64 protein-coding genes and 1 tRNA gene (2 of these 65 cut by a window edge) are annotated in these 55,435 nt (G+C 70.7%); 58 read left to right on the top strand and 7 right to left on the bottom strand.

Features of this window, described 5'->3' with window-relative positions:
• A protein-coding gene (locus V5O49_RS12515) for a penicillin acylase family protein (RefSeq protein WP_332902495.1) crosses the window boundary here: on the top strand, positions 1-115 show its 3' portion. Its footprint begins 2,066 nt before the window's first position; 115 of the gene's 2,181 nt are visible here — the last part of the coding sequence; its start codon lies off the left edge, out of view; its stop codon occupies positions 113-115.
• Positions 112-702, top strand: a complete 591-nt coding sequence (locus V5O49_RS12510; RefSeq protein ID WP_332902494.1) for a GNAT family N-acetyltransferase — start codon at positions 112-114, stop codon at positions 700-702. Before V5O49_RS12515 ends, V5O49_RS12510 begins: the two co-directional genes overlap by 4 nt.
• 155 nt (positions 703-857) lie before the next feature.
• Here V5O49_RS12510 and V5O49_RS12505 read toward each other — a convergent pair whose 3' ends face one another.
• Positions 858-1,937 carry a LacI family DNA-binding transcriptional regulator gene (locus V5O49_RS12505; protein ID WP_332902493.1) on the bottom strand — a complete coding sequence of 360 codons (1,080 nt, stop codon included), beginning with the start codon at positions 1,935-1,937 and terminating at the stop codon, positions 858-860.
• Positions 1,938-2,033: 96 nt separating this feature from the next.
• Here V5O49_RS12505 and V5O49_RS12500 point away from each other — a divergent pair, with 96 nt between their 5' ends.
• Together V5O49_RS12500 and V5O49_RS12495 are read left to right on the top strand one after the other, a co-directional pair.
• Positions 2,034-3,302 (top strand): MFS transporter, encoded by a 1,269-nt coding sequence (locus V5O49_RS12500; RefSeq protein WP_332902492.1) that lies wholly within the window; start codon positions 2,034-2,036, stop codon positions 3,300-3,302.
• Entirely contained in the window at positions 3,299-4,534 is a 1,236-nt protein-coding gene (locus V5O49_RS12495; protein WP_405001180.1) for a UDP-N-acetylmuramate dehydrogenase, read from the top strand. Before V5O49_RS12500 ends, V5O49_RS12495 begins: the two co-directional genes overlap by 4 nt.
• A gap of 45 nt (positions 4,535-4,579) precedes the next feature.
• On the opposite strand, the gene V5O49_RS12490 is transcribed toward V5O49_RS12495, so the two are convergent.
• The gene (locus V5O49_RS12490) at positions 4,580-5,599 is read right to left on the bottom strand and encodes a L,D-transpeptidase family protein (protein ID WP_332902491.1); all 1,020 of its coding nucleotides are present in this window, start codon (positions 5,597-5,599) and stop codon (positions 4,580-4,582) included.
• A gap of 118 nt (positions 5,600-5,717) precedes the next feature.
• Positions 5,718-6,743 (bottom strand): adenosine deaminase, encoded by a 1,026-nt coding sequence (locus V5O49_RS12485; RefSeq protein ID WP_332902490.1) that lies wholly within the window; start codon positions 6,741-6,743, stop codon positions 5,718-5,720.
• 166 nt (positions 6,744-6,909) lie between these two features.
• Here V5O49_RS12485 and V5O49_RS12480 point away from each other — a divergent pair.
• The 17 genes from V5O49_RS12480 (at position 6,910) to tuf (ending at position 29,393) form a co-directional block, all read left to right on the top strand.
• Positions 6,910-6,985 (top strand) — tRNA-Trp (locus V5O49_RS12480).
• Between the two features lie 132 nt (positions 6,986-7,117).
• Positions 7,118-7,372 carry a preprotein translocase subunit SecE gene (secE, locus tag V5O49_RS12475; protein ID WP_405001179.1) on the top strand — a complete coding sequence of 85 codons (255 nt, stop codon included), beginning with the start codon at positions 7,118-7,120 and terminating at the stop codon, positions 7,370-7,372.
• Between the two features lie 67 nt (positions 7,373-7,439).
• On the top strand, positions 7,440-8,243 hold the full coding sequence (gene nusG, locus V5O49_RS12470) for a transcription termination/antitermination protein NusG (RefSeq protein ID WP_278236518.1): 804 nt from the start codon (positions 7,440-7,442) through the stop codon (positions 8,241-8,243).
• A gap of 96 nt (positions 8,244-8,339) precedes the next feature.
• On the top strand, positions 8,340-8,771 hold the full coding sequence (rplK, locus tag V5O49_RS12465) for a 50S ribosomal protein L11 (RefSeq protein WP_332902489.1): 432 nt from the start codon (positions 8,340-8,342) through the stop codon (positions 8,769-8,771).
• Positions 8,772-8,883: 112 nt separating this feature from the next.
• Positions 8,884-9,591 carry a 50S ribosomal protein L1 gene (rplA, locus tag V5O49_RS12460; RefSeq protein ID WP_278236520.1) on the top strand — a complete coding sequence of 236 codons (708 nt, stop codon included), beginning with the start codon at positions 8,884-8,886 and terminating at the stop codon, positions 9,589-9,591.
• Between the two features lie 259 nt (positions 9,592-9,850).
• Positions 9,851-10,459 carry an RNA polymerase sigma factor gene (locus V5O49_RS12455; RefSeq protein WP_278236521.1) on the top strand — a complete coding sequence of 203 codons (609 nt, stop codon included), beginning with the start codon at positions 9,851-9,853 and terminating at the stop codon, positions 10,457-10,459.
• Positions 10,450-10,947, top strand: a complete 498-nt coding sequence (locus tag V5O49_RS12450) for a hypothetical protein (RefSeq protein ID WP_332902488.1) — start codon at positions 10,450-10,452, stop codon at positions 10,945-10,947. Before V5O49_RS12455 ends, V5O49_RS12450 begins: the two co-directional genes overlap by 10 nt.
• 67 nt (positions 10,948-11,014) lie before the next feature.
• Positions 11,015-12,754 (top strand): S8 family serine peptidase, encoded by a 1,740-nt coding sequence (locus V5O49_RS12445; RefSeq protein WP_332902487.1) that lies wholly within the window; start codon positions 11,015-11,017, stop codon positions 12,752-12,754.
• A 115-nt stretch (positions 12,755-12,869) separates the two neighbouring features.
• Complete coding sequence (locus V5O49_RS12440) at positions 12,870-15,374, top strand: CHAT domain-containing protein (protein ID WP_332902486.1); 2,505 nt, start codon at positions 12,870-12,872, stop codon at positions 15,372-15,374.
• Between the two features lie 265 nt (positions 15,375-15,639).
• Positions 15,640-16,170, top strand: coding sequence for a 50S ribosomal protein L10 (gene rplJ, locus V5O49_RS12435; protein WP_278237445.1), 531 nt, complete (start codon positions 15,640-15,642; stop codon positions 16,168-16,170).
• Positions 16,171-16,251: 81 nt separating this feature from the next.
• The gene (rplL, locus tag V5O49_RS12430) at positions 16,252-16,644 is read left to right on the top strand and encodes a 50S ribosomal protein L7/L12 (RefSeq protein WP_278236525.1); all 393 of its coding nucleotides are present in this window, start codon (positions 16,252-16,254) and stop codon (positions 16,642-16,644) included.
• Positions 16,645-17,090: 446 nt separating this feature from the next.
• Entirely contained in the window at positions 17,091-20,603 is a 3,513-nt protein-coding gene (gene rpoB, locus V5O49_RS12425; protein WP_278236526.1) for a DNA-directed RNA polymerase subunit beta, read from the top strand.
• 56 nt (positions 20,604-20,659) lie between these two features.
• The gene (locus V5O49_RS12420; protein WP_278236527.1) at positions 20,660-24,541 is read left to right on the top strand and encodes a DNA-directed RNA polymerase subunit beta'; all 3,882 of its coding nucleotides are present in this window, start codon (positions 20,660-20,662) and stop codon (positions 24,539-24,541) included.
• Between the two features lie 462 nt (positions 24,542-25,003).
• Positions 25,004-25,378, top strand: coding sequence for a 30S ribosomal protein S12 (gene rpsL / locus V5O49_RS12415; protein WP_106267324.1), 375 nt, complete (start codon positions 25,004-25,006; stop codon positions 25,376-25,378).
• On the top strand, positions 25,378-25,848 hold the full coding sequence (rpsG, locus tag V5O49_RS12410) for a 30S ribosomal protein S7 (RefSeq protein ID WP_278236528.1): 471 nt from the start codon (positions 25,378-25,380) through the stop codon (positions 25,846-25,848). The genes rpsL and rpsG overlap by 1 nt, the downstream gene beginning before the upstream one ends.
• A 116-nt stretch (positions 25,849-25,964) precedes the next feature.
• Positions 25,965-28,070 (top strand): elongation factor G, encoded by a 2,106-nt coding sequence (gene fusA, locus V5O49_RS12405; protein ID WP_278236529.1) that lies wholly within the window; start codon positions 25,965-25,967, stop codon positions 28,068-28,070.
• Between the two features lie 126 nt (positions 28,071-28,196).
• Entirely contained in the window at positions 28,197-29,393 is a 1,197-nt protein-coding gene (tuf, locus tag V5O49_RS12400; protein ID WP_332902485.1) for an elongation factor Tu, read from the top strand.
• Positions 29,394-29,498: 105 nt separating this feature from the next.
• On the opposite strand, the gene V5O49_RS12395 is transcribed toward tuf, so the two are convergent.
• Positions 29,499-30,545, bottom strand: coding sequence for a M12 family metallopeptidase (locus V5O49_RS12395; protein ID WP_332902484.1), 1,047 nt, complete (start codon positions 30,543-30,545; stop codon positions 29,499-29,501).
• Between the two features lie 493 nt (positions 30,546-31,038).
• On the opposite strand from V5O49_RS12395, the gene rpsJ reads away from it, so the two are divergent.
• The 31 genes from rpsJ (at position 31,039) to V5O49_RS12240 (ending at position 48,328) form a co-directional block, all read left to right on the top strand.
• Positions 31,039-31,347 carry a 30S ribosomal protein S10 gene (gene rpsJ / locus V5O49_RS12390; RefSeq protein WP_013837837.1) on the top strand — a complete coding sequence of 103 codons (309 nt, stop codon included), beginning with the start codon at positions 31,039-31,041 and terminating at the stop codon, positions 31,345-31,347.
• Between the two features lie 14 nt (positions 31,348-31,361).
• Positions 31,362-32,015: a 50S ribosomal protein L3 gene (rplC, locus tag V5O49_RS12385; RefSeq protein ID WP_278236532.1), complete on the top strand. Its 654-nt coding sequence runs from the start codon at positions 31,362-31,364 to the stop codon at positions 32,013-32,015.
• A 5-nt stretch (positions 32,016-32,020) separates the two neighbouring features.
• Positions 32,021-32,719 (top strand): 50S ribosomal protein L4, encoded by a 699-nt coding sequence (rplD, locus tag V5O49_RS12380; protein ID WP_332902483.1) that lies wholly within the window; start codon positions 32,021-32,023, stop codon positions 32,717-32,719.
• A complete protein-coding gene (rplW, locus tag V5O49_RS12375; RefSeq protein WP_278236534.1) occupies positions 32,716-33,018 on the top strand; it encodes a 50S ribosomal protein L23 in 303 nt (100 codons plus the stop codon). The genes rplD and rplW overlap by 4 nt, the downstream gene beginning before the upstream one ends.
• A 31-nt stretch (positions 33,019-33,049) precedes the next feature.
• Entirely contained in the window at positions 33,050-33,886 is an 837-nt protein-coding gene (rplB, locus tag V5O49_RS12370; protein WP_278236535.1) for a 50S ribosomal protein L2, read from the top strand.
• Positions 33,887-33,901: 15 nt separating this feature from the next.
• Entirely contained in the window at positions 33,902-34,183 is a 282-nt protein-coding gene (gene rpsS / locus V5O49_RS12365) for a 30S ribosomal protein S19 (protein ID WP_278236536.1), read from the top strand.
• 55 nt (positions 34,184-34,238) lie between these two features.
• On the top strand, positions 34,239-34,607 hold the full coding sequence (gene rplV, locus V5O49_RS12360) for a 50S ribosomal protein L22 (RefSeq protein WP_278236537.1): 369 nt from the start codon (positions 34,239-34,241) through the stop codon (positions 34,605-34,607).
• Entirely contained in the window at positions 34,607-35,440 is an 834-nt protein-coding gene (gene rpsC, locus V5O49_RS12355) for a 30S ribosomal protein S3 (protein WP_278236538.1), read from the top strand. Before rplV ends, rpsC begins: the two co-directional genes overlap by 1 nt.
• A gap of 3 nt (positions 35,441-35,443) precedes the next feature.
• Positions 35,444-35,863, top strand: coding sequence for a 50S ribosomal protein L16 (gene rplP / locus V5O49_RS12350; RefSeq protein WP_278236539.1), 420 nt, complete (start codon positions 35,444-35,446; stop codon positions 35,861-35,863).
• A complete protein-coding gene (rpmC, locus tag V5O49_RS12345) occupies positions 35,863-36,102 on the top strand; it encodes a 50S ribosomal protein L29 (RefSeq protein WP_246246410.1) in 240 nt (79 codons plus the stop codon). Before rplP ends, rpmC begins: the two co-directional genes overlap by 1 nt.
• 7 nt (positions 36,103-36,109) lie before the next feature.
• Positions 36,110-36,394 (top strand): 30S ribosomal protein S17, encoded by a 285-nt coding sequence (rpsQ, locus tag V5O49_RS12340; RefSeq protein WP_278236540.1) that lies wholly within the window; start codon positions 36,110-36,112, stop codon positions 36,392-36,394.
• 135 nt (positions 36,395-36,529) lie between these two features.
• On the top strand, positions 36,530-36,898 hold the full coding sequence (gene rplN / locus V5O49_RS12335) for a 50S ribosomal protein L14 (protein WP_278236541.1): 369 nt from the start codon (positions 36,530-36,532) through the stop codon (positions 36,896-36,898).
• A gap of 2 nt (positions 36,899-36,900) precedes the next feature.
• Positions 36,901-37,242 carry a 50S ribosomal protein L24 gene (rplX, locus tag V5O49_RS12330; protein ID WP_278236542.1) on the top strand — a complete coding sequence of 114 codons (342 nt, stop codon included), beginning with the start codon at positions 36,901-36,903 and terminating at the stop codon, positions 37,240-37,242.
• Positions 37,242-37,814 (top strand): 50S ribosomal protein L5, encoded by a 573-nt coding sequence (gene rplE / locus V5O49_RS12325; protein WP_278236543.1) that lies wholly within the window; start codon positions 37,242-37,244, stop codon positions 37,812-37,814. The genes rplX and rplE overlap by 1 nt, the downstream gene beginning before the upstream one ends.
• 1 nt (position 37,815) lies before the next feature.
• Positions 37,816-38,001 carry a type Z 30S ribosomal protein S14 gene (locus V5O49_RS12320; protein WP_013837851.1) on the top strand — a complete coding sequence of 62 codons (186 nt, stop codon included), beginning with the start codon at positions 37,816-37,818 and terminating at the stop codon, positions 37,999-38,001.
• Between the two features lie 77 nt (positions 38,002-38,078).
• Complete coding sequence (rpsH, locus tag V5O49_RS12315) at positions 38,079-38,477, top strand: 30S ribosomal protein S8 (RefSeq protein WP_278236544.1); 399 nt, start codon at positions 38,079-38,081, stop codon at positions 38,475-38,477.
• 20 nt (positions 38,478-38,497) lie between these two features.
• On the top strand, positions 38,498-39,034 hold the full coding sequence (gene rplF, locus V5O49_RS12310; protein ID WP_332902482.1) for a 50S ribosomal protein L6: 537 nt from the start codon (positions 38,498-38,500) through the stop codon (positions 39,032-39,034).
• The gene (gene rplR / locus V5O49_RS12305; RefSeq protein ID WP_278236546.1) at positions 39,034-39,405 is read left to right on the top strand and encodes a 50S ribosomal protein L18; all 372 of its coding nucleotides are present in this window, start codon (positions 39,034-39,036) and stop codon (positions 39,403-39,405) included. The genes rplF and rplR overlap by 1 nt, the downstream gene beginning before the upstream one ends.
• 43 nt (positions 39,406-39,448) lie before the next feature.
• Positions 39,449-40,114 (top strand): 30S ribosomal protein S5, encoded by a 666-nt coding sequence (rpsE, locus tag V5O49_RS12300; protein ID WP_332902481.1) that lies wholly within the window; start codon positions 39,449-39,451, stop codon positions 40,112-40,114.
• Positions 40,114-40,296, top strand: a complete 183-nt coding sequence (gene rpmD / locus V5O49_RS12295; protein WP_172152853.1) for a 50S ribosomal protein L30 — start codon at positions 40,114-40,116, stop codon at positions 40,294-40,296. Before rpsE ends, rpmD begins: the two co-directional genes overlap by 1 nt.
• Positions 40,297-40,298: 2 nt before the next feature.
• Positions 40,299-40,775: a 50S ribosomal protein L15 gene (gene rplO / locus V5O49_RS12290; RefSeq protein ID WP_332902480.1), complete on the top strand. Its 477-nt coding sequence runs from the start codon at positions 40,299-40,301 to the stop codon at positions 40,773-40,775.
• 337 nt (positions 40,776-41,112) lie between these two features.
• Positions 41,113-42,411 carry a preprotein translocase subunit SecY gene (gene secY / locus V5O49_RS12285; protein WP_278236549.1) on the top strand — a complete coding sequence of 433 codons (1,299 nt, stop codon included), beginning with the start codon at positions 41,113-41,115 and terminating at the stop codon, positions 42,409-42,411.
• Between the two features lie 80 nt (positions 42,412-42,491).
• On the top strand, positions 42,492-43,049 hold the full coding sequence (locus V5O49_RS12280; RefSeq protein WP_332902952.1) for an adenylate kinase: 558 nt from the start codon (positions 42,492-42,494) through the stop codon (positions 43,047-43,049).
• A 23-nt stretch (positions 43,050-43,072) separates the two neighbouring features.
• Positions 43,073-43,948 (top strand): type I methionyl aminopeptidase, encoded by an 876-nt coding sequence (gene map / locus V5O49_RS12275; protein WP_278236550.1) that lies wholly within the window; start codon positions 43,073-43,075, stop codon positions 43,946-43,948.
• Between the two features lie 285 nt (positions 43,949-44,233).
• On the top strand, positions 44,234-44,455 hold the full coding sequence (infA, locus tag V5O49_RS12270; RefSeq protein WP_020016137.1) for a translation initiation factor IF-1: 222 nt from the start codon (positions 44,234-44,236) through the stop codon (positions 44,453-44,455).
• 82 nt (positions 44,456-44,537) lie between these two features.
• On the top strand, positions 44,538-44,651 hold the full coding sequence (rpmJ, locus tag V5O49_RS12265) for a 50S ribosomal protein L36 (protein WP_171246392.1): 114 nt from the start codon (positions 44,538-44,540) through the stop codon (positions 44,649-44,651).
• A gap of 160 nt (positions 44,652-44,811) precedes the next feature.
• Positions 44,812-45,186, top strand: a complete 375-nt coding sequence (rpsM, locus tag V5O49_RS12260) for a 30S ribosomal protein S13 (RefSeq protein ID WP_278236551.1) — start codon at positions 44,812-44,814, stop codon at positions 45,184-45,186.
• Positions 45,187-45,266: 80 nt separating this feature from the next.
• Positions 45,267-45,671 carry a 30S ribosomal protein S11 gene (gene rpsK / locus V5O49_RS12255; protein ID WP_171246390.1) on the top strand — a complete coding sequence of 135 codons (405 nt, stop codon included), beginning with the start codon at positions 45,267-45,269 and terminating at the stop codon, positions 45,669-45,671.
• Between the two features lie 139 nt (positions 45,672-45,810).
• Positions 45,811-46,824 carry a DNA-directed RNA polymerase subunit alpha gene (locus tag V5O49_RS12250; RefSeq protein ID WP_278236552.1) on the top strand — a complete coding sequence of 338 codons (1,014 nt, stop codon included), beginning with the start codon at positions 45,811-45,813 and terminating at the stop codon, positions 46,822-46,824.
• A 76-nt stretch (positions 46,825-46,900) separates the two neighbouring features.
• Positions 46,901-47,428, top strand: coding sequence for a 50S ribosomal protein L17 (gene rplQ, locus V5O49_RS12245; protein WP_278236553.1), 528 nt, complete (start codon positions 46,901-46,903; stop codon positions 47,426-47,428).
• Between the two features lie 78 nt (positions 47,429-47,506).
• On the top strand, positions 47,507-48,328 hold the full coding sequence (locus V5O49_RS12240) for an alpha/beta fold hydrolase (RefSeq protein ID WP_332902479.1): 822 nt from the start codon (positions 47,507-47,509) through the stop codon (positions 48,326-48,328).
• On the opposite strand, the gene V5O49_RS12235 is transcribed toward V5O49_RS12240, so the two are convergent.
• Positions 48,218-48,961 (bottom strand): ROK family protein, encoded by a 744-nt coding sequence (locus tag V5O49_RS12235; protein ID WP_405001193.1) that lies wholly within the window; start codon positions 48,959-48,961, stop codon positions 48,218-48,220. The genes V5O49_RS12240 and V5O49_RS12235 overlap by 111 nt on opposite strands.
• A gap of 40 nt (positions 48,962-49,001) precedes the next feature.
• Here V5O49_RS12235 and truA point away from each other — a divergent pair, with 40 nt between their 5' ends.
• Positions 49,002-49,922: a tRNA pseudouridine(38-40) synthase TruA gene (gene truA / locus V5O49_RS12230; protein WP_332902477.1), complete on the top strand. Its 921-nt coding sequence runs from the start codon at positions 49,002-49,004 to the stop codon at positions 49,920-49,922.
• A 216-nt stretch (positions 49,923-50,138) separates the two neighbouring features.
• Here truA and V5O49_RS12225 read toward each other — a convergent pair whose 3' ends face one another.
• On the bottom strand, positions 50,139-50,552 hold the full coding sequence (locus V5O49_RS12225; protein WP_332902476.1) for a DUF5709 domain-containing protein: 414 nt from the start codon (positions 50,550-50,552) through the stop codon (positions 50,139-50,141).
• 253 nt (positions 50,553-50,805) lie between these two features.
• Between V5O49_RS12225 and rplM the strand changes: the two genes are divergently transcribed.
• The 5 genes from rplM (at position 50,806) to V5O49_RS12200 (ending at position 54,828) form a co-directional block, all read left to right on the top strand.
• Positions 50,806-51,255: a 50S ribosomal protein L13 gene (gene rplM / locus V5O49_RS12220; protein WP_278236558.1), complete on the top strand. Its 450-nt coding sequence runs from the start codon at positions 50,806-50,808 to the stop codon at positions 51,253-51,255.
• Between the two features lie 32 nt (positions 51,256-51,287).
• On the top strand, positions 51,288-51,776 hold the full coding sequence (rpsI, locus tag V5O49_RS12215) for a 30S ribosomal protein S9 (protein ID WP_332902475.1): 489 nt from the start codon (positions 51,288-51,290) through the stop codon (positions 51,774-51,776).
• Positions 51,777-51,918: 142 nt separating this feature from the next.
• The gene (gene glmM, locus V5O49_RS12210; RefSeq protein WP_332902474.1) at positions 51,919-53,283 is read left to right on the top strand and encodes a phosphoglucosamine mutase; all 1,365 of its coding nucleotides are present in this window, start codon (positions 51,919-51,921) and stop codon (positions 53,281-53,283) included.
• On the top strand, positions 53,280-53,948 hold the full coding sequence (locus tag V5O49_RS12205) for a peptide deformylase (RefSeq protein ID WP_405001178.1): 669 nt from the start codon (positions 53,280-53,282) through the stop codon (positions 53,946-53,948). The genes glmM and V5O49_RS12205 overlap by 4 nt, the downstream gene beginning before the upstream one ends.
• A 184-nt stretch (positions 53,949-54,132) precedes the next feature.
• Positions 54,133-54,828, top strand: coding sequence for a DedA family protein (locus tag V5O49_RS12200; RefSeq protein WP_278236561.1), 696 nt, complete (start codon positions 54,133-54,135; stop codon positions 54,826-54,828).
• Here the strand turns inward: V5O49_RS12200 and coaA are convergent.
• Positions 54,814-55,435, bottom strand: partial view of a type I pantothenate kinase gene (coaA, locus tag V5O49_RS12195; protein ID WP_405001192.1) — the 3' portion only. Its footprint extends 338 nt past the window's final position; only the last 622 of its 960 coding nucleotides appear in the window; its start codon lies off the right edge, out of view; it ends in the stop codon at positions 54,814-54,816. The two genes, V5O49_RS12200 and coaA, sit on opposite strands and share 15 nt — an antisense overlap.

Raw genomic sequence — 55,435 nt, 5'->3', positions numbered from 1 at the left:
CGACCCGCGGTCGGCGCACTTCGCCGACCAGCACCCGCAGTGGGCGCGGGCGGGCACGGACGCGATCGAGACGGACTGGGCGCGTCTGCGCCGCGAGACCTGGGGGGACGCATGAGCGAGCGGGTGCTCACGGGGGAGCGGGGCGCCGAGGTGTGGCGCCGTGGCGAGGTCGCGGTGCACGTGCTCGACCCGGCCGCCGACGTCGACGTCCTGCACGCGTGGGTGACGCGTCCGAACGCCGGCTTCTTCGGGCTCGGGGGCCTTGCTCGGGACGAGCTGCGCGAGACGTACGAGTTCGTCGACTCCCTGCCCACCCATCACGCCTACCTCGTGCGCGTGGCGGGGGAGCCGGTGGCGCTGGTTCAGCTCTACCATCCGGAGGACGACCCGCTGGCGGCGGCGTACGACGTGCAGCCGGGGGACGTGGGCATGCACTTCTTCAAGGGCAGCGAGGCCGTGGGGTGGCCCGCCCTGGGCGCCGCGCTGGCCCGGTTCGGGTTCACCGCTCCGGGTGCCCGGCGGGTCGTCGTCGAACCGGACGTGCGCAACCGGGCCGCGATCGCGCGGATGGTCGCCATGGGGTTCGAACCGGCCGGCGAGATCCACTTCGAGTCCCCGCACGGGCCCAAGGACGCGATGCTGGCGTTCCTCACGCGCGACCGCGCCACGGCACTGCTCGCCGAGGACCCTCCGCCGAGGTAGGCAGCTTCCGGCCGAGGTAGGCATCGTGCGGCCGGTTGCCGCCGACGGCGCGGCCGGTCTCGGGAGGTCTCTGCCTACCTCGCCGGGCAACCGCCTACCTCGGCGGCGGACTTGCCTACCTCGCCGGGGAACCGCCTACCTCGGCAGAAAATCGCCTACCTCGCGGGGGCCGGACCCGTCGTCGTGCCGGGCACCAGCCCGACCGGCAGGGACACCGACGTCGGCTCCCGCCCGGCGATGAGGTCGATGGCCGCCTGACCGAGCTTCATGCCCTTGTCCCGCAGCGGCTGGTGCACGCTGGTGAGCACGTCGGGGGAGAGCCACGGCAGGTCGAGGCCGTCGAACCCGGCGACGGAGACGTCCTCGGGGATGCGCAGCCCGAGCTCGCGGGCCGCGATGACGGCGCCGGCCGCGAGCAGGTCGGAGTGCGCCACGATCGCCGTCGGCCGCTCGTCGGCCGGCACCCACGTCCCGAGGATCTCCGTGGCGGCGTCGCGCCCGTGCTCCACCAGCGAGGCGGGCGTCTCCCAGGTGATCACGGGGTCGACGACGTCGCGGATGCCTGCCATGCGGTGCGCCGTCGGGGTGCGGTCGGCGCAGGCCAGCCGCTCGGCGTCCACGGGCCCGGAGCGTTCTCCCCGGCCGAAGGGCAGGGAGATCTCCGCGATGCGCGTGTGCCCCAGGTCCACGAGGTGCCGGACCGCCTCGGCGGCCCCGGCGCGGTCCTCCAGCGCGACCAGCGGCGAGCCCTCGATCGCCCGTCCCTCGCCGACGACGACGGGGACGTCGCGTCGCTGCAGCGCGGCCAGCGTCGGGTCGTCGGTCAGGACGCCCCACACCAGCACCGCGACGTCCATCGCGGCGGTCTCCAGCAGCGGGTCGACCGTGTCCTCCCCGAGGTCGACCCCGGGGATGAGCAGGACCCCGAGCCCCTCGGTGCCCAGCACGTCGACCAGGCCGTCGAGCACCTGCACGGCCACCGGGTCGCGGAACGCGCGTCCGGGGTGGTCGCCGATGACGACGCCGACGATGCCCGACCGTCCGCGCCGCAGCTGGCGGCCCAGCGGGTTGGGGCCGGTGTAGCCGAGGTCGGTCGCGGCGGCGAACACCTTGTCGCGGGTCTCGGGGGTGATCGGGCCCGAGCCGGAGAAGGCGAGGGAAGCCGTCGAGACGGACACCCCGGCGCGCTCGGCGACCCGTGCGAGCGTCGGTCGGTTGCTCGGTGTGCGGCCCATGCAGCTCCTTCCCCGGCCGGCGAGTGGCGTCAGCCTACCGGCGCGGTCCCATCGAATCGATTTGACCATGCCGGGGCAGTGATGGATCGTCGAAGGGTGAACTCCTCCGCCCCCACCCGGGCCGTCCCCCGCCCGGTCCGCGGCGCCGTCGTGGCGGTCTACGGCGTCTTCGTCGCCGCCGGCTTCGGCATGGCCACCTGGGCCTCGCGCATCCCCGCCGTCCGGGACGGGCTCGACTTCACCGAGGCGCAGATGGGCGTGCTGCTGCTCACCGCCTCGATCGGGTCGATCTGCGCCCTGCCGCTGTCGGGGATGATCACCTCCCGGCTCGGCGCCGCCCGCACCGTCCTGGGCTTCGCGGTGCTCTCGGCCGCCGGGTTCGCCGTCGCGACCCTGGCCATCGACGCCGGGCTGCCCTGGCTGGTCCGCGTCGGCCTCTTCCTCGCGGGCACGGGCATGGGCGTGTGGGACGCCGCCATGAACCTCGAGGGCGCCGTCGTCGAGCAACGGCTCGGCAAGGCGATCATGCCTCGGTTCCACGCCGCCTTCTCCTTCGGCACCGTCGCCGGCGCGGGCGTCGGGGCGCTCGCGGCCTGGGCGCAGGTGCCGCTCACGGCACACCTCGTGTCCGTCGTCGTCCTCGACGCCGTCGTCGTGGCGCTGTGCGTGCGGGCGTTCCTGCCCGCGCACGAGGCGGGCGCCGTCGTGACCGACACCGGGGACCAGGACGCCGCCGCCGACCCCGCCACCGCCGTCGAACCCTCCCGGGGCCACTCGGTCAAGGACACCCTGGCGACCTGGCGCGAGCCGCGCACCCTGCTCATCGGGCTCGTCGTGCTGGCCGCCGCCCTGACCGAGGGGGCCGCCAACGACTGGGTGGGCCTGGCCACGGTCGACGGCTTCGAGACCGGGGACGGCATCGGGGCGCTGGCCCTGGCGGTGTTCCTCGTGGCGATGACCGTGACCCGGTTGGTCGGCACGGAGATCATCGACCGCTTCGGGCGCGTCGTCGTGCTGCGCGGCGGCGGGCTCGCGGCGCTCGTCGGCGTGAGCGTCTTCGCCCTGGTGCCGAACCTGCCCCTGGCGCTGGCCGGGGTGTTCCTGTGGGGGGTCGGCACCGGGCTCGGCTTCCCGATGGGGATGTCGGCCGCCGCGGACGACCCGTCGCGTGCCGCCCTGCGGGTCGCCGTCGTCTCGACCATCGGCTACTCCGCCTTCTTCGTGGGGCCCGCCCTCATCGGTTTCCTCGCCCACTACACCGGGTACCGCCTCGCCCTGCTCGTGCTGGCCGTGCCGGTGGTGGTCGGCCTGTTCGTCGCGGGCGCGGCACGACCCCCGCAGCGCGCGTCTACGCTGGACCCGTGAGCCAGACCGCCGCGAAGCCCGCCGCCGGAGGCGCCCTGCCGCACCCCGCGCTCGGACCGGATGCCGCCCCGAACCTGTCCGACCTGACCACGCTGCGCGTCGGCGGACCGGTCGACCGCTACGTGGAGGCGACCACCGAGGCCGAGCTGATCGACGCCGTCCGGTCGGCCGACGACGCCGAGGTCCCGCTGCTCGTGGTCGGCGGCGGCTCCAACCTGCTCGTCTCGGACGCGGGCTTCGACGGGCTCGTCGTGCGCGACGTGCGTCAGGGCCTGGAGGCGGACCTGTCCGCCTCCTGCGACGTGGAGGAGGGCGCCTGCGGCGGCGCCACGATCACGTTGCCGGCCGGGCAGGACTGGGACGCCTTCGTCGCACAGGCGGTGGCGAACGAGTGGGTCGGCGTCGAGGCGCTCTCCGGCATCCCCGGCACGATGGGCGCCGCCCCGGTGCAGAACATCGGCGCCTACGGCCAGGAGGTCTCCGGCGTCGTGGCCGCGGTGCGCGTCTGGGACCGCGACACGGGCCGGCGGCGCACCCTGACGCTGTCCGAGCTCGGCTTCGGGTACCGCACCAGCCTGCTCAAGCGGTCGATGCGCGGCGACCGCGCCGCCGGGGAGGACATCTGGTACCCGACGCCGCGCTATGTCGTCCTCGACGTCCGGCTGCAGATGCGCATGGGCTCGCTCTCCGCCCCGGTCGGCTATGCCGAGCTGGCCCGGCGGCTCGACGTCGAGGTCGGCACCCGCGCCCCGTCGACCGAGGTGCGCGACGCCGTGCTCGAGCTGCGGGCGGGCAAGGGGATGCTGCTCGACGGCGTGGGCGGCGCCCCGACGCCCGACCACGACCGCTGGTCGGCCGGGTCGTTCTTCACCAACCCGGTCGTCCCGGCCGAGGAGGCCGCGGCCCTGCCCGACGACGCGCCGCGCTTCCCCGTGCGCTCCGCCACGCCCACGACCACGACGGGCCCCGCGCTCGGGGAGGTCGACCCGCGCTGGGTGAAGACCTCCGCGGCGTGGCTCATCGAGCACGCCGGGTTCACCAAGGGGTTCGGGCTGGCCGGCGAGCACTCGCCCGCGCGGCTGTCGACCCGGCACACGCTCGCCCTGACCAACCGCGGGGGAGCGACGGCGCAGGACCTCGTGGCCCTCGCCCGTGCCGTGCGCGACGGCGTCCGCGACGAGTTCGGCGTCGAGCTGGAGCCGGAACCGGTGCTGGTGGGCCTCGCGCTCTGAGGGCGCCGCCGTCGGGCGCGCCGCGCCGGTGGGAGGACCCTGACCTCAGTGCACGACGACGGTCGTGCCCTTCGGCATCCCCCAGGCGTCCCACAGCCAGTTCATCGCCGCGTTCGACACCCGGATGCACCCGTGCGAGGCCGGCACCGGCGGGATCGACGGTGAACCGTGCACGGCGATGCCGCCCGTGAAGTACTTCGGCCGGTACATCGCCCCGAGCTCCAGCGTGGACTCGTGCAGGTAGTCGCGCTCCATGTAGACGGAGTAGGTGCCGGTCGGGGTCCGGGCCCGGTAGGACCGGCCCTGGGCCTCGAACGTCTCGCCGTTGCCCGAGGAGGCGTTGAACGCGCGCACGACCCTGCCGTCCTGCACGGCGAGCAGCAGCTGCCGGTCCAGGTCGATCTCGACGACCTTGCCCGACGACGAGACCGTGCGGGGGCGGACGCCGTCGTCCAGGGCCGACTCGGTCCGCGGGCCGACGACGGCGTCGCGGTACAGGCCCGCCGCCTTCTGCAGCGCCCAGACGGCCTGCTGCGTCTGCGGGCCGAACACGCCGTCGACGCTCGGCAGGAAGTAGCCGAGCTCGACCAGCCGCTCCTGCAGCTCGCGGACCTCCGCGCCGCGGGAGCCGACCTCGAGGTGGTCCGGCTCCGGGGCGGGAGATGGCTTCGCCGCCTTCTTCTCGCGCTTCTTGTCGGTCTTCTCGTCCTGCGTCCCGTCGGCCCCGTCCTCCCCGGCATCGGGCTCGGTCGCCTCGCCCGGGGGTTCGGTCGTCGGTGACGGCGAGGTCTCCGGGGTCGTGGACGGCGAGGGCTCGGGCTCCGGCGAGGCCGTGGCCGAGGGCGTGGGGTCCGGCACGGTCGGGTCGGGCTCCGGGACCGCGGACGGTGTCACGGACGCGGCGGCCGACGGGTCTGCCACCGGCGACGGCGGCGTCGGCGTCGTGGACGCGGCGGTGTCGGTCGGCTCGCTCGTCGCCGGCCCGCACGCCCCGAGCAGGAGCAGCGCGACGACGGCGGCCGCCGCGGCCGCTCGGCGCCCCGGCGGGCGACCCGGTCCCGTCATGAACCACTCCTCTCGCCCGCGCGTCCGCGCCGGTCCGACGTCCTCCCATCATGCCGCGCCCACCGCGAGGCGCGCGGCGACGCTCCGCAGCGGGGAACTACGAGCTCGGGGCGGCCGGTCAGGCGGGCCCGTTCGCCAGCCAGTCGTCCACGCCGTCCAGCAGTCGTCGACGCGTGGCCCGGGAAGCGCGCGAGGCGCGGATGGAGGCCCGGGCCAGGTCGGCCAGCTCGGCGTCGCTGAACCCGTGCACGGTGCGCGCGGTCTCGTACTGGTCCAGCAGGCGGGAGCCGAACAGCAGCGGGTCGTCGGCGCCGAGGGCCACCTGCGCCCCTGCCTCGACGAGCTGCCGCAGCGGGACGTCCTCGTCGTGCTCGTAGACGCCGAGAGACACGTTGGAGGCCGGGCACACCTCCAGGGCGACGCCGGACTCGACCAGCGAGCCGAGCAGCGCCGGGTCCTCGATCGAGCGCACCCCGTGGCCGAGCCGGTCCGGGTCGAGCGCGGCGACGACCTCGCGCACGTGCGTCGGCCCCAGCAGCTCACCGCCGTGGGGGACCGAGGCCAGTCCGGCGCGCCGCGCGATCGCGAAGGCCCGCGCGAACTCGCGCGTGTCGCCGCGCCGCTCGTCGTTGCTCAGGCCGAAGCCGACGACCTCGCCCGGCCCCTCCCCGGCGTACCGGGCGGCCAGCCGCGCCAGCGTGCGGGCGTCCAGCGGGTGCTTCATGCGGGAGGTGGCGACGACGACGGCGACCTCCAGCCCGTGCCGGGCGCTCGCGGCCCGCGCCTCGTCCAGGACGATCTCCACCGCCGGGGTGATGCCGCCCACGAAGGGCGCGTACGACGTCGGGTCCACCTGGATCTCCAGGCGTCCGGACCCCTCGGCGGCGTCGTCGGCGGCCGCCTCGTCGACGAGCCGGCGCATGTCGGCCTCGGAGCGCACGCAGTGCCGGGCGGCGTCGTAGAGGCGCTGGAACCGGAACCAGCCCCGCTCCGTGGCCGGGACGCGCAGGGCGACGCCGTCGGTCAGCGCCGAGGGGAGCCGCAGGCCGTACGCGGTGGAGAGCTCGCGCAGCGACGACACCCGCAGCGATCCGGTGAAGTGCAGGTGGAGGTGGGCCTTGGGGAGCGATGCCAGGTCACGCACCCGGGACAGTCTGCCCCACGCCTCCGTCCGGGCTGTGAGGAACCGGTCGTGCGGCGGTGGTTCGACCCAGCGTCCCGCGTCGCGTACAGTAGTCCCTCGGTGGTTGACGATCACCATGCTGGACCGCGCCCTGGTGCGGATCCGGGCGGTGCGTCGTCGAGCACGAAGGGTAGTGGCGCAATTGGTAGCGCAGCGGTCTCCAAAACCGCAGGTTGCAGGTTCGAGTCCTGTCTACCCTGCCAGCGTGATCCCCCGCGGGGCCGCGCAGCGGGGTCGCGTCAGTGCGTGACCCGGAACGCCAGAAGTCTGTGCCGTGGGTGCGTCGTCGGCAGGCGGCGTGGCTGCGGTGTGATCGCGAAACGGGGTAGGTCGAAGTGAGCGAGTTGCCGGCTGAGGCCAGCACGCACGACACCGGTTCGGGCAAGGAACGTCGCAACGTCTTCGCCCGGATCGCTCTGTTCGTCCGCCAGGTGGTCGGCGAGCTCCGCAAGGTGGTCACCCCGACCCGGTCGGAGCTGATCAACTACACCATCGTCGTCATCGTGTTCGTCACGATCGCGATGCTGTTCGTGACCGCGCTCGACTACGTCCTCGGCCTCGGAGCCTTCTGGCTCTTCGGGGACGGCTGAGCCGACCACACCCGGCGCCGGCCCCGGACCGCACCACCCCATCCGAAGCCAGAAAGCAGGTTCGTTCGTGTCCCAGGATCCTCTGGAGCAGACGGAGAACGTCGACCCCACCCAGCCCGACGCCGACGGCGCCGAGGCTGACCTCGACGTGCCCGCGGACGCGGACACCACCGAGCAGGCCGAGGAGACCGAGGCGGAGGCCGCGGAGCCCACGCAGGACGAGGGCGCGGCGGACGCCGACGGCGACGTGATCGAGGACCCGGCCGAGGAGCTGCGCCGCACGCTGCGCGGCCAGCTGGGCGACTGGTACGTCATCCACTCCTACGCCGGCTACGAGAACCGTGTGAAGGTCAATCTGGAGAACCGCACCCAGAGCCTGAACATGGAGGACTACATCTTCCAGGTCGAGGTCCCCATGGAGGACGTCACCGAGATCAAGAACGGGCAGAAGAAGTCCGTCCGCCGCGTGCGGATCCCGGGGTACGTCCTGGTGCGCATGGACCTCACCGACGAGTCGTGGGGCGCGGTGCGCCACACGCCGGGCGTGACCGGGTTCGTGGGACACACCCACCAGCCGGTTCCGCTGTCGCTCGACGAGGTGTTCGGCATGCTCGCGCCGACCATGCTCGAGGAGGCCCCGGCGAAGCCCGCCGCGGCCGCCGAGAAGGGTGGCGGCGCGGCTGCGCAGCCCGCCATCGAGGTCGACTTCGAGGTCGGCGAGTCCGTCACCGTCACCGACGGTCCGTTCGACACGCTGCCCGCGACGATCTCCGAGATCAACGCCGAGGCCCAGAAGCTCAAGGTCCTCGTGTCCATCTTCGGCCGGGAGACCCCGGTCGAGCTGTCGTTCAACCAGGTCGCCAAGATCTGACCGGCGCACCGGTCCTCCGGTGCGCCGCGCGAGCGGCACCCCTGCAACCGGGTCATCGCCCACGGCGTCGGCCCAGCAACAGAAAGTGGTAGCAACATGCCTCCCAAGAAGAAGGTCGCCGGCCTCATCAAGCTCCAGATCCAGGCCGGTGCGGCGAACCCGGCCCCGCCGATCGGCCCCGCGCTGGGTCAGCACGGCGTGAACATCATGGAGTTCTGCAAGGCCTACAACGCGGCGACCGAGTCGCAGCGCGGCAACGTCATCCCGGTGGAGATCACGGTCTACGAGGACCGCTCCTTCACCTTCATCACGAAGACGCCGCCGGCCGCGGAGCTCATCAAGAAGGCCGCCGGTGTGGCCAAGGGCTCGGCGACCCCGCACAGCGCCAAGGTCGCCCAGCTCACGCAGGACCAGGTCCGCGAGATCGCCGAGACCAAGATGCCGGACATCAACGCGAACGACATCGAGGCCGCGAAGAAGATCATCGCCGGCACGGCCCGCTCCATGGGCATCACCGTCCAGGACTGATCCTGGAATCCCGGCCTCGCGGCCGGGAGGACGAAGTCCCGACGACAGTCGTCGGGCACGTGGGAGGGTCCGCGCAGACCCGACGACCACGACTGCAGCAAGGAGAACGCAGATGGCACAGCGCAGCAAGGCGTACCGCGCCGCCGCGGCGAAGATCGACCGCGACAACCTGTACACCCCCCTCGAGGCCGTGAAGCTCGCCAAGGAGACCGCCTCGAAGAACGCCGACTCGACCGTCGAGGTCTCGTTCCGGCTGGGTGTCGACCCGCGCAAGGCGGACCAGCTGGTCCGTGGCACGGTCAACCTGCCGCACGGCACGGGCAAGACCGCTCGCGTGATCGTCTTCGCGAACGCGGCCAAGGCCGAGGAGGCCGCCGCGGCCGGTGCGGACGAGGTCGGCGGCGACGAGCTCATCGCGAAGGTGGCCGGTGGCTACACCGACTTCGACGCGGCCGTCGCGACCCCGGACCTCATGGGCAAGGTCGGTCGTCTCGGCAAGGTGCTCGGCCCCCGCGGCCTCATGCCGAACCCGAAGACCGGCACCGTGACCATGGACGTCACCAAGGCCGTGTCGGACATCAAGGGCGGCAAGATCGAGTTCCGCGTCGACAAGCACGCGAACCTGCACTTCATCATCGGCAAGGCCTCGTTCGACGAGACCGCGCTGGTGGAGAACTACGCGGCGGCGCTGGACGAGGTCCTGCGTCTCAAGCCGTCCTCCTCGAAGGGCCGCTACATCTCGAAGGCGACCCTCGCGACGACGTTCGGCCCGGGCATCCCGGTCGACCCGTCGAAGACGGCGAAGCTCACCGAGGCCTGATCCTCGGACGCGCGACGAACGGCCCGGCACCCTCGAGGGTGCCGGGCCGTTCTGCGTCCCCGCCGAGATGTCCGGCTCGACGTGTATCAGGAGCACGGGCACCGCCTCCCTGGTGATGACACTGCCGAGCGGAGGGTGAAATCTCATGGGTGCGGGCACGGGGGAGCGTGGGCGGCGGGACGCCGCCCTAGGCTCGTCGGGTCCGCCTGAGTCGGGTTCGACCGAGTCGGGGAGCATGACGCACACCACGCGAGGAGCCATGACGCGTCCAGCCGAGACGTCCAGCCTGGGAGACCGAGCCGCCGTGGCGGTGATCGAGTACCGCGAGGGGCGGCCGGGCGCGATGACCGACTTCGTCCGGGAGGCGTCACCGCTGCTGTGGCGCACGGTCAGGTCGCAGGGCGTCTCGCGGGAGGCGGCCGACGACGTCGTGCAGCAGACGTGGGCCGCGCTCGTGCGCCACGTCGACTCGATCAGCGAGCCGAAGGCGACCCTGAAGTGGTTGCTCGTGACGGCACGCCGCGCGGCGTGGGAGGCCGTCCGCAAGGACCGGACGGACGACATGCGCCGCACCGGGCTGCCGGACGACGACGCCGAGACCGCGACGACGCTCCCGGATCCCGCGCCGGGCCCCGAGGCGGAGCTGCTGCGCAACGAGCGCGACCGCACGCTGTGGGCCGCGCTGCGCGAGCTGCCGGAACGGTGCCAGGAGCTGCTGCGACTCGTCTCGCTCGCCGACCGCCCGGACTACAGGTCCATCTCCGCCGCGATCGGGATGCCGATCGGGAGCATCGGCGCCACGCGGGGACGGTGCCTGGCCAAGCTGCGCACCGTCCTCACCGAACGAGGGGAGACCTCATGGACATGACCGAGTTCGACGACGTGCCCGGTGCTGACGCACCGCTGGACGCGTCCGACGTCGCGCTGCTCGCGCGCGTCGCGGAGCTGGACGACCGCCTCGATCCCGCCCCGCACGGGCTCGCCGAGCGTGCGCTGTTCGCCATGACGCTCGCCGGCCTGGAGGCCGAGGTCATGGAGCTGCAGGTCGTCGAGACCCCGGTCGGGTCGGTCCGCAGCGACACCCCGGTGGAGACGCGCACGATCACGTTCACCCACGAGCGGCTGACGGTCATGATCGCCCTCTCGGCGGGCGCAGCGTCCGGGACGGTCAGGATCGACGGCTGGATGGCACCGGCCGAGGCTCTGGAGATCGTGCTGCGCCGGCCTGACGAGGAACGCGCCACGATGTCCGACGAGGACGGCCGATTCGTCCTCGAGGACGTCCCCCGGGGGCCGGCGAGCCTCCTGGTGCACCAGGGCGAGACGCCGGTGACGACGCCCGTCATCGAGCTGTAGCCCACCTGCTGTCGACGGAGAAGCACATCAGGGCCGGTTCGCCGTGCCCGCACTCGAGGAGGAGCACGTGAGCGAGACGACCATCGAGGACGCGGCCGGCGGACGGCGTCCCGTCCGGCACCTGGACCCCGACCGGGTCCGACGGAGCCCGGGCGCGTCCCGGGTCCGGGAGACCGACTACGTGGCCGACCGGCTCATCGTCCGGGGCACCCTTCCGGAGGACCTGCGCCGCCGTGTCGTCCCGGAGGCCGCCGCGCTCGGTGCCGGCGGGCAGGGAGCGGTGGTCGCCCTGGACGACTGGGCCGGCGAGGGCGAGCCGACGAGCTGGCTCGACGGCGTGCGGCGGATCGCGACCGAGATGGGGTACCGCGTCGTCTACGACGGCACCCTGGGCGACCTGGCCGGGGACGAGGTCGACGACGAGACGTTCGGCTACGCGCTGCGCCTGGTCCCGCTGCGGGACGACGACGTCGAGGTCGACGTCTGGCAGGTCCTGGAGCGGATCGTCGGCGAGCTCGGGGCGCTCGACGAGCGTGACGACGCCGACGAGGGAGACCGTCCGACCCCCCGCGTCGGCCTGGACCACGTGCTGCGGGCGCAGCGTCACCGCTCCACCCCGCTGCCGTTCGTGCCGGTCGCGCGGCCACGGAGCACCCCGCTGCCGTTCGGCGCGATCGACGAGTACGGGGTCGCCGGCAGCGGCGGTCTGACACCGGTGGGATACCTGGGAGCGCCGCCCCGGCGGTCGCTGGCCGACGGGCCGACGCCGTGGCACGCCGCCGACGGGACGCGGCGACCCGTGGTCGCCGTCGTCGACACGGGTGTCGGGTCGCACGGATGGTTCGGCGACTACGACCCGCACGACCCGCAGGACAGCGCCGTCGTGGTGCGCACGGCGACGCTCGACGGCCGTCCGGTGGGCACCTTCCCCGTCCCGCGACACGCCACCGCGGACGCGGACTTCGGCGGCCTGAGCGTCGACCCGTTGACGGGTCCGCTCGATCCCGTGGCCGGTCACGGCACCTTCATGGCCGGTGTCGTGCACCAGGTGTGCCCCGACGCCGTGCTGATGGCCGTGCGCGCGTTCGGCGGGTCCGGCGACATCCCCGAGTGGGAGGTGCTGCACACCCTGTGGCGGCTCCTGCGGTTCCACCGGCGCGGCGTCGCCGGCGACCCGGGGTACCACCAGGTCGACGTCGTCGTGCTGGCGATGGGCTATTACCACGAGCAGCCGGAGGACTACGGCTACGACGGGCCTCTGCGCCGGGTGCTGCGCGCGCTGCGCCGGGCCGGGGTGGTCGTCGTGCTCGCCTCGGGCAACGACGGGACCACCCGGCCGATGTTCCCGGCCGCCTGGGCCCCGCACCTGCAGCAGGACCCCGACGCGCTCCGACCCGTCGACCCGGACCAGCTCTCGGACCGGCACCCGCCGCTGCTCGTCGCCGGTGCGGCCAACCCGGACGGCACGACCGCCATCTTCAGCAACGACGGTCCGTGGGTGACGTGCATCCGCCCGGGGGCCGCCGTGCTGTCGACGATGCCCACGACGCTCGACGGCCCCGAGACCCCGGAGGCCTCGGTCGCCGAGCGTCTCCGGCCGGGGACCCGGGCCACGGTCGACCCCGACGACTTCACCGGTGGGTTCGCCACGTGGAGCGGGACGTCGTTCTCGGCGCCCTACCTCGCGGGCGAGGTCGCTGCCGCCCGGCTGCGGACGGGCGCCCGCGGCGCGGTGGGGGTCGACGGTGCGTGGGATGCTGTGACCAGGACGGTCGCACTCGACCGGGCGGGCGGGGACGGTGCGTAGGAGGTAGGAGATCGACAGGGCGGCGCTCGACGAGCGGCTCCGCGAGGCGCAGGAGCACAACGCTGCCTCGCGGGTCCGTCCGGCCTCGCGTGCCTACCGGTCGCTGCTGCGCGACGTGTCGCCGCTCGATCCCGCCCTGCACGGCGCCTGGGTGGTCGACCTGCGGGTGCGGGCGCTCGTGGGCGAGGCCTCCTGCACCTACGGGCTCTCCGGAGACCTCGACGGTGCTCGACGGCTCGTGGCCGAGGCGCTCGTCGTGGCCGAGGCAGGCGGCCACCACGAGCTGTCCGCGGTGGCGCACGGCCAGGACGGTCTGCTCCTGCTGAGGTCCGGCGACGCGCGAGGTGCCGCCGCCGCCTTCGACCGCGCGTTGTCGGCGGCCGACCCCGAGAACCACCGCGACCTGGCCGTCCTGCACATCAACCGCGGTGCGGCTGCCGGCGAGCTGCGCGACCTCGACGCCGACCTGCGCCACCACCAGATCGCTCTCCACCACGCCCGCCTCGACGGCAACGACCGCTATGCCGCGTTCGCGTTGTTCAACATCGGTTTCGCCTACTACCTGCGCGGAGACTTCCACCGCGCGCTGCGGAACATGGAGGAGTCGTCGGCGCTGCAGCCCGAGGGGCCGGACGGCTGGTCCGAGGTGGGGCGCGCCCAGGTCCTCCTCGACGCGGGACTCGTCACCGAGGCGGAGAAGGTGCTCGCGGACTCCGCCGACATGCTCTCGGCCGAGGACCTGACCGGCGAGATGGCCGACGCTCTCCTGGCGCGGGCGCGCTGCGCGATCCTGCTGCGCCGACCGGAGGAGGCGCTGCGGTGGGCCGGGCGGTCGCGCCGGGCGTTCGCGCGCGTGGGCAACGACTCCTGGGCTCTGGCGGCACGGATCACGGCGTTGGAGGCCAGGCTCGCCCTGGACCGTGAGCGCGGGACGGCGCGCCGCACCACGCTGCGTCGACGGCGGGACGACGCCCTCACTCTGGCGTCGGAGGGCGGCGACGAGTCCGCGGCACCGAGCCGCGAGGCCGCTGTGGCGGCCCGGCTGCTCGCCGCGGAGTGGTCGCTGCTCGCCGGCGACCACGACCGGGCGGCCGAGATCGTGGGCGAGGTGCCGCGGCTCGGGAGCAGCCCGCTCCCGCTGCGCATCCATCACGAGTCGGTCCGCGCCCAGGTGGCGTTCGCCGGCGGCGACCGGCGTCGTGGTCTGCTGGCCGTCCGCCGCGGCCATCGCGTGCTCGCCGACCACCGGGCCCGTCTCGGCTCGGTCGACACGGTCACCGCCGCGGCGGCGCACGGGACCCGGATCGCGCGGGTCGACGTCGAGGCGGCGCTGGCCACACGGCGACCGTGGGCCGTCTTCGACGCCCTGGAGAGGGGGCGAGCGGCGTACGCCGGAGCCGCTCGGGTGCGCCCACCCGACGACGAGCAGCTGGCCGAGCTCCTGACCATGGCCCGTGCGGCGGCGGAGGACGCCCGGGAGCTCGCGACGAGCACGGACCCCGGAGACCGGGCGCGGGCCGCCAAGCGGTCGGCGGACGCCCACCGGCTGCAGCAGCGAGCGCGACGACGGTCGTGGCAGCTCGCGGGGACGGGGGACCGGACGATACCCGAGCCGACGACCGCCCGTGACCTGATCCGAGACCTGCGTGCGGCGTGCTCGGACGCCGTCGTCGTGTCCTACCTGCTGACCGAGCGCGTGACGGCGGTCCGGCTCGACGCGACGGGTGCGAGGCTGGTCGAGCTCGGCTCGTCGGCCGAGGCGGCCGAGCTGGCCCGCCGGGTCCGGCAGGACGTCGACGTGCTGGCCAACGGGCTCATCCCCGCCCCGATGCGCGAGGTGGCCGCGACCTCGGCCCGGCGGTCCCTCGAGCGGCTCGACGACCTGCTGCTGGGGCCGCTGGAGGTGCACGGACCGCTGCACGTCGCGGCGCGCGACGGCCTGCTGGCGGTGCCGTGGGCGTCCCTGCCGTCCCGCGCGGGGATCGCGACCAGCGTCGACTCGTGGGTGGCACGCTACGAACCGGTCGACGGCGGGGACCGGGCCCGGGCAGCGCGAGCGCTGGTCGTCGCGGGGCCCGGTCTCGCCGCGGCGGACGACGAGGCCAGGCTCGTCGCCGAGGAGTGGGTGGCGGCCGATCCGCGGACCGGGGAGCGCGCGACGTGCGCGGCGGTCCGGGAGTCCCTCGCCGACGTCCAGGTGGTGCACCTCGCCGCGCACGGCGTCCACGAGCCCGACAACCCGCTGTTCTCCTTCGTCCGGCTCGCGGACGGACCGTTGTACGCGCACGAGCTGGACGGCGTGAACCTGCGGGGGACGGTCGTCGTGCTGTCCGCCTGCGAGGTCGGACGTGCCTCCGTGCGTCTGGGCGGCGAGCCGCTCGGGCTGACGAGCGTCCTGCTGCGCCTCGGGGCGCGAGCGGTCGTCGCGGCGGTCGCGCCGCTGCGGGACGAGGTCGCGGCACGCGTCATGCCGCGGCTGCACTCGGCGCTGCGCGACGGCCGGGAACCGGCCACGGCGTTGGCCCTCGCCGTGGCGCCGGAGCCCGAGCCCGTCCCCCTCGTCTGCTTCGGCCCGCTGGCCGTCGAGCGCGACGTGCAGGAAACGACCGCCACGGTGTGACGAGCGCCTCGTGACGGCTGGTGCCGCCCGGGCGTCGTCGTCGTGTACAGTTCTCGGGTAACCCAAGACCGCCGGTCGTCCCAGGCTGCCCGGACTCGCTCCGAGAGGCCGAAGACCGAAGTCCCGCGAGAGTGCGGAGGCCTGCGTAGGTGACACGACGACGATCCCACGGCTGCGGCCGTGAGCATCCGAGCCCCGTGCGCCTGCGCCGGGGCTCTTTCTCTTTCCCGGGGTGACCGGTGGCTCCACCACCGGAAGGATTGCCATGGCGAGGCCGGACAAGGCAGCCGCCGTCGCGTCGATCGCGGACAAGCTCCGTGACTCCAACGCGGCCGTGCTGACCGAGTACCGCGGGCTCTCCGTCGCTCAGCTCCAGGAGCTGCGTCGGTCGCTCAGCGGCAACGCAACCTACGCCGTGGTGAAGAACACGCTGACCAGCATCGCGGCCAAGGAAGCCGGTGTCGAGGGTCTCGACGCCGACCTCCAGGGTCCGTCCGCGATCGCGTTCGTGACCGGTGACCCGGTCGAGGCCGCGAAGGGTCTGCGTGACTTCGCCAAGGCGAACCCCGCACTGGTCATCAAGGGCGGTGTCCTCGAGGGGAACGCCCTGACCGCTGCGGAGATCACGAAGCTCGCGGACCTCGAGTCCCGCGAGGTTCTGCTGGCCAAGGCGGCCGGCGCGATGAAGGCCAAGATCAGCCAGGCTGCCTACGCCTTCAACGCCAAGCCGACCCAGGTCGCCCGAGTCATCGATGCCCTGCGTCAGAAGCAGGAATCGGCGGGCGCTGCCGCCTGATCAGGCGGACGCGCTGGAACACAACCCCTGCTTCTGGCGGGCCGACCGGCCCGCGAAGCGCTGAATGAAAGGAACGCCATCATGGCGAAGCTCAGCACTGACGAGCTCCTGGCCCAGTTCGAGGAGCTGACCCTCATCGAGCTCTCCGAGTTCGTGAAGGCCTTCGAGGAGAAGTTCGACGTCACCGCCGCCGCCCCGGCCGCCGCGGTCGTCGCCGGCGCCCCGGCCGGTGGCGGCGACGCCGCCCCCGCCGAGGAGGAGCAGTCCGAGTTCGACGTCATCCTCGAGGGTGCCGGCGACAAGAAGATCCAGGTCATCAAGGAGGTGCGCGCGCTCACGTCCCTCGGTCTCAAGGAGGCCAAGGACCTGGTCGACGGCGCGCCGAAGCCGGTCCTGGAGGGTGTCGACAAGGACGCCGCCGAGAAGGCCAAGGAGGCCCTCGAGGGCGCCGGTGCTTCCGTCACCCTCAAGTGAGTCGCGCGGCGTGAGCCGCACTCACCGATGATCCGGTGCGCCGGACGTCACGCACGAAGGCCCGTACCCCCTGGGGTGCGGGCCTTCGTCGTGCGCGGAACGGTGTGACGCACGGCTCGCGCGGGGGTCTGGCGGCTTCGCTGCCGGGGGAGTAACGTGGGAAGGCACCGTTTCTTGGGCGGCATATGGCGGCCACCGAGACAACGTCCTCAGAACCGACGGAATCCGAGGGCGTCCGCTCGCGTGCCGGCGCGAGTGGACAGGACTGAAGATTTCGGCTACGCTAGCGCTTTGCGCTCGCCTGTGCCCAGACGTTCCTCCCGCCGATGATCACCCGCCTGCCGGGTCACCTGTCGTGACCCCCGGGGCCTCGTCGCCCGCGGTTCGGACGTCCGTCGCACGACAGAGCGTACAGCGTGCCATCGAACTGCAGGGAAGGACCCCTCTTGGCTGCCTCGCGCACCCCTTCTGCTCCGTCCGCCGACGCTATCGCGAACCGCACCGCCTCCCGCCGACTCTCGTTCGGCCGGATCCACGAACCCCTCCAGGCGCCGGACCTGCTCGGCCTCCAGCTCGAGAGCTTCGACTGGCTGCTGGGCAACGAGTCCTGGCAGGCCCGGGTCGAGGCCGCGATCGAGGCCGGACGCCACGACGTCCCCGAGTCCTCCGGTCTGGAGGAGATCTTCGAGGAGATCTCCCCGATCGAGGACTTCGGCCAGTCGATGTCCCTGTCCTTCGCCAACCACCGCTTCGAGCCCCCGAAGTACACGGTGGAGGAGTGCAAGGAGAAGGACTTCACCTACTCGGCGCCGCTGTTCGTGACGGCCGAGTTCGTCAACTACACGACGGGTGAGATCAAGAGCCAGACGGTGTTCATGGGCGACTTCCCGCTCATGACCGACCGCGGCACCTTCGTCATCAACGGCACCGAGCGCGTCGTCGTCTCGCAGCTCGTCCGTTCCCCCGGCGTCTACTTCGAGCGCACGCCCGACAAGACCAGCGACAAGGACGTCTTCTCCGCGAAGATCATCCCGTCCCGCGGTGCCTGGCTGGAGTTCGAGATCGACAAGCGCGACGCCGTCGGCGTGCGCGTCGACCGCAAGCGCAAGCAGCCCGTGACGGTGCTGCTCAAGGCGCTCGGCATGACCGAGTCGGAGATCCGCGAGGAGTTCGGCGAGTTCCCCACGATCCTGGACACCCTGGAGAAGGACCACGTCCACACCCAGGACGAGGCCCTCGTGGACCTGTACCGCAAGATCCGCCCGGGTGAGCCGCCGACGGTCGAGGCCGGCCGCGCGCTCGTGGAGAACTTCTACTTCAACCCCAAGCGCTACGACCTGGCGAAGGTCGGCCGCTACAAGCTGAACAAGAAGGTCGGGGTCACCGCCGAGCTCAGCGACAGCACGCTGTCGCTGGCCGACGTCGTCGCCACCATCAAGTACCTCGCCGCGCTGCACGCCGACAAGTCCTCCCTCCCGGGCACGCGGGACGGGGAGCCGTACGACGTGCGCGTCGAGACCGACGACATCGACCACTTCGGCAACCGCCGCATCCGTGCGGTCGGCGAGCTCATCCAGAACCAGGTGCGCACCGGGCTGTCCCGGATGGAGCGTGTGGTCCGTGAGCGGATGACCACCCAGGACGTCGAGGCGATCACGCCGCAGACCCTGATCAACATCCGCCCGGTCGTCGCCTCGATCCGCGAGTTCTTCGGCACCTCGCAGCTGTCGCAGTTCATGGACCAGAACAACCCGCTGGCCGGCCTGACGCACAAGCGGCGTCTGTCCGCGCTCGGCCCGGGCGGTCTGTCCCGCGACCGTGCCGGCATGGAGGTCCGCGACGTCCACCCGTCGCACTACGGCCGCATGTGCCCGATCGAGACGCCGGAAGGCCCGAACATCGGTCTGATCGGCTCGCTCGCCTCGTTCGGCCGGATCAACGCGTTCGGCTTCATCGAGACGCCGTACCGCAAGGTCCTGGCCGGCAAGGTGACCGACGAGGTCGTCTACCTCACCGCGGACGACGAGGACAGCTACGTCATCGCCCAGGCGAACACCACGCTGAACGAGGACGGCTCCTTCGCCTTCGACCGCGTGCTGGTCCGCACCAAGGGCGGCGAGACCGACGACGTCCCGGCCTCCGAGGTCGACTACATGGACGTCTCCCCGCGGCAGATGGTCTCCGTCGCGACGGCGCTCATCCCGTTCCTCGAGCACGACGACGCCAACCGTGCGCTCATGGGCGCCAACATGCAGCGCCAGGCGGTGCCGCTGGTCCGCTCCGAGGCCCCGCTGGTGGGTACCGGCATGGAGCGCCGCGCCGCGATCGACGCCGGTGACGTCATCGTCGCCACCAAGCCCGGTGTCGTCACCCAGGTCTCGGCCGACCTCATCACGGTCGAGAACGACGACGCGACGACGACCACGTACCGCGTGGCCAAGTTCCGCCGCTCGAACCAGGGCACGAACTACAACCAGCGCGTGCTGGTCGACGCCGGCCAGCGGGTCGAGGTCGGGTCCGTCCTCGCCGACGGTCCGGCCACGGACGAGGGCGACCTCGCGCTCGGCCGCAACCTGCTCGTGGCGTTCATGTCCTGGGAGGGGCACAACTACGAGGACGCGATCATCCTGTCGCAGCGCCTCGTGGAGGACGACGTCCTCTCCTCGATCCACATCGAGGAGCACGAGGTCGACGCCCGCGACACCAAGCTCGGGCCCGAGGAGATCACCCGGGACATCCCGAACGTCTCCGAGGACGTGCTGGCGGACCTCGACGAGCGCGGCATCATCCGCATCGGTGCCGAGGTCGGCGCCGGCGACGTGCTGGTCGGCAAGGTCACCCCGAAGGGCGAGACCGAGCTGACCCCGGAGGAGCGCCTGCTGCGCGCCATCTTCGGCGAGAAGGCCCGCGAGGTCCGCGACACCTCCCTGAAGGTGCCGCACGGCGAGTCCGGCACCGTCATCGGCGTGCGCGAGTTCAACCGCGAGGACGGCGACGAGCTGCCCGCCGGCGTGAACCAGCTCGTGCGGGTCTACATCGCCCAGCGCCGCAAGATCACCGTCGGTGACAAGCTCGCCGGCCGTCACGGCAACAAGGGCGTCATCGCCAAGATCCTGCCGCAGGAGGACATGCCGTTCCTGCCCGACGGCACCCCGGTCGACATCGTGCTCAACCCGCTCGGTGTGCCCGGTCGCATGAACGTCGGTCAGGTCCTCGAGACGCACCTGGGCTGGGTCGCCAGCCGTGGGTGGGACGTCGAGCTGGCCGAGGGCGACGACCTCGAGTGGCGCGACGAGCTGCCCGAGCACGCGCGCAGCTCCGAGCCCGGCCGCCCCGTGGCGACGCCGGTGTTCGACGGTCTGGAGGAGCACGAGCTCCGCGGGCTGATCTCGACCACGCTGCCGAACCGTGACGGCGACCGCATGGTCGGCCTGGACGGCAAGGCGCCGCTGTTCGACGGTCGTTCCGGCGAGCCGTTCCCGGACCCGGTCGCGGTGGGCTACATGTACATCCTGAAGCTCCACCACCTGGTCGACGACAAGATCCACGCGCGCTCGACCGGTCCGTACTCGATGATCACCCAGCAGCCGCTGGGCGGTAAGGCGCAGTTCGGTGGTCAGCGCTTCGGCGAGATGGAGGTGTGGGCGCTCGAGGCGTACGGCGCCGCGTACACCCTCCAGGAGCTGCTGACGATCAAGTCCGACGACATCCCGGGCCGCGTCAAGGTCTACGAGGCGATCGTCAAGGGCGAGAACATCCCCGACTCGGGCATCCCGGAGTCCTTCAAGGTCCTCCTCAAGGAGATGCAGTCGCTCTGCCTGAACGTCGAGGTGCTGTCCAGCGACGGCTCCTCGATCGAGATGAAGGAGTCCGACGACGAGGTGTACCGCGCCGCGGAGGAGCTCGGCATCGACCTCTCCCGCCGTCCGAACTCGGCGACCACCGTCGACGAGATCTGATCCAGCGACCAGCTGATCCACGGAATCATCCGAAAGCTTTGAGGAAGTAGGACATCTTGCTCGACGTCAACGTCTTCGACGAGCTGCGTATCGGCCTGGCCACGGTCGACGACATCCGTTCCTGGTCGCACGGTGAGGTGAAGAAGCCCGAGACCATCAACTACCGCACCCTGAAGCCGGAGAAGGACGGACTCTTCTGCGAGAAGATCTTCGGCCCCACCCGGGACTGGGAGTGCTACTGCGGCAAGTACAAGCGCGTGCGCTTCAAGGGCATCATCTGCGAGCGCTGCGGCGTAGAGGTCACGCGCTCCAAGGTGCGCCGTGAGCGCATGGGCCACATCGAGCTGGCCGCCCCGGTCACGCACATCTGGTTCTTCAAGGGTGTGCCGTCCCGCCTCGGCTACCTGCTCGACCTCGCCCCGAAGGACCTGGAGAAGGTCATCTACTTCGCGGCCTACATGATCACGTGGGTCGACGACGAGGCGCGCCAGGAAGACCTCCCGAACCTCCAGAACGAGATCGACCTGGAGAAGAAGGAGATCACCGACCGGCGCGACAACGACATCAACCTGCGTGCCACGAAGCTCGAGAGCGAGCTCGCCGAGCTCGAGGCCGAGGGGGCCAAGGCGGACGCGCGCCGCAAGGTCCGCGACGCCGCCGAGCGCGAGATGGCGCAGCTGCGCAAGCGTGCGGACCAGGAGCTCGACCGCCTCGAGCAGGTCTGGGACCGTTTCAAGAACCTCAAGGTCGCCGACCTCGAGGGCGACGAGATGCTGTACCGCCAGCTGGTGGACCGCTACGGCACGTACTTCGAGGGCGCCATGGGTGCCCAGGCGATCCAGAAGCGCCTGGAGAACTTCGACCTGGACGCCGAGGCCGAGTCGCTGCGCGAGACCATCCGCACCGGCAAGGGTCAGCGCAAGACGCGCGCCCTCAAGCGGCTCAAGGTCGTCAACGCGTTCCTGACCACGACGAACTCGCCGACGGCCATGGTGCTCGACGCCGTGCCGGTCATCCCGCCGGACCTGCGCCCGATGGTGCAGCTCGACGGTGGCCGCTTCGCGACGTCGGACCTGAACGACCTGTACCGCCGCGTCATCAACCGCAACAACCGCCTCAAGCGGCTGCTGGACCTGGGCGCGCCGGAGATCATCGTCAACAACGAGAAGCGGATGCTCCAGGAGGCCGTCGACTCGCTGTTCGACAACGGCCGTCGTGGCCGTCCGGTCACGGGTCCGGGCAACCGCCCGCTGAAGTCGATCTCCGACATGCTCAAGGGCAAGCAGGGCCGGTTCCGCCAGAACCTGCTCGGCAAGCGCGTCGACTACTCCGGCCGTTCGGTCATCGTCGTCGGCCCGCAGCTCAAGCTGCACCAGTGCGGCCTGCCGAAGCAGATGGCGCTCGAGCTGTTCAAGCCGTTCGTCATGAAGCGTCTGGTCGAGCTCAACCACGCCCAGAACATCAAGTCGGCCAAGCGCATGGTCGAGCGCACCCGCCCCGTGGTGTGGGACGTCCTCGAAGAGGTCATCACCGAGCACCCGGTGCTGCTCAACCGTGCGCCCACGCTGCACCGACTGGGCATCCAGGCGTTCGAGCCGCAGCTCGTCGAGGGCAAGGCCATCCACCTGCACCCGCTCGTGTGCGGCGCGTTCAACGCCGACTTCGACGGTGACCAGATGGCGGTCCACCTGCCGCTGAGCGCCGAGGCGCAGGCCGAGGCCCGCATCCTCATGCTCTCGAGCAACAACATCCTCAAGCCGTCGGACGGCCGTCCGGTGACCATGCCCTCGCAGGACATGATCATCGGTCTGCACCACCTGACGGCCGAGCGGCCCGGTGCCGTCGGCGAGGGTCGCGTGTTCGGCACCCAGGCCGAGGCCATCATGGCCTTCGACCGGGACGAGCTCGACATCAACGCGACGATCAAGATGCGGATGTCGGACCTCGTGCCGCCGCGCCGCGGCTTCGAGGCCCCCGAGGGCTGGGAGCCCGGCCAGCAGCTGCTGTTCGAGACCACCCTCGGTCGCACCCTGTTCAACGAGGCCCTGCCGACCGACTACCCGTTCCAGAACGAGGTCGTCGGCAAGAAGGAGCTCTCGACGATCGTCAACGACCTCGCCGAGCGGTACCCCAAGGTGGACGTCGCCACGTCGCTGGACGCGCTGAAGGACGCCGGCTACCGGTGGGCCACGCGCTCCGGCGTGACGATCTCGATCTCCGACGTCGCCATGCCGGTGGAGAAGAACGAGATCCTCGACGAGCACGAGGCGCGCGCGCTGAAGGTGCAGGGCCAGTACGAGAAGGGCCTCATCACCGACGACGAGCGTCGTCAGGAGCTCATCGAGATCTGGACCCAGGCGACCGACAAGATCGCCGCGGTCATGCGCGACAACCTCGAGAACGACACGCGCAACACGCTGTACCGGATGGTGTCCTCCGGTGCTCGCGGTAACTGGATGCAGGTGCGTCAGATCGCCGGTATGCGCGGTCTGGTGGCCAACCCGAAGGGCGAGATCATCCCGCGCCCGATCAAGTCCAACTACCGCGAGGGCCTCTCCGTCCTCGAGTACTTCATCGCCTCGCACGGTGCCCGCAAGGGTCTGGCCGACACGGCGCTGCGTACCGCGGACTCCGGCTACCTGACCCGTCGTCTCGTGGACGTCTCCCAGGACGTCATCATCCGCGAGGAGGACTGCGGGACCGAGCGCGGCCTGATGCTGCCGGTCGCCGAGCGCATCGGCGACCAGCTCGTCCCCGACGGTCGCGTGGAGACGTCGATCTACTCGCGCACCTTCGCGACCCAGGTCGTGGCGCCCGACGGCACGGTGCTCGCCGAGCCGGGCAGCGACGCGGGCGACGTCATCATCGACCAGGTGATCGCCGCCGGCATCGAGGAGGTCAAGGTCCGCTCGGTCCTGACCTGCGAGTCGCGCGTCGGCACCTGCGCCAAGTGCTACGGCCGCTCCCTGGCCACGGGCAAGCTCGTGGACATCGGCGAGGCCGTGGGCATCATCGCCGCGCAGTCCATCGGTGAGCCCGGTACGCAGCTGACCATGCGGACCTTCCACACCGGTGGTGTGGCCTCCGCGGACGACATCACGCAGGGTCTGCCCCGTGTGACCGAGCTCTTCGAGGCCCGTACCCCGAAGGGTGAGGCGCCGATCGCCGAGTACACCGGTCGCGTGTCCATCGAGGACACCGAGCGGACCCGGCACATCGTGCTCACCCCGGACGACGGCGGCGAGGAGATCAAGTACCCGGTCACCAAGCGTGCGCGCCTGCTGATCGCCGACGGCGACCACGTCGCGGTCGGTACCCAGCTGGTCCAGGGCGCCGTCGACCCGAAGAAGGTGCTGCGCATCCTCGGCCCGCGTGCCGCGCAGAAGCAGCTCGTGGACGCGGTCCAGGAGACCTACCGGTCGCAGGGCGTGGACATCCACGACAAGCACATCGAGGTCATCGTGCGCCAGATGCTGCGCCGCGTGACCGTGCTCGACGCCGGTGACTCGGACCTGCTGCCCGGCGAGCTCGCCGAGCGTGTCCGGTTCGAGGACGCCAACCGCGCGGCCGTGGCGGAGGGTGGCCAGCCGGCCGCCGGCCGTCCGGAGCTGATGGGTATCACGAAGGCTTCGCTCGCCACCGACTCGTGGCTCTCGGCGGCCTCCTTCCAGGAGACCACCCGGGTGCTCACCGAGGCGGCGATGAGCGGTCGTCGCGACCCGCTGCTGGGCCTCAAGGAGAACGTCATCATCGGTAAGCTCATCCCGGCCGGTACGGGGCTCGCCCGGTACCACAACATCGAGGTCGAGCCGACCGAGCAGGCCAAGGCGGAGCTCTACCCGAGCTTCGGCTACGACGAGATCGACTTCCCGACCCTCGGCATGGGTTCGGGCGAGGCGATCCCGCTGGAGGACCTGGACTTCGGCGACTTCCGCTGATCCTCTCCTGCCGAGGTAGGCAAGAACGCCGCGAGGTAGCACTCGTGCGCCGGACCCCGTGTCCGGACCGGAGTGCTACCTCGCGGCGTTCTTGCCTCCCTCGGCACCTGGGCGACCGACGTCACAACCGTGGCGTCGTCTCACCCTTTGACCCCGCTTGCTTCCGCGGGTAATCTAGGAAGCCGTGCCCGTGCCGTCGTGCCGTGCATCCGTCGGTCACCCGAGCTGTTGCTCGGAGGACCTCCCGGACGCGCCGCCGACGATCGCACGGGCATCCCGGGACGAACGCTCGCTCCTCCACGAGGGTCGCGAGCGCACCCCGGGCCATCGAGCCGGTGGTACGTGGCGTGGCGGTCCGTGAGGGCCGCGGGTGCCGCATGCGATCGGCGCGCACAAGCCAGTACAGACCACCAGTCGGGGGCCGGCGAGGCCCCCGAGAGCTCGAGAGACGACGGAGACGTAGTGCCTACGATCCAGCAGCTCGTCCGCAAGGGCCGGACCTCGAAGGCCGGGAAGTCGAAGACTCCGGCGCTCAAGGGTTCCCCGCAGCGGCGCGGCGTGTGCACCCGTGTGTACACCACCACCCCCAAGAAGCCGAACTCGGCGCTCCGCAAGGTTGCGCGTGTGAAGCTCTCCTCCGGCATCGAGGTCACCGCCTACATCCCCGGTGTCGGCCACAACCTCCAGGAGCACTCGATCGTGCTCGTCCGCGGCGGTCGTGTGAAGGACCTGCCCGGTGTCCGCTACAAGATCGTGCGCGGCGCCCTCGACACCCAGGGTGTCAAGGGCCGCCAGCAGGCGCGTTCCCGGTACGGCGCGAAGAAGGAGAAGGCCTGATGCCTCGTAAGGGTCCGGCCCCCAAGCGGCCGCTCATCGTCGACCCCGTCTACGGGTCGCCCGTCGTCACGCAGCTGATCAACAAGGTCCTGCTCGACGGCAAGAAGTCCACCGCCGAGGCGATCGTGTACGGCGCCCTCGAGGGCGTGCGGACCAAGACCGACCAGGACCCGGTCGTCGTGCTCAAGCGCGCGCTGGAGAACGTCCGTCCGGCCCTCGAGGTCCGCTCCCGCCGCGTCGGCGGTGCGACCTACCAGGTGCCGGTCGAGGTCCGTCCCTCGCGCTCCACGACTCTCGCGCTGCGGTGGCTCACCGACTTCTCGCGGGCCCGCCGCGAGAAGACGATGACCGAGCGACTCATGAACGAGATCCTCGACGCGTCGAACGGCCTGGGCGCCGCGGTCAAGCGTCGCGAGGACATGCACAAGATGGCCGAGTCCAACAAGGCCTTCGCGCACTACCGTTGGTGATGCGTGCTGACGGCCCCGGGGTCCGCCCCGGGGTCGTCAGCCGCTCCCGGAACCGGCTGGCGGCCGGCCTCCGGCACCGGTTCCCGACGTCCCACTGACCCGAGGGGTAAGACACCGTGGCACTCGACGTGCTGACCGACCTGAAGAAGGTCCGCAACATCGGCATCATGGCTCACATCGATGCCGGCAAGACCACCACCACCGAGCGCATCCTGTACTACACGGGTGTGAACTACAAGATCGGTGAGACGCACGACGGCGCGTCGACGATGGACTGGATGGAGCAGGAGCAGGAGCGCGGCATCACGATCACGTCGGCCGCGACGACCTGCTACTGGAACGACAACCAGATCAACATCATCGACACCCCGGGCCACGTCGACTTCACGGTCGAGGTGGAGCGGTCGCTCCGCGTCCTGGACGGCGCCGTCGCCGTCTTCGACGGCAAGGAGGGCGTCGAGCCCCAGTCGGAGACCGTCTGGCGTCAGGCCGACAAGTACGACGTCCCGCGCATTTGCTTCGTCAACAAGATGGACAAGCTGGGCGCCGACTTCTACTTCACGGTCAAGACGATCGTCGAGCGCCTCAAGGCCAAGCCGCTGGTGCTCCAGCTCCCGATCGGTGCCGAGAACGACTTCATCGGCGTCGTCGACCTGCTGAGCATGAAGGCGCTGGTCTGGCACGGCGAGACCAAGCTGGGCGAGACCTACGAGGTCGAGGAGATCCCCGCCGACCTGCAGGCCAAGGCCGAGGAGTACCGCAACGAGCTCATCGAGGCCGTCGCGGAGTCGGACGAGGACCTGCTCGAGAAGTACCTCGGCGGTGAGGAGCTCACGACCGACGAGCTCAAGGCCGGCATCCGCAAGATGACCGTCAACTCCGAGGCCTTCCCGGTGCTGTGCGGCTCGGCGTTCAAGAACAAGGGCGTCCAGCCCATGCTCGACGCCGTCATCGACTACCTGCCCTCCCCGTTCGACGTCCCGGCCGTCCAGGGCCACGACGTCAAGGACGAGGAGAAGGTCATCGAGCGTCACGCGGACGCCTCGGAGCCGTTCTCGGCCCTGGCGTTCAAGGTCGCCGTGCACCCGTTCTTCGGCAAGCTCACCTACGTCCGCGTGTACTCCGGCAAGGTCGAGCAGGGCGCCCAGGTGCTCAACACCACCAAGGGGAAGAAGGAGCGCATCGGGAAGCTCTTCCAGATGCACTCCAACAAGGAGAACCCCGTCCCCGAGGCGCAGGCCGGTCACATCTACGCCTTCATCGGCCTGAAGGACGTCACCACCGGTGACACCCTCAGCGCCTCCGACTCCCCGGTCATCCTCGAGTCGATGACGTTCCCGGAGCCGGTCATCGACGTGGCCATCGAGCCGAAGACGAAGGCCGACCAGGAGAAGCTCTCGACGGCGATCCAGAAGCTCGCCGACGAGGACCCCACCTTCCGCGTCAAGCTCGACGAGGAGACCGGCCAGACCGTCATCGGCGGCATGGGCGAGCTCCACCTCGACATCCTCGTGGACCGCATGAAGCGCGAGTTCAAGGTCGAGGCGAACGTCGGCAAGCCGCAGGTCGCGTACCGCGAGACGATCCGTCGCAAGGCGGAGAAGATCGACTACACGCACAAGAAGCAGACCGGTGGTTCGGGTCAGTTCGCGAAGGTCATCGTGAACTTCGAGCCGCTGGAGACCACCGCCGAGGGCGAGCTGTACGAGTTCGCCAACGAGGTCACCGGTGGTCGCGTGCCGCGCGAGTACATCCCGTCGGTGGACGCCGGTATCCAGGCGGCCATGCAGCAGGGTGTCCTGGCCGGCTTCCCGGTCGTCGGCGTCAAGGCCACGCTCCTCGACGGTGCGTACCACGACGTCGACTCCTCGGAGATGGCGTTCAAGATCGCCGGATCCATGGTGTTCAAGGAGGGCGTCAAGCGGGCCGACCCGGTTCTGCTCGAGCCCGTCATGGCCGTCGAGGTGCGCACGCCCGAGGAGTACATGGGCGACGTCATCGGCGACATCAACTCGCGGCGTGGACTCATCCAGTCCATGGAGGACGCGACCGGCGTCAAGGTCGTGCGCGCCCAGGTACCGTTGAGCGAGATGTTCGGGTACATCGGTGACCTGCGTTCCAAGACGCAGGGCCGCGCCGTGTACTCGATGCAGTTCGACAGCTACGCCGAGGTCCCCAAGGCCGTGGCTGACGAGATCATCAAGAAGACCCGGGGCGAGTGAGTCCCCACAGGTCGAACACCTGCACAACCATCAACCTGTAGGAAACCGCAACGCCCCGAGGGTTAGGCTTGATCGGCCGACACTCGCAATCGTTCGGAACATCTACCCAAGTCCCAGGAGGACCCAGTGGCTAAGGCCAAGTTCGAGCGGACCAAGCCGCACGTCAACATCGGCACGATCGGTCACGTCGACCACGGCAAGACGACGCTGACCGCCGCGATCTCGAAGACGCTCGCTGAGACGTACCCGGACCTGCCGGCGAACCAGCTCAAGGCGTTCGACGAGATCGACGCCGCGCCGGAGGAGAAGCAGCGCGGTATCACGATCAACATCGCGCACATCGAGTACGAGACGCCGAACCGTCACTACGCGCACGTCGACGCGCCGGGTCACGCCGACTACATCAAGAACATGATCACCGGTGCGGCCCAGATGGACGGTGCCATCCTCGTGGTCGCCGCCACCGACGGTCCGATGGCGCAGACCCGCGAGCACGTCCTCCTGGCCCGTCAGGTGGGCGTCCCCTACCTGCTCGTGGCGCTGAACAAGTCCGACATGGTCGAGGACGAGGAGCTCCTCGAGCTCGTCGAGATGGAGGTCCGCGAGCTGCTGTCGTCGCAGGACTTCGACGGCGACGAGGCCCCGGTCATCCGCGTCTCCGGTCTGAAGGCCCTCGAGGGCGACCCCGAGTGGACCAAGAAGATCCTGGAGCTCATGGAGGCCGTGGACGAGAACGTCCCCGAGCCGCAGCGCGACCTCGACAAGCCGTTCCTCATGCCGATCGAGGACGTCTTCACCATCACCGGTCGCGGCACCGTCGTCACCGGCAAGGTGGAGCGTGGCTCGCTCGACATCAACTCCGAGGTCGAGATCGTCGGTATCCGTTCGCCGCAGAAGACGACCGTCACCGGTATCGAGACCTTCCACAAGCAGATGGACCAGGCCCAGGCGGGCGACAACACCGGTCTGCTGCTGCGTGGTCTCAAGCGTGAGGACGTCGAGCGCGGCCAGGTCGTCGTGAAGCCGGGTTCGATCACGCCGCACACCAACTTCGAGGCCCAGGTCTACATCCTGGCCAAGGACGAGGGCGGCCGTCACAACCCGTTCTACTCGAACTACCGTCCGCAGTTCTACTTCCGGACCACCGACGTCACGGGCGTCATCGAGCTGCCCGAGGGCACCGAGATGGTCATGCCGGGCGACAACACCGAGATGACGGTCGAGCTGATCCAGCCGATCGCCATGGAGGAGGGCCTCGGCTTCGCCATCCGTGAGGGTGGCCGCACGGTCGGTTCCGGCCGGGTCACCAAGATCCTCAAGTGATCTGCCGCCGGCCGGCGTCCCGGCGCTGACCGACGCCGGCCGGTCATGACGAAGGGCCCGGGCATCATCACGATGCCCGGGCCCTTCGTCGTGCCTGCGAGGTGGTCACCAGAGCATGACGGCCGTCGTCCCCGCCGCCCAGGCCCAGTACAGGCGGACCCGGACGACGTAGCTGCGGCCGGCGCGGAGCCGTACGGTGACCAGGGCGTTGCGGTCGGTCCCGCTGTCGTCGTCGCCCGCGAGGAAGACCGGTTCGCCGTCGACCTCCTCGAAGAGGACCAGCAGCGTGTCGGCGTCGCCGAACGTGCCCACGCGGTACTCCCGGGTGGCCGTGGGGCGGACCACGAGGTCGGCCTGACCGGCGGGCGCGAGCTCCAGCGGCACGGAGCGGCCCGGTTCGAGCGTGGGCAGGTCGGGCTCGAGCCCCGGGTACCAGCGCAGGACCCACTCGCGGTCGTCGCCCGACAGCCCGTCCGGCGCGGGGATCCCGTCGCGGCCGTACTGCTCCGGGGAGACGATGAGGCCCGGGTCGAAGGGGTAGTGCATGACGGACTCGGGGTCCCACGCCGACCCCTCGACCTGCTCGGGGGAGAGCTTGCGCAGGATGTTGTGCCGCACCTGGTCCTCGGTCCAGCTGTTCGGCGGGCCGGTGAACTCCTGGAGCACGCGCTGCTCGTCCCACACGATGCCCGCGTTCGGGTTCTGGTGCTCGTGGGGGAAGCCGAGCGTGTGCCCGATCTCGTGCAGCGCGGTGACGGCACCCCACGGCGTCGTCAGGTCCCAGCCGAAGTTCATCGTGGCCTCGTGCTGCGGGATCCCCAGCACGTCCTTGCCGACGTAGGACCAGCTGCCGGCGCCCTGGTCGAACGCGATGCGCACCTCGGCGCGGTCGGCGTCGTCGACCTCGACGAAGCGCAGGCCGATGCCGAGGTCCTCCCAGGTACCGAAGGCGTCGCGCACCGCCTGGTGCTGCGCCGACGGTGCCGACGGCTCGAGCCAGTAGTGCAGGACGGTGCCGTTCACCCACTTCGCCCGCGTGACGTGGATGAGGGAGGCACGGCGCGGGTTGAGGTCCGGGGGCAGCGCGGGTCGCGACTGCGGCCGGACGTCGCAGTAGGTCCAGCCGTCCGCGGGTCGGTCGGGGCGTGTCATGGCGGTCACTTCCTCCGGGTCCGGGAGCGTCGGTGTCCCGCGGGAGCGTGGGTCGCCGTCGCGGGCGGTCGAGCGCCGCCTAGAATGAGGGACGGGCACACCGGGCGCCGTGATACGACGCAGGTCACATCGGCCAGGACTTGGCCACGCGTCGGGTGTGTGCCACACTAGTCAGGTTGCCTGTCACGGGCGCGTTCTTTCTCGTGTCGAACAGTGTGTAGCACCACGGTGCCAGCCGAGACCTCCGGGTCCGCGGTGGCGCCGGGCGCGGTCTCCCCTCGGGGGAGTCGTGGGGATGCCGGCTGTCGACGCGCGTGAGCGCCCCACGGACACATGTCTTCGACAGGCTTGGCATACGTCGTGGCCCGCACCGCGGGCCACATCCACGGCCCCCATGCCGGACAGGTATGCGCACGGTTCTGTCGCTCAAAGCGACACGCCCGAGCGCGGGGGTCGGACAGTAGCGGTTCGAGAGAGAGAGTCAGACGACGCCATGGCGGGACAGAAGATCCGCATCCGGCTCAAGTCCTACGACCACGAGGTGATCGACAGCTCGGCGCGCAAGATCGTCGACACGGTCACTCGCGCTGGTGCGACGGTCGTGGGCCCGGTGCCGCTGCCGACGGAGAAGAACGTCTTCACCGTCATCCGGTCGCCTCACAAGTACAAGGACAGCCGTGAGCACTTCGAGATGCGTACTCACAAGCGGCTGATCGACATCATCGACCCCACGCCGAAGGCTGTCGACTCGCTGATGCGCATCGACCTGCCGGCCGACGTGAACATCGAGATCAAGCTCTGAGGCTGGAAGAGATCATGACCAACCAGCAGAAGAACGTGACCGCGGTGCTCGGCACCAAGCTCGGCATGACCCAGACGTGGAACGAGGACGGCAAGCTCGTCCCGGTCACCGTCGTCGCCGTCCCCACCAACGTGGTGACGCAGGTCCGCAACGCGGAGTCCGACGGCTACGCGGCCGTCCAGCTCGCCGCCGGCCAGATCGACCCGCGCAAGGTCACCAAGCCGCTCAAGGGCCACTTCGAGAAGGCCGGCGTCACGCCGCGCCGCCACGTGGCCGAGATCCGTACCGACGACTCCGCCGAGTACACGCTCGGCCAGGAGATCACCGCCGAGGCCTTCGAGGCCGGCGTGGTGGTCGACGTCGTCGGCACCACCAAGGGCAAGGGCACCGCCGGTGTCATGAAGCGCCACGGCTTCTCCGGCGTCGGCGCCTCGCACGGTGCGCACCGCAACCACCGCAAGCCGGGTTCGATCGGTGGCGCGGCCACGCCGTCGCGCGTGTTCCGCGGCATGCGGATGGCCGGTCGCATGGGCCACGCCCGCAAGACCGTCCAGAACCTGACCGTCCACGCGGTCGACGCGGAGAAGGGCCTGCTGCTCGTCAAGGGCGCGGTCCCGGGTCCGAAGGGCGGCATCGTCCTCGTCCGTACCGCCGCGAAGGGAGCCTGAGACCGATGGCTAACCTGACCGTCGACGTGCTCGACGCCTCGGGCAAGAAGGCCGGCACCGCCGAGCTCCCCGCCGAGGTGTTCGACGTCGCCACGAACGTCCCGCTGATCCACCAGGTGGTCGTCGCGCAGCGCGCGGCCTCCCGCCAGGGGACGGCCGCCACCAAGACCCGCGCCGACGTGCGCGGCGGTGGCAAGAAGCCCTACAAGCAGAAGGGCACCGGCCGCGCCCGCCAGGGTTCGACCCGCGCCCCGCAGTTCGCCGGCGGTGGCACCGTCCACGGCCCGCAGCCGCGCAAGTACGACCAGCGCACGCCGAAGAAGATGAAGGCCGCCGCCCTGCGCGGTGCCCTCTCCGACCGCGCCCGCGCCGGCCGTGTCCACGTGGTCGCCGGGTTCGGCGTCGACGACAAGCCGTCCACCAAGGCGGCCCTCGGCACGATCGCCGCGCTCACCGACCGCACGCACGTGCTGGTCGTCACCGAGCGCTCGGACGAGCTGACCGTCAAGTCGCTGCGGAACCTGGAGCAGGTCCACCTGCTCACCGCGGACCAGCTGAACACCTACGACGTCCTCGTCTCCGACGACGTCGTCTTCACCTCCGGCGCGCTCGAGGCGTTCCTGGCCGGCCCGGCGACGGGCAAGTCGGCGAAGGCCGTCGCGACCGAGACCGAGGCCGCGTCCGAGAAGGAGGCCACCAAGTGACCGCCGTGACGAAGGACCCGCGCGACATCCTGATCGCGCCGGTCGTCTCCGAGAAGTCCTACAACCTCCTCGACGAGGGCAAGTACACCTTCGTCGTGGACCCGGGCGCCAACAAGACCGAGATCAAGATCGCGGTCGAGAAGGTCTTCGGTGTCAAGGTCGCCTCGGTGAACACGATCAACCGCAAGGGCAAGGCGCGTCGTACGCGCTACGGCCTGGGCAAGCGCAAGGACACGAAGCGTGCGATCGTCACCCTCCGCGAGGGGTCGATCGACATCTTCGGCGGTCCGGTCGGCTGAGCCGCACGAGAGCAGATCGAGGACTACTTCCATGGGAATCCGTAAGCACAAGCCGACGACGCCCGGCCGCCGTGGCTCGAGCGTTGCCGACTTCGTCGAGGTCACCCGCTCGGAGCCGGAGAAGTCGCTGGTTCGTCCGCTGTCCAAGACCGGCGGCCGCAACAGCTCCGGCCGGATCACCACCCGGCACAAGGGCGGTGGCCACAAGCGCGCCTACCGCGTGATCGACTTCCGTCGTCACGACAAGGACGGCGTGCCGGCGAAGGTCGCGCACATCGAGTACGACCCGAACCGCACCGCGCGCATCGCGCTGCTGCACTACGCCGACGGCACGAAGCGCTACATCATCGCGCCGAACAAGCTGGCGCAGGGCGACACGGTCGAGGCCGGCGCGGGTGCAGACATCAAGCCCGGCAACAACCTGCCGCTGCGCAACATCCCGACGGGTACCGTCATCCACGCCGTCGAGCTCCGCCCCGGTGGCGGCGCGAAGATCGCCCGCAGCGCGGGCGCTTCGGTCCAGCTCGTCGCCAAGGACGGCCCCTACGGCCAGCTGCGCATGCCGTCCGGCGAGATCCGGAACGTCGACCTGCGCTGCCGCGCGACCATCGGCTGGGTCGGCAACGCCGAGCAGTCGAACATCAACTGGGGCAAGGCCGGCCGCATGCGCTGGAAGGGCGTCCGCCCGACCGTCCGCGGTGTCGTGATGAACCCCGTCGACCACCCGCACGGTGGTGGCGAGGGCCGCACGTCCGGTGGCCGTCACCCGGTGAGCCCCTGGGGCCAGCCCGAGGGCCGGACCCGCCGTCCGAACAAGCCCAGCGACAAGCTGATCGTCCGCCGTCGTCGCACCGGCAAGAAGCGCTGAAAAGGAGCCTGACAGATGCCTCGTAGCCTGAAGAAGGGCCCCTTCGTCGACGACCACCTGCAGAAGAAGGTGGACGGTCAGAACGAGAAGGGGACCAAGAACGTCATCAAGACCTGGTCCCGTCGGTCGGTCATCACGCCCGACTTCCTCGGCCACACCTTCGCCGTCCACGACGGTCGCAAGCACGTCCCGGTCTTCGTGACCGAGGCCATGGTGGGTCACAAGCTGGGCGAGTTCGCCCCCACGCGGAACTTCCGCGGCCACGTGAAGGACGACAGGAAGGGTCGCCGCCGCTGACCCCCGGTCAGTCGGTAGCGACTCGGACTGTCTGAGAAAAGGAAGCAGGACAGCAATGGAAGCCAAGGCGCAGGCGCGGTTCGTCCGTGTCACGCCCATGAAGGCCCGGCGCGTCGTCGACCTCATCCGTGGCAAGCAGGCCGCTGAGGCCGTCGCGGTGCTGAAGTTCGCGCCGCAGGCGGCGAGCGAGCCCATCCGCAAGGTGGTCGAGTCCGCTGTGGCCAACGCCCGGGTGAAGGCCGACCGCGCGAACGAGCGCTTCGACGAGGCCGACTACGTGGTCTCCGTGGCGTACGTGGACGAGGGCCCGACCCTCAAGCGGTTCCGCCCCCGTGCGCAGGGGCGTGCCAGCCGCATCCTCAAGCGCACCAGCCACATCACCGTGGTCGTCGCACCGCGCGAGCAGAAGGAAGGGGCCCGATAGTGGGGCAGAAGATTCACCCGCACGGGTACCGCCTCGGCATCACCACCGACCACCGGTCGCGCTGGTTCGCCGACAGCACCAAGCCTGGTCAGCGGTACCGCGACTACGTCCGCGAGGACGTCGAGATCCGCAAGCTCATGAGCACCGGTCTCGAGCGCGCCGGCATCGCCAAGGTCGAGATCGAGCGCACCCGTGACCGCGTCCGCGTGGACATCCACACGGCGCGTCCCGGCATCGTCATCGGCCGCCGCGGCGCCGAGGCGGACCGCATCCGCGGCGAGCTCGAGAAGCTGACGGGCAAGCAGGTCCAGCTCAACATCCTCGAGGTCAAGAACGCCGAGATCGACGCGCAGCTCGTCGCGCAGGGCATCGCCGAGCAGCTGGCGAGCCGCGTCTCCTTCCGTCGCGCCATGCGCAAGGGCATCCAGTCCGCGCAGCGTGCCGGCGCGAAGGGCATCCGGGTCCAGGTCTCGGGCCGTCTCGGCGGCGCCGAGATGAGCCGGTCGGAGTTCTACCGCGAGGGTCGCGTGCCGCTGCACACCCTGCGCGCGAACATCGACTACGGCTTCTTCGAGGCCCGTACCACCTTCGGTCGCATCGGCGTGAAGGTCTGGATCTACAAGGGCGACCTCACCGAGAAGGAGTTCGCTGCTCAGCAGGCGGCCTCCGCGCCCCGACAGGGCCGTGGTGGCGGCCGTGGCGGCGAGCGTCGTGGTCGTCGCAACGACCGCAACGAGCGTCCGTCGCAGCCGAAGCAGAGCTCCGGCGAGGCGTCCGACGCGCCGGCCCCGGCCGAGCAGGCCGCGGCCCCCGAGTCCGGAACGGAGGCCTGAGTCATGCTGATCCCGCGCAGGCTCAAGCACCGCAAGCAGCACCACCCCAAGCGCTCCGGCGTGGCCAAGGGTGGCACCACGATCTCGTTCGGCGACTACGGCATCCAGGCCCTCGAGCCCGCCTACGTCACGAACCGCCAGATCGAGGCTGCTCGTATCGCGATGACCCGTCACATCAAGCGTGGCGGCAAGGTCTGGATCAACATCTACCCGGACCGCCCGCTGACCAAGAAGCCGGCTGAGACCCGCATGGGTTCCGGCAAGGGCTCGCCCGAGTGGTGGGTCGCCAACGTCAAGCCCGGCCGCATCGTCTTCGAGCTGGCCGGCGTCCCCGAGGACTTGGCACGCGAGGCCCTGCGCCGCGCGATGCACAAGCTTCCGATGAAGTGCCGTTTCGTGGTGCGCGAAGGTGGTGCGAACTGATGGCTATCGGTACCCAGGGCCTGGCCCCCGCCGACCTCGACGGCTTCGACGACGAGACCCTCGTCGCGAAGCTCAAGGAGCAGAAGGAAGAGCTCTTCAACCTTCGCTTCCAGGCCGCCACCGGCCAGCTCGAGTCGCACGGCCGCCTCAAGGCGGTCAAGCGCGACATCTCGCGGATCTACACGGTCCTGCGGGAGCGCGAGCTCGGCATCCGTACGGCCCCGAGCGTGAGTGAGTGAGGCTTTGATGAGCGAGAACACCGAGACGGTGACCACCGAGGAGCGGGCCAGCCGCAAGGTGCGCCGCGGATACGTCGTCAGCGACAAGATGGAGAAGACCATCGTCGTCGAGGTCGAGGACCGCAAGAAGCACCCGCTCTACGGCAAGGTCATGCGCCGTACGAACAAGGTGAAGGTGCACGACGAGGAGAACACGGCCGGTATCGGCGACCTCGTCGTCATCATGGAGACCCGCCCGCTGTCCGCGACCAAGCGGTGGCGCCTGGTGGAGATCCTCGAGAAGGCCAAGTAAGCACAGACCTTTCTCGGTGGGGGCGCGGTGTGACACACGTATGCGCCGGGTCCCCACCACAGCAACTATCCGTTCGGCCAGGCTCGCCCGGGACCTCCCGGGCAGAGAACCAGCTCGACGACAGGAGATCAATCGATGATCCAGCAGGAGTCGCGACTGCGTGTCGCCGACAACACGGGTGCTAAGGAGATCCTCACCATCCGTGTTCTCGGTGGCTCCGGCCGTCGCTACGCCGGTATCGGCGACACCATCGTCGCCACCGTCAAGGACGCGATCCCGGGCGGCAACGTGAAGAAGGGCGACGTCGTCAAGGCCGTCATCGTCCGGACCGCCAAGGAGCGCCGTCGTCCCGACGGTTCCTACATCAAGTTCGACGAGAACGCCGCCGTCATCCTCAAGGGCGACAGCGAGCCCCGTGGGACCCGCATCTTCGGCCCGGTCGGCCGTGAGCTGCGCGACAAGCGGTTCATGAAGATCATCTCGCTGGCTCCGGAGGTGCTCTGACCATGGCGAAGATCAAGAAGGGCGACCAGGTGATCGTCACCGCAGGTCGCGACAAGGGCAAGACGGGTCGCGTGCTCGAGGTGCTCACGGACTCGGACCGCATCGTGGTCGAGGGCATCCAGCGCGTGACCAAGCACGTGAAGGCCGGCCAGTCGGCTCGCGGCACCCGCACGGGTGGCCTCGAGACCGTCGAGGCCCCGATCCACGTGTCCAACGTGATGCTGGTCGACCCCGAGACGAAGAAGCCGACCCGCGTCGGCTTCCGCCTCGAGGAGGTGGAGCAGGACGGTCGTACCCGCACGGTGCGCGTCCGCTACGCCAAGCGCTCCGGGAAGGACATCTGATGACCGAGACGACTCTCGAGGCCCCGGCCCTGCCGCGCCTCAAGCAGAAGTACCGCGAGGAGATCCTCTCCGCCCTCAAGGACGAGTTCGACCACCAGAACGTCCAGCAGGTCGCCGGTCTGACCAAGATCGTCGTCAACATGGGTGTCGGGGACGCTGCGCGCGACTCCAAGCTCATCGAGGGCGCGATCCGCGACCTGACCGCGATCACCGGCCAGAAGCCGGCGATCAACCGTGCCAAGAAGTCCATCGCGCAGTTCAAGCTGCGCGAGGGCATGCCGATCGGCGCGCACGTCACCCTGCGTGGTGACCGCATGTGGGAGTTCCTCGACCGCCTGCTCTCGATCGCGCTGCCGCGCATCCGCGACTTCCGCGGACTGAGCCCGAAGCAGTTCGACGGCCACGGCAACTACACGTTCGGTCTCACGGAGCAGTCGATGTTCCACGAGATCAACCAGGACAAGATCGACCGTGTCCGGGGCATGGACATCACGATCGTGACGACGGCGACGACCGACGACGAGGGCCGCTCCCTGCTGCGCCGTCTCGGTTTCCCCTTCAAGGAGAACTGATATGGCGAAGAAGGCCCTGATCAACAAGGCGAACGCCAAGCCGAAGTTCGCCGTGCGTGCCTACACCCGGTGCCAGCGCTGCGGCCGGCCGCACTCGGTCTACCGCAAGTTCGGCCTGTGCCGGATCTGCCTGCGGGAGATGGCCCACCGTGGCGAGCTCCCCGGCGTCACCAAGAGCAGCTGGTAAAACCACTACGCCGTAGGTCCGTGCGGCGCCCTGGCGGGCGCCGCACGGATACCCCGGCGAGGAAGGGCTAGAGCCCAATGACTATGACCGACCCGATCGCAGACATGCTGACGCGTCTGCGCAACGCGAACTCGGCGCACCACGACACGGTCACCATGCCGTTCTCGAAGCTGAAGTCGCGCATCGCGGAGATCCTGCAGGCCGAGGGTTACATCACCGGCTGGACCGTCGAGGACGCTCAGGTGGGCAAGAACCTCACCCTGACCCTCAAGTACGGCCCGAGCCGTGAGCGCGCGCTGACCGGCGTGCGCCGTGTGTCCAAGCCCGGTCTGCGCGTCTACGCGAAGTCCACCAACCTCCCGAAGGTCCTCGGTGGCCTCGGCGTGGCCATCCTGTCCACCTCGTCCGGCCTCCTGACCGACCGTCAGGCGCAGGACAAGGGCGTGGGCGGCGAAGTCCTCGCCTACGTCTGGTAATCCGGAAAGGAGAGACGCCAATGTCTCGAATCGGCAAGCTCCCCGTTCCGGTCCCGTCCGGCGTGGAGATCACCATCAGCGGCGCGCTGGTGACCGTCAAGGGGCCCAAGGGCACCCTGGAGCACACGGTTCCCGCGCCGATCACCGTCGAGCAGACCGAGGACGGCCTCAAGGTCTCGCGTCCCGACGAGGAGCGCGTGTCCCGGTCGCTGCACGGCCTGACCCGCACCCTGCTGTCCAACATGGTCACCGGTGTGACCAACGGTTACGAGCGCAAGCTCGAGATCGTCGGCACCGGTTACCGCGTGGTGGCCAAGGGCCAGGACCTCGAGTTCGCGCTCGGGTTCTCGCACCCCGTCACGGTCTCGGCGCCGGAGGGCATCACCTTCGCGGTCGAGAGCCCGACGAAGTTCTCGGTCGCCGGCATCGACAAGCAGCAGGTCGGCGAGGTCGCTGCGAACATCCGCAAGATCCGCCGCCCCGAGCCCTACAAGGGCAAGGGTGTGCGGTACGCCGACGAGGTCGTCCGTCGCAAGGTCGGAAAGGCTGGTAAGTGATGGCTCTCAAGGTTCTCGGCAAGGGCAAGAGCGTCGCTCGTCAGCGTCGTCACCTTCGCCTGCGCAAGAAGATCAAGGGCACCGCGGAGCGTCCCCGCCTCGTCGTGACCCGTTCGTCGCGTCACATGGTGGCGCAGGTCGTGGACGACACGGTCGGCAAGACCGTGGCCTCCGCCTCGACGCTCGAGGCCGACCTGCGTGCGCTGGACGCCGACAAGACCGCCAAGGCCCGCAAGGTCGGCGAGCTCGTCGCCGAGCGTGCGAAGTCCGCCGGTGTCGACGCCGTGGTCTTCGACCGTGGCGGCAACAAGTACCACGGTCGGGTGGCTGCGGTCGCCGACGGCGCACGGGAAGCGGGGTTGGCTCTGTGATGGCTGACGCTCGCAAGTTCGCACGGAAGATGAGGATCCTCTGATGGCTGCAGGGCAGCGCAACACCGGCGCCCCCCAGGGCGCCAACGAGTCCAAGAACGACGGTCGCCGCTCCAACCGGCGCGACGACCGCCGCAACAACCGCGGCGACGACCGCAACGCCTTCGTCGAGCGCGTGGTGACCATCAACCGCGTCGCCAAGGTCGTCAAGGGCGGCCGCCGCTTCAGCTTCACCGCGCTGGTCGTGGTGGGCGACGGCGACGGCACCGTCGGTGTCGGCTATGGCAAGGCGAAGGAGGTGCCCTCGGCGATCGCCAAGGGTGTCGAGGAGGCGAAGAAGAACTTCTTCCGCGTCCCGCGCATCCAGGGCACCATCCCGCACCAGGTCCAGGGCGAGGAGGCGGCCGGTGTCGTCTTCCTGCGTCCGGCCTCCCCGGGTACCGGTGTGATCGCCGGTGGTCCGGTGCGCGCCGTGCTGGAGTGCGCCGGGATCCACGACGTGCTGAGCAAGTCGCTCGGTTCGTCGAACGCGATCAACATCGTGCGCGCCACCGTCGCGGCCCTCCAGGGCCTCGAGGAGCCGGCCGCCGTGGCCGCTCGTCGTGGTCTGCCGCTCGAGGACGTCGCCCCGGCTCCGCTGCTGCGTGCGCAGGCCGCCGGCCTGGCCGCCCAGTCGGAGAAGAAGACCGACGAGAAGGTGGGTGCGTGATGGCCCGTCTCAAGGTCACCCAGGTCAAGTCCGCCATCGGCGGCAAGCAGAACCAGCGTGACACGCTGCGGACCCTCGGCCTCAAGCGGATCGGCGACATCGCCGTGAAGGAGGACCGTCCGGAGATCCGTGGCATGGTCACCACGGTGGCGCATCTCGTCACCGTCGAGGAGGTCGACTGATCATGGCCGACAGCACCCAGGACAAGGGCGCGCCGTCGCAGCCGCTGAAGGTCCACCACCTGCGTCCGGCTCCCGGCGCCAAGAAGGCCAAGACCCGTGTGGGTCGTGGTGAGGCGTCGAAGGGCAAGACGGCGGGTCGCGGCACCAAGGGCACCAAGGCTCGTTACCAGGTGCCCGCGGGCTTCGAAGGTGGGCAGATGCCGCTGCACATGCGTCTGCCGAAGCTGCGTGGTTTCAAGAACCCGTTCCGCGTCGAGTACCAGGTGGTCAACCTGGACAAGCTCGCCGCGCTGTACCCGGAGGGGGGCTCCGTCACGGTCGACGATCTCGTCGCCAAGGGCGCGGTCCGCTCCGGCCAGCCGGTGAAGGTTCTCGGCACGGGGGAGATCACCGTCAAGCTGGACGTCGCGGTCGACGCGATCTCCGGCTCCGCCAAGGACAAGGTCCTGGCGGCCGGCGGCTCGGTCTCCGAGGACTGAGGTCCCTCGCAGGGCCGGTGGCGCAGACGCGCCACCGGCCCTTGCGCGTATCCGCCGGGTGGGGTGACGGACACCCGGCGGGACGACATCCGGTGAGCTGGATTGTCCCGGTCTGCTACCTTCGACCGGAATCCGTGGTCCACATCACTCGCCGGGACACGTAGAATCCGTCACGGTCCGTCCCGCACGCCGTGAGTGCGGGGAGGTCGGCGAACCCGGCCGGACCACGACCGAGTCGGCGCGTCGACGTCGCGGGGCCGCCCCGCGGGCATCGTGCGCCACACCTCGCCGGTCGACCGGCGACACGACACCCCGCTCCGGCGGGTCAGGAGGATAGGTGCTCAGCGCATTCGGCCGGGCTTTCCGGACACCGGACCTGCGGCGCAAGCTGCTGTTCACGATCGCGATCATGGCGCTGTTCCGCGTGGGGTCGTTCGTCCCGACGCCGGGCGTCGACTACGGCAACGTCCAGCAGTGCGTGGCCTCCCTGGAGGACAGCACCTCGCTGCTCGGCCTCGTCAACACCTTCAGCGGCGGAGCCCTCCTGCAGCTGTCGGTGTTCGCGCTGGGGATCATGCCCTACATCACCGCCAGCATCATCACGCAGCTCCTGCGTGTCGTCATCCCGCGGTTCGAGGCCCTCCACAAGGAGGGGCAGTCCGGCCAGTCGAAGCTGACGCAGTACACGCGGTACCTGACGATCGCCCTGGCGATCCTGCAGTCGACGACGATCGTGACCACGGCTCGTACCGGCCTGCTCTTCCCCGGCTGCAACCTCGACGTCGTCGTCGACGACAGCTTCTGGACCGCCGCCCTGATGGTGATCACCATGACCGCGGGCACCGGTCTGGTGATGTGGCTCGGCGAGCTCATCACCGAGCGCGGCATCGGCAACGGCATGTCGCTGCTGATCTTCACCTCGATCGTCGCCAGCTTCCCGACGGCCCTCTGGTCGATCGCCGGCGGTGCGAACGGCCCCCTGAACTTCATCATCATGATCGGCGTGATCGTGCTGGTCATCGGCATGGTCGTCTTCGTCGAGCAGTCCCAGCGCCGGATCCCGGTCCAGTACGCCAAGCGGATGGTCGGTCGCCGGATGTACGGGGGGACCAGCACCTACATCCCGATCAAGATCAACATGTCGGGCGTCATCCCGGTCATCTTCGCGGCGTCGATCCTCGCGATCCCCGCGCTGATCGCCCAGTTCGGCGACCAGACCGCGGACTGGGTCGTCTGGATCTCGAACAACCTGGCCCAGCAGGACCAGGCGCTGTACATCGTGCTCTACGTCGCGATGATCATCTTCTTCGCCTTCTTCTACACCTCGATCACGTTCAACCCGGACGAGGTCGCGGACAACATGAAGAAGTACGGTGGCTTCATCCCGGGCATCCGTGCCGGGCGCCCCACGGCCGAGTACCTGGACTACGTGATCACCCGCATCACGTCGGCCGGTTCGCTCTATCTCGCCATCGTCGCGCTGATCCCGACGTTGGTGCTGGTGTTCCTCGGCGTCACGACGAACATCCCGTTCGGCGGGACGTCGATCCTCATCATCGTCGGTGTTGGGCTGGAGTTCGTGAAGCAGGTGAACTCCCAGCTCCAGCAGCGCCACTACGAAGGGTTCCTCCGTTGACCGAGACGACCACCCCGACCACCCGTCGCGAGCTCCACGGCTCCCAGCGTCCCGAGGCACGGGTGACCCGCCTGGTGATCATGGGACCGCAGGGCGCGGGCAAGGGCACCCAGGCCGCTCGGCTCGCCGAGGTCTTCGGGATCCCCGCCATCTCGACCGGTGACATCTTCCGGGCGAACATCAAGGGCGGCACCGAGCTCGGCCGGCTGGCCCAGGAGTACTCGGCGAAGGGCGAGCTCGTCCCCGACGAGGTCACGGACTCCATGGTCCGCGACCGCCTCGCGGAGGACGACGTCAAGGGCGGTTTCCTGCTCGACGGGTACCCGCGCAACGCCCACCAGGTCGAGGCGCTGGACGGCATCCTCGGCGCGCTCGACTGGGAGCTGGACGGCGTGATCGAGCTGACGGCGGACCGCGAGGAGCTGCTGCAGCGCATCGCCAAGCGTGCCGAGGTCGAGGGCCGCGAGGACGACACCCCGGACGCGATCGCCCGCCGGCTCGACATCTACGAGGCCGAGACGGCGCCGCTGACCGCCGCCTACGCCGAGCGGGGCCTGCTGGTCCAGGTCGACGGGATCGGCGAGATCTCCGAGGTGACCGACCGGATCGTCGCCGCCCTCGAGCAGCAGTTCGGCTGACGGCCGGCGAGAAGCTGAACGAGGTGTTCCGTTCCCGTCCCCGGATCGAGCTGAAGTCGCGCGCCGAGATCCGGCTGATGCGCCGTGCCGGCCTGGTCGTCGCCGACGCGTTGTCCGCGGTCCGGGCCGCAGCGCGCCCCGGGGTGACGACGGGTGACCTCGACCGGGTGGCGGCCGACGTGATCGCCGCCGCCGGGGCGACGCCCTCGTTCCTCGGCTACCACGGCTTCCCCGCGACGATCTGCACGTCGGTGAACGACGAGATCGTCCACGGGATCCCGGGGACCCGCTCCCTGGCCGTGGGTGACGTGGTGTCCGTCGACTGCGGTGCGATCGTGGACGGCTGGCACGGCGACTCGGCCGTCTCGTTCCAGATCGGCCCGGACGGCGCCCTGGGGCCCGACGACCCGCGGGCACGGGAGCTGGACGCCGACGACGCCGCGCTCGTGCTGGCGACCCGCAGCGCGATGTGGGCGGGCGTCGCGGCCCTGGCGTCCGCACGGCGCGTGGGCGAGGTCGGCGACGCCGTCGAGATGGCCGCCGAGACCGCGGGCGGGCTGGTCGGTACCTCCTACGGCATCGTCGAGGAGTACACGGGCCACGGCATCGGGACGGCGATGCACCAGCCGCCGGACGTGCTCAACTTCCGGGCGACCGACCGCGGGCCCCGGGTCCGAGCGGGCATGTGCCTGGCCGTGGAGCCCATGCTGACGCGGGGGACCGAGGTGACCCGGGTGCTGGGGGACGACTGGACCGTGGTGGCCGCCGACGGTGCCCGCGCCGCGCACTGGGAGCACACGGTCGCGGTGCTGGACGACGGCATCGCGGTGCTCACCGCCGCCGACCTCGGTCGCGAGGGCCTGGCGGCCTTCGACGTCGTCCCCGTCGACCTCGACTGACCGCGCTGCCCCCCGCACGGCGCACCCGGCCGGCGCGCACCGGCGCACCCGCGTGGGGTGTGACGTACACCTGCTTGCCAACGCGAATCCGTGGGGTACGATATTTAGTCGGGTGTACTCCGTTCTTGTGCCCGTCCCCGGCTCTCGCGAGCACCGGGGTCGTGGCCCTCGCCAACGGAAGCACGCGATCCACGTCCTCGACGAGAACTCCTCGTGACCCGACCGCGGTCGGGCCGGGCGTGGCTGCAGTCCGTCGAAAGACACAGACGAGAGTTAGCGGAGGACATGGCAAAGAAGGACGGTGTCATCGAGATCGAGGGCAGCGTGATCGAGGCGCTGCCGAACGCGATGTTCCGCGTGGAGCTGAGCAACGGTCACAAGGTCCTCGCCCACATCTCGGGCAAGATGCGGCAGCACTACATCCGGATCCTCCCCGAGGACCGCGTCGTGGTGGAGCTCAGCCCGTACGACCTGTCCCGTGGCCGGATCGTCTACCGCTACAAGTAGTCGTCATCCCCCCACCCGATCGACATCGCCGCGCGAGCGTCCGGCCCTGACGGCCCGGTCGCCCGGCGGCAGAGGAACACTGATGAAGGTCAAGCCGAGCGTCAAGAAGATCTGCGACCAGTGCAAGGTGATCCGCCGGCACGGTCGCGTCATGGTGATCTGCTCGAACCAGCGCCACAAGCAGCGCCAGGGCTGATCACGCCCCCTGCCGCGTCGTCCTCGGACGGCGTGGCTCAGCGCACCAACACGACGCCGCTCGCTGAGCGGCAGAACCCTCGGTCCAGGGGCCGGGGCCCGCGGTCCTCGCGGGAGGCTGGTGCGGTAGACCTCTGGACGAAGGACAGGAGTCGCCAGGAATGGCACGTCTGATCGGCGTCGACCTCCCGCGCGAGAAGCGGGTCGTCGTCGCACTCACCTACATCTACGGCGTCGGTCGCACCCGCGCCGAGCAGACCGTCGCGGCCACCGGGATCTCCCCGGACACGCGCGTGAAGGACCTCGGCGACGCCGAGCTCGTCGCGCTGCGCGACCACCTCGAGGGCAACTTCCAGCTCGAGGGTGACCTCCGCCGCGAGGTCGCGGCCGACATCCGCCGCAAGGTGGAGATCGGCACCTACCAGGGTCTGCGTCACCGTCGCGGACTGCCGGTGCGTGGCCAGCGCACCAAGACCAACGCGCGTACCCGCAAGGGCAAGAAGCGCACCGTCGCGGGCAAGAAGAAGGCCCGCTGACGTCAGCAGTCCGTGGAGCGGGTCAGCGCCGCTGACCTTCGCCCCGGTCCGACGACCTCAGACCAGGAGTATCAACGCATATGCCTCCCAAGTCCCGCTCGACCGCCGCGCGCAAGCCGCGTCGCAAGGACAAGAAGAACGTCCCGCACGGCCAGGCGCACATCAAGAGCACCTTCAACAACACGATCGTGTCGATCACCGACCCGTCGGGCGCCGTGATCTCGTGGGCCTCCGCCGGCCACGTCGGCTTCAAGGGCTCGCGCAAGTCCACGCCCTACGCCGCCCAGCTCGCCGCCGAGTCCGCCGCGCGCCGCGCCCAGGACCACGGCGTCAAGAAGGTCGACGTCTTCGTCAAGGGCCCGGGTTCGGGTCGTGAGACCGCGATCCGTTCGCTGCAGGCGACCGGCATCGAGGTCGGCTCGATCCAGGACGTCACGCCCCAGGCGCACAACGGCTGCCGTCCCCCGAAGCGTCGCCGCGTCTGACCCCTCGAACCGACCGGGCCCCCGTGCCCGGTCGGTTCAAGCCCTGCCCGGGCGGGTGGACCGAGTCCCGTCCGGGGCCGCGTAGACCGCGGATCCGTGATGCGTCATATGGCGGACGCACACTGAAAGGACCATCACAGTGCTCATCGCACAGCGCCCCTCGCTGACCGAAGAGGTCATCTCGGAGTACCGTTCGCGCTTCTCCATCGAGCCGCTCGAGCCCGGCTTCGGCTACACGCTCGGCAACTCGCTGCGTCGCACGCTGCTGTCGTCCATCCCGGGCGCGGCGGTCACCTCCATCCGCATCGACGGTGTGCTCCACGAGTTCACCACCGTGCCGGGTGTCAAGGAGGACGTCACCGAGATCATCCTCAACATCAAGAACCTCGTCGTCTCCTCGGAGAACGACGAGCCGGTCGTGATGTACCTGCGCAAGCAGGGCGCCGGTGCGGCGACCGCGGCGGACATCGTCCCGCCCGCGGGCGTCGAGGTGCACAACCCCGACCTGCACATCGCCACGCTCAACGACGAGGGCCGGCTCGAGATCGAGCTGACCGTCGAGCGGGGTCGTGGCTACGTGTCCGCCGCGCAGAACAAGACCCTGGACGCCGAGATCGGCCGCATCCCCGTGGACTCGATCTACTCGCCCGTCCTCAAGGTCACGTACAAGGTCGAGGCGACCCGTGTCGAGCAGCGCACCGACTTCGACAAGCTGATCGTCGACGTCGAGACGAAGAACGCGATCGCCCCGCGCGACGCGCTCGCCTCGGCCGGCAAGACGCTCGTCGAGCTCTTCGGCCTCGCCCGCGAGCTGAACGTCGAGGCCGAGGGCATCGAGATCGGCCCGTCGCCGACGGACTCCGCGCTGGCCGCGGACCTGGCGCTGCCGATCGAGGAGCTCAACCTCACGATCCGTTCGTACAACTGCCTCAAGCGTGAGGGCATCCACCAGGTGGGTGAGCTCGTGGCGCGCAGCGAGGCGGACCTGCTCGACATCCGCAACTTCGGTGCCAAGTCGATCAACGAGGTCAAGGAGAAGCTCGCGGAGCTGGGCCTTGCTCTCAAGGACTCGCCGCTCGACTTCGACCCCTCGGCGCAGTACTTCGCCGGCGGGGACGACGAGGCGTCGTACACCGACGAGCAGCCGTACTGACGCACCACACCTGCAGCGGCACCGCTCGACATGACGGGGCCGCGCGGTGTGGAACGACATCCAAGGAGAACCAGAAATGCCTACCCCCACCAAGGGTCCGCGGCTCGGCGGGAGCCCGGCTCACGAGCGGCTGATGCTCGCGAACCTGGCGACCGCTCTCTTCGAGCACGGCCGCATCACGACCACCGAGACGAAGGCGAAGCGCCTGCGCCCGGTCGCCGAGCGTCTGATCACCTTCGCCAAGCGCGGTGACCTGCACGCCCGCCGTCGGGTCCAGACCGTCGTGCGCGACAAGTCCGTCGTGCACACCCTGTTCACCGAGATCGCCCCGGCCATGGCCGAGCGCAACGGTGGCTACACGCGCATCACGAAGGTCGGCAACCGCAAGGGCGACAACGCCCCGATGGCGGTCATCGAGCTCGTGACCGAGCCCGTGAGCCCGAAGCAGGCGGTCGTCAAGGAGGCCACCAAGGCCGCCGAGAAGTCCGCGAAGTCGTCGAAGGCCGAGAAGCCCGCCGACACCGCCGAGGAGACCCCGGCCGCCGAGGCGCCCGAGGCCACCGAGGACAAGGCCGCCGAGTCCGAGGAGTCCAAGGAGGCCTGACCTCCCGACCCCCCGGCCGGACACGACGAGGGCCCCGCACCGTTGGTGCGGGGCCCTCGTCGTCCCTACGGTGAGGACATGCTTCCGGTGGTGCTCCTGCACGGCTCGCGCACCTCGCACACGATGTGGCGACGGCAGTTGGCGAGCCTCCGGGCGGCGGGCGTCCCCGCCGTCGCTCCCGACCTGCCCGGGCACGGCGCCCGTCGCGCGGCGCGCTTCGAGCTGGACGAGGCCGTCGAGACGGTGCGCGAGGCCGTCGACGCGGTGGGCGGCCGCGCGCTGGTCGCGGGGCTGTCCCTCGGCGGGTACGTCGCGATCGAGCACCGCGCCCGGTACCCGGGGCAGAGCGCGGGGCTGCTCGCCGCCTCCTGCAGCACGAGCCCGGACACCCCGCTGCGGGCCGGCTGGCTCGTCCTCGCCCGGTGGATCGAGCGGTGGCCGGACCGCGGAGCGCGCCTCAACGACCTCGTCGTCCGCGGCCTGCTGGACCCGGAGTCCGCGCGCGACGTCGGGGACGGCGGCTTCGCGCTGGAGGTGATGGTGGACGTGCTCGAGCAGGTCGGCCGGCTCGACACACGGGCCGCCCTGCGGCGCGCCGACAGCCCGGTGCGCCTGGTGAACGGCCAGTGGGACCACTTCCGCGGCCAGGAACGCTCGATGCTGGCCGCGGCGCGGTCCAGCGGGGCGGACGCACGGCTCGTCGTCGTGCCGCGGGCCCGGCACCTGGTGAGCCTGGACGCCCCCGTGGCCTTCTCGCGCGCGCTGCTCGAGGCGCACGCGGCGGCGTCGTCAGCCGACCAGGTCCCAGGCGCGGACCCCGCCGACCAGCGCGGCGGTGTTCGGCACGACGACGACGTCGTCGCCGAGCCGGTCCAGCGCGGCCGGCGTCAGGCACCGTGAGTTCCCGCCCCCGAGGTACAGCCGGTCCCACCAGAACACCGGTCGCAGCCCGTCGACGACGGTGACCACGCGGCGCGACCACAGACCGTTGCCGAGCCGCCGGCGCTCCGGCTCGCCGACGTACGCGTCGTAGGTGGTGCCGCGGCGTACGGGTGCCCGGGACCACTCCAGGTGCGGCGCCAGCCGGCCGCCGTCGAACAGGGCGGAGCCGAGGCCGGTCCCCAGGGTCAGCACCAGCTCGATCCCGCTGCCCGCGACGACCCCGGCGGCGTGCATCTCGGCGTCGTTGAGCACCAGCGCGGGCACGTCGAGCCGCGCGTGCAGCGCCGCGCGCAGGTCGACGTTGCGCCACCGCTCGACCAGGTCCGGGTCGACGCGGGTGCGCGGGCCGGCGCGCGTGACGTAGTGCGGGGTGTGCACGACCACCCCGTGCCGGATCATCCCGGGCAGCCCGACCGTGACGCGGTCGGGGCGGGGGAGTCCCGCCGCGATCTCGGCCACCGTGTCCACGAGCAGGTCGGGCGGCAGCGGGTACGGGGTCGGTACACGGACCGGGTCGGCGTGCGCCGTCCCCGCGTCGTCCAGGACGGTGGCCTTGATGCCACCGCCGCCGCAGTCCACGGCGAGGGTCATGAGGTCGGGCACGGGACCATCATCCGGGCACAATGGCCGGGTGAGCATCACGAACGCGCCGGTGACGCCCGACGACGCGACCGTGCGGGTCCGTCTGGACCTCGCCTACGCCGGGACCGGCTTCGCCGGCTGGGCCGCGCAGCCCGGGCTGCGCACCGTCCAGGGCGTCCTGGAGGAGGCGCTGGCCACCATCCTGCGCACGGAGCCGCTGGGCCTGCCGCGGCCGCGGCTCACGGTCGCCGGACGCACGGACGCCGGGGTGCACGCCCGGGGCCAGGTGGCCCACGTGGACGTGCCCCGCGACCGCTGGGACGCGATGCCGGGGCGCTCGGACCGCACGCCGGCCCGCGCCCTCGTCGACCGGCTCGCGGGGGTCCTGCCGAGCGACGTCGTCGTGCACGAGGCCGAGGTCGCGCCCCCGGGCTTCGACGCCCGTTTCTCGGCGCTGTCGCGGACCTACCGCTACCGCATCGCCGACGAGCACCTGCTGCGCGACCCGCTGCAGCGCGAGTGGGTGCTGTGGCACCGGCGGTCGCTGGACGTCGCCGCGATGGACGCGGCGGCGGCACCCCTGACGGGGCTGCACGACTTCGCGGCCTTCTGCAAGCCGCGCGCGGGAGCGACCACCATCCGCGAGCTCACCCGGTTCTCCTGGTCGCGGCCCGACGACGGCCCCGACGCCGGCCTGGTGGTCGCCGAGGTCGTGGCGGACGCGTTCTGCCACTCGATGGTGCGCGCCCTGGTCGGGATGTCGCTCGCCGTGGGGGAGGGGCGGCGTCCGGCCACGGACGCCGCGACGGTCCTCGCCGGTGGTGACCGGGGCGCGGCCGCCGCGGTCGCGCCGGCGTGCGGGCTGACGCTCGAGCACGTGGCCTACCCGGTGGCGGAGGCCGAGCTGGGTCGCAGGGCGCTGCGGATCCGGGCCCGCCGTCGTGCCGACGAGGTCGAGGGGCGGCGATGAGCGCCGTTTTCACCCCTGCTTCACCCGCCGGGCCCGCTCGTGCGTGCGGGTCCGCTCCCTAGACTGAACATCGGACTCGACACCGAGGACATGGGGAGGACCTCCCCTGACGAGCCCCGTGGACGGGCGACTGGGGGACCCGATCTGCGGCGGCGACGCGACCCCGGCTGCCCGCACACGGCGCGCCGGGGTCGCGTTGTCGTCCCCCGGGAGGTGCTACGGCTCCTCGACCCAGTGGACCGCTGCTTCCTCGGCGCTCGCGCCCGCCCCGTCGACGCCCGCGTCGGTGCCGTAGAGGTCGTTGGACCGGCCACCGTCCTGGTTGGGGTCGGCCTCGTCGTCGGCGACCAGGCGTCCGGCCCGCGTGGTGTCGGGGTGGGTGAGGGGGTCCATCTCCCAGTAGTCGGGCTGCTCCTCGGCCAGCCGACGGTCGAGCGGCTCCCCGGTCAGCTCCTCCCAGGCCGTCTCGCCCCAGTGGTTCGCGCGGGGGCGCTCGGGCGGCGAGTAGCCCTCGTCGAGGACGTCCTGCGTGCCGCGGTCGACCAGGGTGTCCTCCGCCGACAGCTGGTCGTTGTCGCCCTCGGCTCCGTTCTCCGGGTCGGGTCTCGTGCCCGAGGTGTCCTCGCTCATGCTCCTACCGTGCACCTCCGAGCGGCGGTCTGCAGCCCGGGGCCCGACGTGACCGAGGTCGCTTTGCCCTTCCTCCCCGCCACCGCTAAACTGATCAGTCGTTGTGCTATGCCCCAACGTCCGTGTCGTCGGCGATCCCACCGTGCGACGGCACCAGGCCAGGACGTTCCCCGGGGCACCCGCGCACAACAGCTGTCTTCATCGGGCGCCGCTTCTCGCCCGACGACACCGAACACGAAAAGGTGACGCAACCGTGCGTACTTACACCCCGAAGCCCGGCGACATCCAGCGTGACTGGTACGTCGTCGACGCCTCCGACGTCGTGCTGGGCCGTCTGGCCAGCCAGGTCGCCACGCTCCTGCGCGGGAAGCACAAGCCGACCTTCGCCCCGCACGTGGACGGCGGCGACTTCGTCGTCGTCATCAACGCGGAGAAGGTGGCCCTCTCCGGCAACAAGCACGAGAACAAGCGGGCCTACCGCCACTCCGGGTACCCGGGTGGTCTCAGCTCGATCTCGTACGGCGAGCTGCTCGAGAAGAACCCCGAGCGCGCCGTCGAGAAGGCTGTGCGCGGCATGCTTCCCAAGACCAAGCTCGCTCGCGAGCAGCTCAAGAAGCTGAAGGTCTACCGCGGCGCGGAGCACCCGCACGCGGCGCAGAAGCCCCAGCCGTTCGAGATCACCCAGCTTTCGCAGCAGGCCTGAGCCGCTGCCCGACGCCGAGCGAAGGAATACCAGTGGCTGACACCACCGTCGACACCGAGCTGGACGAGAACACGCCCAGCAACTACACCTCCGAGACCGAGGCCCCCGTGGCCAACAGCGGTCAGTCCATCACCGCCCCGGGGCAGGCCCTCGGCCGCCGCAAGGAGGCCGTGGCGCGCGTTCGCCTCGTGCCGGGCTCCGGTGAGTGGAAGATCAACGGTCGCACCCTCGAGCAGTACTTCCCGAACAAGGTGCACCAGCAGCTCGTCAACGACCCGCTGAAGCTGGTCGAGGTCGAGGGCCGCTTCGACGTCATCGCCCGCATCGCGGGTGGTGGCCCCTCCGGCCAGGCCGGCGCGCTGCGACTCGCGATCGCCCGTGCCCTCAACGAGATCGACCGCGAGGCCAACCGCGACGCTCTCAAGAAGGCCGGCTTCCTCACCCGCGACGCGCGCGCGGTCGAGAGCAAGAAGGCCGGTCTCAAGAAGGCCCGCAAGGCTCCGCAGTACTCGAAGCGCTGATCGTCGCTGCTTCGCACGAACGGCCCCGTCGGCCCGCCCGACGGGGCCGTTCGCGTCCCCGGGGACGGAGCCGCCCGGGGCACGGCGCGGGGCAGGGTGCCCCGCCCGCTAGGATCGACCGGATGTGGGGCGAGGAGGACTGATGGGACGACTTTTCGGCACGGACGGTGTCCGTGGCCTGGCCAACCGCGACGTGACCGTCGAGCTGGCGCTCGACCTGGGCAGCGCCGCCGCGGACGTGCTCGGACGTCGCACCGACACCGTGGGGCACCGCCCCAAGGCCGTCGTGGGTCGTGACCCCCGGGCGTCCGGCGAGTTCCTCTCGGCCGCGGTGAGCGCAGGTCTGGCCGGCTCCGGCGTCGACGTCGTCGACCTCGGCGTCGTGCCGACCCCGGCCCTCGCCTTCCTCGTGAGCGCCATGCAGGCCGACCTCGGCGTCATGGTCTCCGCCTCGCACAACCCGATGCCCGACAACGGCATCAAGTTCTTCGCCCGCGGCGGGCTCAAGCTGGACGACGGCGTCGAGGACGAGATCGAGGCGTTGCTCGGCACGGGCCGTGAACGCCCGACCGGTGCCGACGTCGGCCGGATCCGGGCCGACGAGGGCATCGCCGTCCGCCAGTACGTCGACCACGTCACCGCCAGCATCGGCACCACGCCCGACCACCGGCCGCTGGAGGGTCTGCGCATCGCCGTGGACGCCGCCAACGGTGCCGCGAGCCAGGTCGGCCCGGAGGCGCTGCGCCAGGCCGGGGCCGACGTCGTGGTCATCAACGCCAGCCCGGACGGGCGCAACATCAACGAGAAGGCCGGCTCGACCCACCCCGAGCAGCTGCAGGCCGTCGTCGTCGCGGCCGAGGCCGACTTCGGCGTCGCCTTCGACGGCGACGCGGACCGCTGCCTCGCCGTCGACCACGGCGGGGTGCTCGTCGACGGCGACCAGATCCTCGGCATCCTGGCCAAGTCGCTGCGCGTGGACGGCCGTCTGCCGCAGGACACGCTCGTGGTCACCGTGATGAGCAACCTCGGTCTGCTGCTGGCGATGCGCGACGCGGGGATCGCCACCCGGCAGACCGCCGTCGGCGACCGCTACGTCCTGGAGGACATGCGCACGGGCGGCTTCGGTCTCGGCGGGGAGCAGTCGGGGCACATCATCCTGGCCGAGCACGCCACGACGGGGGACGGCGTCCTGACCGCGCTGCACCTGGCGGCGCGGGTCAAGGCCTCCGGTCAGCGGCTGGCCGACCTGGCCGCAGAGATCCCGCGGCTGCCCCAGACCCTCATCAACGTCAAGGACGTCGACAAGACCCGCGCCGGCACGGACGAGCGCGTGGTCGAGGCCGTCGAGGCCTCCGAGGCGGTGCTCGGCGAGACGGGGCGTGTGCTGCTGCGACCTTCGGGCACCGAACCGGTCGTGCGGGTCATGGTCGAGGCGGCCAGCCAGGCGCAGGCCGACGGCGTCGCGGAGCGGCTCGCGGCCGTGGTCCGGGAGCAGCTCGCCCTGTGACCGGCTGGTCGGGTCCGGTCCGTCCGGAGCTCGCCGAGGCCGTCGCCGACCTGCTCGACGTGGCCGAGGGGCGCACCGACCACCCCGGCGTGCTGCCGATCGTGCAGGCCGGCGACCCCGTGCTGCGGCGTCCGGCCGCGCCGTACACCGGACAGCTCGGCGACGTGCTGCCGCGGCTGCTGGGCGCGATGCGTCGCACCATGCACGCGGCTCCCGGCGTCGGGCTGGCCGCCCCGCAGGTCGGGATCGGGCTGGCGATCGCCGTGTGCGAGGACGCCGGCGTCCCCGACGACCCGAGGGACCGGCACCCCCTGCCCTTCCGCGTGCTGGTCAACCCCCGCTGCGCGCCCGTCGACGACGCCCCCGACGTGCCCTTCTACGAGGGGTGCCTGTCCGTGGCGGGCTGGCAGGCCGTCGTCGCGCGTCACCGCCGGGTCCGGCTGACGGGTCAGGACGAGCACGGGACGGCGCTCGACGAGGTGCTGACGGGCTGGCCCGCGCGGATCGTGCAGCACGAGACCGACCATCTGCACGGTCGCCTCTACCTCGACGCGGCGGTCCCGCGGTCGCTGACCTCGAACGAGAACCTGCTGCGGCACTTCGCCGGGGACCCGGACCCCGGCCGGGCCGCGCAGGAGCTCGGGTTCGACCTGCCCGGCGCCTGAGGACGGGACCTCGTCGACAGGGCGAGACGGCTCTGTGAATCCCCTGTGAACGTTCGCGGCGCAGGGCCTGTCGGAGCGTCCGGCGGACCCACCAGGTGCCCGCGGACCCCTACGCTGGTTCCCGGGCACCGGTCGGTGCCACCCATCGCCGGGGGGACGCCCGGCTGACGAACGAGGGAAACGCGTGCCGGGTCTGACGACGCTGCTGGAGCAGCTCGAGGGATGGATCCTCGAGGTCGCCGCGTCGCTGTGGATCTACCCGGCGATGTTCGCCTCGGCGTTCATCGACGGCTTCTTCCCGCCGGTCCCCAGCGAGTCCGTCCTGGTGACCCTCGTCATCTCCGCCCAGGCCACCGGCCTGCCGTGGCTCTGGCTCATCGTGCCCATCGCCGGCGTCGGCGCCTGGCTCGGCGACAACCTGGCCTACGTCCTGGGCCGCCGGGTCGGGACCGACCGCATCGGCATGCTGCGCTCGCAGCGCGGCCGCAAGGCGGTCTCCTGGGCGCGCCGTGCGCTCTCGCGGCGCGGTGCCGTGTTCATCATCGCCGCGCGCTACATCCCGGTCGGCCGGGTCGCGGTGAACATGACCGCCGGCGCCGTGGCGTACCCCCAGCGCCGGTTCATGATCTTCTCGGCGATCGCCGCGGTGCTCTGGTCCGCCTACTCCACGCTGATCGGGGTGGCCGCCGCCGGCGTGCTCGGCCACGACCCGCTGCTGGCCATGGCCGTCGGCGTCGTCGGCGGCGGGCTGCTGGGGCTGCTGGTCGACCGGGTCGTGCAGGTCTTCACCCCGCGCGAAGAGGTGCTGGAGGAGATGCGCGAGCAGGCGCCGTTGCCCCAGGAGGTCGCCGTCGGCCGCGACGACTCAGAGCTTGCGTAGCCTGACCCGCTGGACCGCGTGGTCCGCCCCCTTGCTCATGACGAGCGTGGCCCGGCTGCGGGTGGGCAGCACGTTCTGCTCGAGGTTGACCGCGTTGATGGTCTCCCAGATGTGCAGGGCGCGGTCCGTCGCCTCGGTGTCGGACAGCTCGGCGTAGCGCCGGAAGTACGACTCGGGCCGGCTGAACGCCGTGCGTCGGAGCTTGAGGAAGCGGTCGACGTACCACTGGCGGATCGTGCGGGTGCGGGCGTCGACGTAGATCGAGAAGTCGAAGAAGTCGCTCACCGCCACCGTCGACTCGTCGATGGAGGAGTACCGCGCCGGCTGCAGCACGTTCAGCCCCTCGACGATCAGCACGTCGGGACGGTGCACCACCGTCTCCTCGCCCGGCACGATGTCGTAGGTGACGTGGGAGTAGACCGGGGCGCGGACCTCGGCCTGGCCAGCCTTGATCCGGGACAGGAAACGGATGAGCTTGCGGCGGTCGTACGACTCGGGGAACCCCTTGCGCGTCATCAGCCCGCGCCGCTCCAGCTCCGCGTTCGGGTAGAGGAACCCGTCGGTGGTGATCAGCTCGACGTGCGGCGTCTCCGGCCAGCGCGCCAGC

It is taken from the genome of Isoptericola haloaureus (assembly GCF_036689775.1).
GTDB classification, from domain to species: Bacteria; Actinomycetota; Actinomycetes; order Actinomycetales; family Cellulomonadaceae; genus Isoptericola; species Isoptericola haloaureus.
The sequence above is the reverse complement of the archived record's forward strand: the minus strand, read 5'-3'. Positions and strand labels throughout refer to the sequence as shown.

Excerpts from the sequence above, each read along its gene's own strand:
- rpsG (WP_278236528.1), top strand. The coding sequence starts at position 25,378 with ATGCCTCGTAAGGGTCCGGCCCCCAAGCGGCCGCTCATCGTCGACCCC.
- rplQ (WP_278236553.1), top strand. The coding sequence starts at position 46,901 with ATGCCTACCCCCACCAAGGGTCCGCGGCTCGGCGGGAGCCCGGCTCAC.
- rplO (WP_332902480.1), top strand. The coding sequence starts at position 40,299 with ATGGCCGACAGCACCCAGGACAAGGGCGCGCCGTCGCAGCCGCTGAAG.
- V5O49_RS12225 (WP_332902476.1), bottom strand. The coding sequence starts at position 50,552 with ATGAGCGAGGACACCTCGGGCACGAGACCCGACCCGGAGAACGGAGCC.
- rplN (WP_278236541.1), top strand. The coding sequence starts at position 36,530 with ATGATCCAGCAGGAGTCGCGACTGCGTGTCGCCGACAACACGGGTGCT.
- rpsK (WP_171246390.1), top strand. The coding sequence starts at position 45,267 with ATGCCTCCCAAGTCCCGCTCGACCGCCGCGCGCAAGCCGCGTCGCAAG.
- V5O49_RS12235 (WP_405001193.1), bottom strand. The coding sequence starts at position 48,961 with ATGACCCTCGCCGTGGACTGCGGCGGCGGTGGCATCAAGGCCACCGTC.
- rpsE (WP_332902481.1), top strand. The coding sequence starts at position 39,449 with ATGGCTGCAGGGCAGCGCAACACCGGCGCCCCCCAGGGCGCCAACGAG.
- V5O49_RS12490 (WP_332902491.1), bottom strand. The coding sequence starts at position 5,599 with ATGACGGGACCGGGTCGCCCGCCGGGGCGCCGAGCGGCCGCGGCGGCC.
- rpsQ (WP_278236540.1), top strand. The coding sequence starts at position 36,110 with ATGAGCGAGAACACCGAGACGGTGACCACCGAGGAGCGGGCCAGCCGC.
- rplX (WP_278236542.1), top strand. The coding sequence starts at position 36,901 with ATGGCGAAGATCAAGAAGGGCGACCAGGTGATCGTCACCGCAGGTCGC.
- V5O49_RS12280 (WP_332902952.1), top strand. The coding sequence starts at position 42,492 with ATGGGACCGCAGGGCGCGGGCAAGGGCACCCAGGCCGCTCGGCTCGCC.
- rplA (WP_278236520.1), top strand. The coding sequence starts at position 8,884 with ATGGCACAGCGCAGCAAGGCGTACCGCGCCGCCGCGGCGAAGATCGAC.
- rpmD (WP_172152853.1), top strand. The coding sequence starts at position 40,114 with ATGGCCCGTCTCAAGGTCACCCAGGTCAAGTCCGCCATCGGCGGCAAG.
- rpsJ (WP_013837837.1), top strand. The coding sequence starts at position 31,039 with ATGGCGGGACAGAAGATCCGCATCCGGCTCAAGTCCTACGACCACGAG.
- V5O49_RS12505 (WP_332902493.1), bottom strand. The coding sequence starts at position 1,937 with ATGGGCCGCACACCGAGCAACCGACCGACGCTCGCACGGGTCGCCGAG.
- V5O49_RS12455 (WP_278236521.1), top strand. The coding sequence starts at position 9,851 with ATGACGCGTCCAGCCGAGACGTCCAGCCTGGGAGACCGAGCCGCCGTG.
- rplC (WP_278236532.1), top strand. The coding sequence starts at position 31,362 with ATGACCAACCAGCAGAAGAACGTGACCGCGGTGCTCGGCACCAAGCTC.
- V5O49_RS12450 (WP_332902488.1), top strand. The coding sequence starts at position 10,450 with ATGGACATGACCGAGTTCGACGACGTGCCCGGTGCTGACGCACCGCTG.
- V5O49_RS12395 (WP_332902484.1), bottom strand. The coding sequence starts at position 30,545 with ATGACACGCCCCGACCGACCCGCGGACGGCTGGACCTACTGCGACGTC.
- rpsM (WP_278236551.1), top strand. The coding sequence starts at position 44,812 with ATGGCACGTCTGATCGGCGTCGACCTCCCGCGCGAGAAGCGGGTCGTC.
- V5O49_RS12320 (WP_013837851.1), top strand. The coding sequence starts at position 37,816 with ATGGCGAAGAAGGCCCTGATCAACAAGGCGAACGCCAAGCCGAAGTTC.
- rplL (WP_278236525.1), top strand. The coding sequence starts at position 16,252 with ATGGCGAAGCTCAGCACTGACGAGCTCCTGGCCCAGTTCGAGGAGCTG.
- V5O49_RS12510 (WP_332902494.1), top strand. The coding sequence starts at position 112 with ATGAGCGAGCGGGTGCTCACGGGGGAGCGGGGCGCCGAGGTGTGGCGC.
- rplR (WP_278236546.1), top strand. The coding sequence starts at position 39,034 with ATGGCTCTCAAGGTTCTCGGCAAGGGCAAGAGCGTCGCTCGTCAGCGT.
- rpsS (WP_278236536.1), top strand. The coding sequence starts at position 33,902 with ATGCCTCGTAGCCTGAAGAAGGGCCCCTTCGTCGACGACCACCTGCAG.
- infA (WP_020016137.1), top strand. The coding sequence starts at position 44,234 with ATGGCAAAGAAGGACGGTGTCATCGAGATCGAGGGCAGCGTGATCGAG.
- glmM (WP_332902474.1), top strand. The coding sequence starts at position 51,919 with ATGGGACGACTTTTCGGCACGGACGGTGTCCGTGGCCTGGCCAACCGC.
- rplP (WP_278236539.1), top strand. The coding sequence starts at position 35,444 with ATGCTGATCCCGCGCAGGCTCAAGCACCGCAAGCAGCACCACCCCAAG.
- rplV (WP_278236537.1), top strand. The coding sequence starts at position 34,239 with ATGGAAGCCAAGGCGCAGGCGCGGTTCGTCCGTGTCACGCCCATGAAG.
- rplJ (WP_278237445.1), top strand. The coding sequence starts at position 15,640 with ATGGCGAGGCCGGACAAGGCAGCCGCCGTCGCGTCGATCGCGGACAAG.
- rplF (WP_332902482.1), top strand. The coding sequence starts at position 38,498 with ATGTCTCGAATCGGCAAGCTCCCCGTTCCGGTCCCGTCCGGCGTGGAG.
- rpmC (WP_246246410.1), top strand. The coding sequence starts at position 35,863 with ATGGCTATCGGTACCCAGGGCCTGGCCCCCGCCGACCTCGACGGCTTC.
- rplD (WP_332902483.1), top strand. The coding sequence starts at position 32,021 with ATGGCTAACCTGACCGTCGACGTGCTCGACGCCTCGGGCAAGAAGGCC.
- rplE (WP_278236543.1), top strand. The coding sequence starts at position 37,242 with ATGACCGAGACGACTCTCGAGGCCCCGGCCCTGCCGCGCCTCAAGCAG.
- V5O49_RS12240 (WP_332902479.1), top strand. The coding sequence starts at position 47,507 with ATGCTTCCGGTGGTGCTCCTGCACGGCTCGCGCACCTCGCACACGATG.
- rpsH (WP_278236544.1), top strand. The coding sequence starts at position 38,079 with ATGACTATGACCGACCCGATCGCAGACATGCTGACGCGTCTGCGCAAC.
- rpmJ (WP_171246392.1), top strand. The coding sequence starts at position 44,538 with ATGAAGGTCAAGCCGAGCGTCAAGAAGATCTGCGACCAGTGCAAGGTG.
- rplB (WP_278236535.1), top strand. The coding sequence starts at position 33,050 with ATGGGAATCCGTAAGCACAAGCCGACGACGCCCGGCCGCCGTGGCTCG.
- rplK (WP_332902489.1), top strand. The coding sequence starts at position 8,340 with ATGCCTCCCAAGAAGAAGGTCGCCGGCCTCATCAAGCTCCAGATCCAG.